Raw genomic sequence first — 57,671 nt, 5'->3', positions numbered from 1 at the left:
CGACCCGGCAGGCCGCGGTGATCACCGCGGACGGCACCGCGCCCGCCTGGCGGCCGGGGGTCTTCGACCGGGTCATGCTCGACGCCCCCTGCACCGGCCTGGGCGCGCTGCGCCGCCGTCCCGAGGCCCGCTGGCGTCGCGATCCCCGGAGCCTTCCCGAGCTGGGCAGGATCCAGCGTGCCCTGCTCGACTCGGCGATCGACGCGGCGCGTCCCGGTGGGGTCGTCGCGTACGTGACCTGCTCGCCGCACCTGGCGGAGACCGTCGCCGTGGTCGGCGACGTCCTGCGGCGCCGCGACGACGTCGAGGCGCTGGACGCCCGCGACCCGCTTCCCGAGGTCGAGGGGCTGGGCGAGGGGCCGTACGCGCGGTTCTGGCCGCACCGGCACGGCACCGACGCGATGTTCCTCGCCCTGCTGCGCCGCCGCTGAACGAGCGCCGCCCTCCTGGCGAAGGAGGGCGGCTGAGGTCATCGCCGCAGGTCAGAGGGCATTATCTGGGCATATATCGACACCTAGGGCTGTTCGACTGAATGTAACTGCTTCCGAGCAGGATGCGGGGTTGTCGAAATGTGCGGAATCTGCGGATGGGTGGACTTCGAGCGCGATCTTCGACAGTCACGGGCCGCCGCGCAGGCCATGACCGACACCATGGCCTGTCGTGGACCCGACGACGAGGGGCTGTGGCTCGCCCCGCACGCCGCGATAGGTCATCGGCGTCTGGCCGTCATCGACATCGAGGGCGGGCGCCAGCCGATGATCGCCGATGAGGACGGGCAGCCACTCGCCGTCCTCACCTACAGCGGCGAGATCTACAACTTCGTCGAGCTGCGCGCGGAACTGATCGCCCACGGCCACCGTTTTTCGACCCGGAGCGACACCGAGGTCCTCCTGCGGGCCTACCTCGAATGGGGTGAGGGCTTCCCCGAACGGCTGAACGGCATGTTCGCCTTCGCGATCTGGGACGCCCGCCGCGAGGAGCTGCTGCTCGTCCGGGACAGGATGGGCATCAAGCCGCTGTACTACCACCCGCTCCCGAGCGGCGTGCTGTTCGGCTCCGAGCCCAAGGCGATCCTGGCCAACCCCCTGACCGGGACGCCCACCGTCGACGCCGACGGCCTGCGCGAGCTGATCGCCTTCGTGAAGAACCCGGAACGCGCCGTCTACCGGGACATGTACGAGGTGCGCCCCGGCCACACCGTCCGGGTGACCCGCGACTTCCTGTGCCGGCGCCCCTACTGGCACCTGGAGGCCCACGAGCACCCCGACGACCTCACCACCACCGTCGGGACCGTGCGCGAACTGCTGAACGACATCGTCACCCGTCAGCTCGTCTCCGACGTGCCGCTGTGCACCCTGCTCTCCGGAGGTCTCGACTCCAGCACCATCACGGCGCTCGCCGCACTCGGGCCGGAGGGGCAGGGGGGAGGGAAGATCCGGTCGTTCTCCGTCGACTTCACCGGATACAGCGAGAACTTCACGCCCGACGAGATGCGCGACACCCCCGACACGCCGTACGTGCACGACGTCGTACGGCACATCGGCTCCGAGCACGCCGACATCGTCCTGGACTCCGCCGATCTCATGGACCCCGCGGTGCGCGCCGCGGTCCTGAGGGCGCGTGACCTGCCGATCGGCATCGGGGACATGGACACCTCCCTCTACCTGCTGTTCCGCGCCATCCGGGGCCACTCCACGGTGGCGCTGTCCGGCGAGTCCGCCGACGAGGTCTTCGGCGGCTACCGGTGGTTCTTCGACCCCGAGGCGGTCTCCGCCGACACCTTCCCGTGGCTGGTGTCCCCGGGGTTCGGACGGTTCGCGGGGGTGGGGGCGCTCCTCGACGAGGATCTGATGCGCAAGCTGGACATACCCGGCTACCGCGCCGACAGCTACCGGCGGGCGCTCGACGAGGTGCCCCGGCTGCCGGGCGAGGAGGGCCTGGAGCGGCGCATGCGAGAGATCTCCTACCTGCACCTCACCCGGTTCGTGCAGATCCTGCTGGACCGCAAGGACCGGATGAGCATGGCCGTCGGGCTGGAGGTCCGGGTGCCGTTCTGCGACCACCGGTTGGTGGAGTACGTCTTCAACGCCCCCTGGGCGATGAAGACGTTCGACGGGCAGGAGAAGAGCCTGCTGCGCGCCGCCGCCGCGGACGTCCTGCCGCCCTCGGTCGTCGGGCGCCGCAAGAGCCCCTACCCCTCGACGCAGGACCCCACCTACGAGAAGGCCGTCCGCGCGGAGGCGGCCCGGCTGCTCGGCGGCGACCACTTCGCCGCCGCGCCGCTCGTCGACAGGGAGAAGGTACGGGCCGTGATCGACCGGCCGGAGACGGGCGGCGGTCCGGGGGGAGGCCGGGCGTCGCTGGAGGGACTCCTCCAGTTCAACGCCTGGCTGGAGAGATACCGCGTCCGGGTCGACATCTGACCCGCGTCTCCGCGCCGCCCGTCCGCCGAGGTACGGGGCCGGCCTGGCCTCGGTCGGTCAGGGAGTGTCCTGTCCCAACGTTCGTGTGGCGTTGTGAGCCGTCCGGCGGAGGAGGCGTCCCGCCTCACGGGCACCTCGTCCGGTGGAGGGGGCCGTGTCCCGCCTCATGGGCACCGGCCCCGCCACAGGGGGAGAACGGGCGGCGAGGCCCCCGCCGCTAGAATCGGCCAATTATGGCCGTACAGATCTCGCCCAGCCTCCTGTCCGCCGACTTCGCCCGCCTCGCCGAGGCGGCCGCTGCGGTACCCAACGCCGACTGGCTGCACGTGGACGTCATGGACAACCACTTCGTGCCCAACCTCACCCTTGGGCTGCCGGTCGTCGAGTCTCTGCTCAAGGCGACCTCGACGCCACTCGACTGCCATCTCATGATCGAAGACCCGGATCGCTGGGCACCTGACTACGCCGAGGCCGGCGCCGGGAGCGTGACCATCCACGTGGAGGCGGCCAAGGCCCCGGTGCGCACGCTGCGCCAGATCCGCCAGGCGGGCGCCCGCGCGGGCCTGGCGCTGAACCCGGCCACCCCCGTCGAACCGTACGAGGACCTGCTCGGTGAGATCGACATGCTGCTGGTGATGACCGTCGATCCCGGCTTCGGCGGGCAGAAGTTCCTCGACATCGTGCTGCCCAAGATCCGCAGGGCCCGCGAGCTCATCGGCCGGCACGGCGGGCAGGTCTGGCTCCAGGTGGACGGCGGCGTCTCCGACACGACGATCGAGCGCTGCGCGGAGGCGGGCGCCGACGTCTTCGTGGCGGGCAACGCCGTCTACGGCGTGGAGGACCCGGCCCGCGCGGTCGACGGCCTGCGTGCTCTGGCCGCCTCCGCCGAGTCGTGAGCGGCCGGCCGCCGGATCACCGGCCGCTGAGCCACTGAGGCCGACCGCCGAACACCGGCCGCTGATCGACGGATCACCGGCCGGCGGTCGTTGAGCCGCCGAGCCGATGGCACCGGCCGCCGCCTCGGCGGCCGGTACCGGAAAACGGCGGGGATCGGCGGGGATCGCCGCCATCGGACCTTCGGGTCCGCGGTCACGGGCCAGGCGTCCCGCGGCGAGACGCCGGACCGTCAGGTCTGCAGCGCCGGGTCCAGCACCACGTCCTGGCCGTGCACGGTCGGCTCCTCGGGGAAGTGGCAGGCTGTCAGGTGACCTTCCCTGTTGCCCTCCAGCCTGAGCAGCGGGGGCTCCTCGGTCGCGCACTTGTCCTGGGCCTTCCAGCAGCGGGTGCGGAAGCGGCAGCCGGACGGCGGGTTGATCGGGGAGGGCACGTCCCCGGCCAGGCGGATGCGCTCGCGCGGCGCCTCGTCCTCCAGCACCTCGGGCACCGCCGACAGCAGCGCGTGAGTGTAGGGGTGACGGGGGCGCTCGTACAGGGAGACGCGGTCGGCGACCTCGACGATCTTGCCGAGATACATGACCGCGACCCGCTGGGAGAAGTGCCGCACGATCGCGAGGTCGTGCGCGATGAACAGGAACGCGATGCCCAGGTCCCGCTGAAGCTGCTGGAGCAGGTTGACGACCTGCGCCTGGATGGAGACGTCGAGGGCGGAGACCGGCTCGTCCGCGATGATCAGCTTGGGGTCGAGGGAGAGCGCGCGGGCCACCCCGATGCGCTGCCGCTGGCCGCCGGAGAACTCGTGCGGGAAGCGGTTGAAGTGCTCGGGGTTGAGCCCGACGATCTCCAGGAGCTCCCGGACCCGCTTCTCCCTGCCGCCGGGGGGGTTGATGCCGTTGATCTCCATCGGGCCGCCGATGATCGTGCCCACCGTGTGCCGGGGGTTCAGCGACGAGTACGGATCCTGGAAGATCATCTGGATCTCGGCCCGGATCGGCTTCAGCTCCCTGCGCGTGGCGTGGCCGATCTCCCGCCCGGCGTACCTGATGCTGCCCGCCGTGGGCTCCAGCAGCCGGGAGGCCAGCCGTCCGGCGGTGGACTTGCCACAGCCCGACTCGCCGACCAGGCCGAGCGTCTCACCGGCGTGCACCGTCAGGTCGATGCCGTCCACCGCGTGGACCTTGCCCACCTGGCGTTTGAAGATGAGGCCGCCCATCACCGGGAAGTGCTTCTTCAGGCCGGACAGCTCCAGCAGCGCCTCGCCGCGGGGTTCACCGGTTGTCTCGCTCACTTTTGGATCTCCCTCTTCTGGGCGAGGGTCAGGTAGCACGCGTCGCCGTGGCCGCGGTGCGGGGACAGTTCCGGCCGCTCGGAGCGGCACAGCTCGGGACCGGCCAGCTTCATGTAGTCGCACCTGGGGTGGAAGGGGCAGCCGGGCGGAACGTTGATCAGGCTCGGCGGGGTGCCGCGGACCGGCCGCAGCGGCACGTCCACGGGGGCGCTCAGGCGGGGCATGGAGGCGAGCAGACCCCAGGTGTAGGGGTGCCGGGGCTCGCGGAGGACCTCTCTCACGGTCCCGCGCTCCACCGCCCGCCCGGCGTACATCACCAGCACGTCGTGCGCGGTGTTGGCGACCACGCCGAGGTCGTGGGTGATCAGGATGATCGAGGCGCCCGTCTGGTCCTGGAGCTCCTTGAGCAGGTCCAGGATCTGGGCCTGCACGGTCACGTCCAGGGCGGTGGTGGGCTCGTCGGCGATCAGCAGGTCCGGGTCGCACACCAGGGCCATCGCGATCATCGCGCGCTGCCGCATGCCGCCGGAGAACTGGTGGGGATAGTCGTCCACCCTGGTCTTCGGCTGGGGGATGCCGACCCGGGTCAGCATCTCGATCGCGCGGTCCCTCGCCTCGGCGCGGCTCGCGCCGGTGTGCTTGCGGTAGACCTCGGAGATCTGCTTGCCGATGGTGTGGTACGGGGAGAGCGAGGTCAGCGGATCCTGGAAGATCATCGCGACCTTGTTGCCGCGCAGCTTCTCCATGGTGGAGTTGGAGGCGCCGATCAGCTCCTCGCCGTCCAGCCGGATCTCTCCACTGATCTTGGTGGTCTCCGGATTGTGCAGGCCTAGCACGGTCAGGTTGGTCACCGACTTGCCCGACCCGGACTCGCCGACGATGCCGAGCGTGGTGCCCTTCTCCACGTCGAAGGAGAGCCCGTCCACCGCGTGGACGACGCCGTCCTCGGTGTGGAAGTCGACGGTCAGGTCACGGACCGAGAGGAAGGGAGTTGACACTTTTTTCAGAACTCCTAGCTCAGCCGGACGCGAGGGTCGATGAAGGCGTACAGGATGTCGACGACGATGTTGAAGAAGACGATCGCGGCGGCCGCCACGAGCACCGTCCCCATCAGCATGGGCAGGTCGGAGCTGTCGACGGCCTTGATGGAGAGCCGCCCGAGTCCCTGTAACCCGAAGGTGGTCTCGGTGATGATCGCGCCGCCGATCAGCGTGCCGAGGTCCACGCCGAAGATCGTGATGATGGGAGTGAGGGTGCCGCGCAGGGCGAATCTCAGCACCACGCTCCGCCCGGACATGCCCTTGGCCCGCGCGGTGCGGACGTAGTCCTCGCTGAGCTGTTCCACCATCGTCGAGCGCGTCATACGGGTGTAGTTGGCGGTGAAGATGATCGCCAGCACCACCCAGGGCAGCGCGAGCCCGCTCGCCCAGGCGACGGGGTTCTCGGTGAACGGCAGATACTGGGGCCGCTGGAGGATCTGGTTCTTGTAGACGAGGAAGTAGAGCGCGAGCGTGCCGATGAAGTAGATCTGCACGGAGGCGCCGATGAGGGACGCCACGCTGGCGATCTTGTCCAGCGGCTTGCCCTGGCGCAGGGCCGCGACGATACCGGTCGCCATTCCGAAGATGAGGAAGACGATCGCCGCGCCGATGGTGAGGGAGACGGTGACCGGAAGCCGGTCCAGGATCGTCTCGAACACCGGCTCGCGGTTGACGAACGAGTAGCCGAGGCAGGGGGCCGGGCAGTGGCCCAGGCTTTCGTAGTCGCGGCCGACGAAGATGCCGGCCAGCCAGGCCACGAACTGGGCGAACAGGGGCTGGTCCAGTCCCAGGTTGTGCCGCGCCTGCTCCAGGAGCTCGGGCGGGCAGACCTTGCCGCAGGCGAGCCTCGCCGGGTCGGCGGGCACGGCGAAGAAGAGGAAGAACGTGACCGCGGAGATGATCAGAAGCGTGACCGCGGCGCCGAGCGTGCGGCGAGTGATGAATGGAAGCATTGCCTGTTTCCCGAGGTGGCTGGGACCGCTGCTGGGGCCTGACGGCCCCTTGGCCGTGGCCTCGCGGGAGGAGGTGTCGCCCTCCCGCGAGGCCACGGCCGCCGGTGTCTCCTAAGGCTTCGTGGGCGTTACTGCTTCACGAAGATTCTGTTCGGCTGGACGACCCACGACTGCGGGTCGATCTCCGCGCCGCCGATCTTGGAGCCGTGCAGGGTGTTGGCGATCCGGTTCTCGGCGACCACGAGCGGGGTGATCGTCTCCTGGATCTTCTTGTCCAGGTCCATCCACGCCTTGTTCTGGGCGTCGATGTCGGTCATCGCGGTGATCTCGTCCATCTCCTTGGTGAGCGCCTCGTCCTTCAGGTGCGCGTAGTTCGGCGCACCGTCGGCGATCGGGCCGAAGATGACGGGCATGACCGTCGAGCCGGACGGCCAGTCGGCGCCCCAGCCGCCCCAGTACATGTCGAACTCGTTCTTCACCAGGCCGATGGAGTCGTAGTAGGTCTTGCGGTCCAGCGGCTTGGCGACGACCTTGATACCGGTCTTCTCCAGGGCGCTCTTGATCACGACCATGATCTGCTCCTGGAGCGGCGTCTGGTTGTGGGCGAAGACGATGGTCGGCGTCGGGTTGCTCGACTCGGCCAGCAGCTCCTTGGCCTTCTCGATGTCACCCTCGGGCTTGGTCTCCTTGCCGAACAGGTCGTAGGGCTGGTAGCCGACCGTGGTGTTCTCGTTGAGGATGGTGGTCGGCAGCGCGGCCGCCTGCGGGCCACCGTAGACCTGCTGGATCTGCTTGGACGGCCACGCGTAGTTGATGGCCTGGCGGAGCTTTTGGTCCTTCACCCGGTCAAGGTTGAAGTAGTAGTAGTTCCCGTACGGGGAGGGGCTCTTCATCAGGCGGTTGGCCAGGCTGGCGTCGCCGAGCACCTGCTGCAGACGCTCCGGCGGGACCGTCGCGTAGAAGGTGAAGGCGGTCTGGTCCGGGCCCGTGTCCGCGATCAGGCGGTCGGTGATCTGCAGGTTCTCCTGGCCGAACTCCAGACGCCACTTGTCGGGGTAGGCGCCGCGGATCGGGTCGGTGGCCGGGTCCCAGTTGGGGTTGCGCTCAAGGTCGATGGACTTGTCGACCACGTGGTTCTTGATGATGTACGGGCCGCTGGAGACGGGGGCCTTGTCGTACTTCTCCTTGGTGTCCTTCTCCTTGGGGACGATGCCGTAGCCGCCCATGGCGAAGGCGTAGTTGGCGTCCGCGTGCGGCGTCTTGAACTTGTAGACGATCGTCTTGTCGTCCGGCGTCTCGATGCTGTCGAGGCGCTTGCCGTCGTAGGGGCCCTGGTAGGCCTTCTTGTGGTCGGTCTCGGTGAGCCACTGCTGGATGTAGGTCGGGCCCTGGGTGACGAAGGGGGCGAACGTCCGCTCCATGCTCCACTTCACGTCCTCGGACGTGATGGGCGTGCCGTCCTCCCACTTCACCCCGTCCTTGAGGGTGAAGGTCCAGGTCTTGCCGCCGTCGGAGGGGGTGCCGGTGTCGGTGGCGAGGTCGCCGACCAGCTTGTACTCGCTCTTGTCGGTGCGCTTGTAGCCGGTGAGGGTACGCGCGATCAGGAGGGAGAAGTTCGTCTCGGTGTTGACGTAGAGCTGGGCCGGGTCCATGTGGGAGAAGTCGTCCCGGTCGATCATCGTGACGGTGCCGCCCTTGACGACACCCTCCGGCTCGATGGCGGGGCCCTTGGAGTCCTCCGCGGTGCCGACCGTGATGGTCGGCGCCTTGAAGGGCTCCGCGGCGGGGGCGGACGCGCCCGCGGAGCCGCTGGGAGCGGCGGGGGCGCCCTGGTTGCCCTCGGCGCACGCGCTGGTGAGTGCGAGCGCGCCTATGGCGAGTACGGCCATCGCTGACCGCGTACGGACTTTCATCTCTCTCCTATCGGGTCTAACGCTTGAGCTTTGGATCGAAGGCGTCGCGGACCGAGTCACCGAGAAGGTTGAAGGCGATCACGAAGATGAGCAGAGCCGCGCCGGGGAAGATGAGGTAGGTGATGTCGTTCTGGTAGACCTCGGTGCCCCGCAGGAACATCCGGCCCCAGTCGGGAATGGGCTCGATCATGCCGACGCCCAGGAAGGACAGGGCCGCCTCGGCGGTCACCATCGCGGGCAGCAGCAGGGTCGACTGGATCAGGATCGGTGTCCACAGGTTGGGCAGCAGCTCCTTGAAGATGATCCGCGCGGGGGAGGCGCCGGTCACCTTGGCGGCCTCGACGAACTCCCGCTCGCGCATGGAGAGCACCTGGCCGCGCAGCAGCCGGGCGATGCCTGCCCAGCCGAAGGCCGTCAACAGGGTGATGAGCGTCACCGCGCGCAGCCAGACCGGCGTCTCCTCCGAGGGGTCGACGAAGAGGTTCTCCACCACCGGCATGAACGCGATGATGAACAGGGTCGAGGGGAACGAGAGGACGATGTCGATCAGGCGGCCGATGAAGTAGTCGGTTCTGCCCCCGATGTACCCGGCGACGATGCCCATCACGATGCCGATCATCGAGATGAGCAGCGTCGCGGCCATCGCGATCATCAGTGAGGTCCTGATGCCGTAGACGAGTTGCATGAACACGTCACGGCCGAGTCCGGGCTCGACGCCGAACCAGAAGTCCGAGCTCATGCCGCCGTTGGGCAGCACCGGGTAGCCGAAGTCGTTCAGCAGCCCGGGGGTGTCCTGCCCATAGAGGGTGTAGGGGTCCTTTCCGTACAGCCAGGAGATGACCGGCGCGAGGATCGCGACGAGGAAGAAGAAGATCACCACGAGGGCCGAGGCGATTCCGGTGGGGTCGCGACGGAAGCGCAGCCACATCAACTGGCCGGGGGAACGGCCCACCGTCTCCGTTGCCTTCACCGAGAGGGGGTCCTCGGTGGTGGACGCGGCTGGTGCAGGGATGGTCATCGTGCGGGCGCTCCCAACAGCATGGTTGAGCCTGATCCTTGGAACCATCGCAAAGCAGCGAAGGTCAAATCAATGGTCTGCTCCTTACTCATTTTATTGTTGTGTAATTTCCATCTGTTCGTAGCGTCAATTCTGTTGACGTGATGGGGGGGCAAGGTGAAAGAATCGATGCACATAAATGGTGGTTTTCACGGATCTGTGACACTTTGATGACCTGGTCGTGACACCCCTGCCTGGATCTCGTCTCGCTTGTGTCGCGGATTCGAGACATATGCCTCAGATCCCCTCCTGTAACGTCGTCGGTACTTGTTAGGGAGGCGACGCATGGATTACGGCCTGTTCGGACCGGAGTCGGTGACCTGGAAGGTGATGGGCGAGCGAATCCTGCTCGTCGCCGGTTTCCGTGCGTTACTCATGCAGGGGCTGCACCCTCGGGCGATGCGCGGGGTCGCGCAGAACTCCGCGCTCATGGACCCGGCTGAGGCGTGGTCCCGCTTCGTGCGCACCACCGAGTTCGTCCGGGTCCGCGTTTACGGCACGACCGCCGAGGTCGCCCGGGCGGGGGCCAGGGTCCGGAAGATCCACGCCGGCCTCACCGCCCTCGACCTCGACACCGGCGAGCGGTTCCGCCTCGACGACCCCGACGCGCTGCTCTGGGTCCACGTCGGCGAGGTCGACTCCTACCTCTCGGTCGCCCGGCGCGCGGGAGTGCGCCTGAGCGACGAGGAGGCCGACAGGTTCGTCGCCGAGTGGCGTCGGGTGGCCGAGGTGGTCGGCCTGCGCCCCGAGGACGTGCCAGGCTCGGTCGGCGAGATGGACGACTACATCCGGGCCAGCCGTCCCGGCCTCTACTTCGTCCCCGAGGTGGCCCACCCGCTCCTGCGGTCGCTCAACGCGCCGCTCCCGGCTCGCCTCACCGCGCTCAAGCCGATGTTCCCCCTCATCACCGGACTCGCCTTCGCGACCCTGCCGCGCTGGGCCCGCAGGCTGTACGGCCTGCCCGCCACCCCGCTGGGCGATCTGTGGGCGACGGCGTCCCTGAGGGCCCTGCACGCCGGGATCGGCCTGGTGCCCGAGCAAATGCGCTACTCCCCGGACGCGCTGAAGGCGCGGAAGGCGGTCGCCGAGCGCGCGGCGTGACTCGACCAAGTGCTCGCTTGTTCCACATGATGGAAGAGCGTGTCGTCCGGTTTTCCGGACATGGCACACTGGTGGGGGAGGGTGTGCCGTCCGCGGCGCGTCCTTCGATCGAACGAGAAAAGCAGAGCAGCGTGCTCCGGGGTCGGTGAAATTCCGAGCCGGCGGTTACAGTCCGCGACCCGGTCGAAGCCATCGACCGGTTGACCTGGTGAAACTCCAGGACCGACGGTTAAAGTCCGGATGGGAGGAAGCGCGCGAGTGAAGGAGTGTCTTCGGGCACCCTTCACTGATCGGGTGTACGCATCCGTTGATCCCCCGGGGCCCGCCGTGGCGAAAAGCTACTGGCGAGTAGGAGACCTCGGGTGACTGATCCGGCGCGGACGCGCCAGGCGGCCGGGCGTGCCCCTCACGGGCGCGGCGCCGTCGGCCCCCACCATTTCCCGCATTTCCCGCCCGGCCCTTCATGGTCCGGGCACACCGGCATTTCCCTTTTCCCGAGCTTCCCGAGCGTGCTCCGCCTTCCTGAGACACGCTCTGTCGGTCTTCGGGCTCCAGGGCCGCGTTCTTCCACGTCCTCGCCTCCCGGCCCACGTCCTTGGGCGTCCCGGACGACTCTCCCGAGCCCGGCCGTCCGGGCGGTCCCCCGCAAGGAGCTGTGAATGTTCACCGGAATCATCGAAGAACTGGGAGAGATCGCCGGGATCGAGCCGCTGACCGACGCGGCCAGGCTCTCGATCCGCGGTAAGACGGTCACCTCGGACGCCGGGCACGGTGACTCGATCGCCGTCAACGGCGTCTGCCTGACCGTGGTGGACGTCGAGGGCGAGGTGTTCACCGCCGACGTGATGAAGGAGACCCTCGACCGCAGCTCCCTCGGCGCGCTGAGACCCGGCTCCCCGGTCAACCTGGAGCGCGCCGTCCGCGCCGACCAGCGGCTGGGCGGACACATCGTCCAGGGCCACGTGGACGGGACGGGTGTCCTGCTGTCGCGGGAGCCCGCCGAGCACTGGGAGGTCGTCCACATCTCCCTGCCGCCCGAGCTCGACCGCTACGTGGTCGAGAAGGGCTCGATCGCCGTCGACGGCGTCAGCCTGACCGTGATGGGCGTCGGCTCCGGCGGCTTCGCCGTCAGCCTGATCCCCACCACCCTGAGCCTCACCACCCTCGGCGCGAAGCGGCCGGGAGACCCGGTGAACCTTGAGGTCGATGTGATCGCCAAACACGTGGAGAAGCTCGTCGGGGCGTACGTCCCGGCCGGTGAATCCGTCCGGAGCGCCGTGCCCGCCCCCGAGGAGGCCCTGTGATCAAGCTGGATCCGATCGAGCGTGCGATCGCCGACATCCGCGAGGGCAAGGCCGTCGTGGTCGTCGACGACGAGAACCGCGAGAACGAGGGCGACATCATCTTCGCCGCCTCCAGGGCCACCCCGGCGCTGCTCGCCTTCACCATCCGGCACAGCAGCGGCGTGGTCTGCGTGCCGATGCGCGGCGAGGACCTCGACAGGCTCGGCCTGCCGCTGATGGTCTACGACAACAAGGAGCGCCTGCGCACCGCGTACACGATCAGCGTGGACGCCAGGGACGGGGTGAGCACCGGCATCTCCGCCGCCGACAGGGCCCGCACGATCCGCGCGCTGGCCGACTCGGCGACCGAGCCGTCCGAACTGGTGCGGCCCGGACACGTCTTCCCGCTCCGCTACCGGGAGGGCGGCGTCCTGGCCAGGCGCGGCCACACCGAGGCGTCGGTGGACCTGGCCAGGCTCGCCGGGCTGAGCGAGGCGGGCGTGCTCGCCGAGGTCGTCAACGACGACGGCACCATGATGCGGCTGCCGCAGCTGCGCGACTTCTGCGACGAGCACGACCTGGCGCTCGTCTCGATCGAGCAACTGGTGGAGTTCAGGCGCCGCACCGAGCGGATGGTGACCAGGGTCGCCGAGACGCGGTTGCCGAACAGGTACGGCGAGTGGCGGGCCTACGGCTTCGCGAGCTCGCTGGACGGCGGCGAGCACCTCGCCCTCGTCCTCGGCGACATCGAGGACGGCGAGAACGTCATGGTCAGGGCGCACTCCGAGTGCCTGACCGGCGACGTGCTCGGGTCGCTGCGTTGCGACTGCGGGGTGCAGCTCGACCACGCCATGTCGCGGATCGCCGACGAGGGCAGGGGGGTGGTCGTCTACCTGCGCGGGCACGAGGGGCGCGGCATCGGACTGCTGGCCAAGCTCAGGGCGTACGGCCTCCAGGACGGCGGCAGCGACACCGTCGACGCCAACCTGGAGCTCGGGCTGCCCGTGGACGCGCGGGAGTTCTCCAACGCCGGGCAGATCCTCGCCGACCTGGGGGTGAAGTCGATCCGGCTGCTGACCAACAACCCGGCCAAGCTGCGCGGCATGGACGGCTACGGCATCAAGGTGCTCGGCCGCGAGCCCATGCCGGTGGCGATGAACCCGCACAACGAGAAATACCTGTCGGCCAAGCGCGACCGCCTCGGCCACGAGATTCCCAGGGAGGGCGCATGAGTGAGCGAGTGCACCGGGCGGAGCGGGGCAGCGGGCGCGGGGTGATCGCGTGAGCGGGGCCGGGCGGCCGGCGGCCGAGGCCGTGCGGGCGAAGGGGCTGACCGTCGGCGTCGTCGCCGCCCGGTGGCACGAGAAGATCACCGATCAGCTCGTGGCGCGGGCCGAGCAGGCGGGCAGGGACAGCGGCGCGGAGATGACCGTGGTGCGGGTGACCGGATCGCTGGAGATCCCGGTCGTGGCGCAGGTCCTGGCCAGGAAGTACGACGCGGTCGTCGCCCTCGGGGTCGTGATCCGCGGTGAGACCCCCCACTTCGACTACGTGTGCGACTCCGTCACCTCGGGCCTGACCCGGATCTCCCTGGACGAGGAGGTCCCGGTCGGCAACGGCGTGCTGACCTGCGAGTCCCTCGACCAGGCGCTCGACAGGTCGGGGTTGCCCGGCAGCCACGAGGACAAGGGCTACGAGGCCACCGTCGCCGCGCTGGAGACGGCGCTGCTGCTACGGGAACTCCGTTCCTGAGAGTCGCTCGCGGCCCCGCTCCACCGCGCCTCGTGACCGGTGCGGCGGGGCCGTGCGGTAGGTTGCCAACGGCGTCGTGACCAGCTGTCACAGCCGTTCCGGCCGGTGGTTTTCCGAAGGATCGTGATCTGAGAGTGAGCCAGGAGAGCGTCTCCCCGCCCCCGCTGCCCGTCGTGTGGCGGCCCAAGAGGGGACGGATCGCCGCCTACGGCTTCGCCGGTCTGATCATGCTCGGCGCGGTGCTGATGGCGATCTTCCTGTCCGAGCAGTTCACCCTGGCCGACAGGATCGCGATGATCGCGCTGGGCGGGGTGGTGGCCGGGGTCCTGCACCTGCTGGGACGGGTCAGGGTGGAGGCCGACGAGCAGGGGATCACCGTCGTCAACCCGCTGCGGGTGCATCGCTACGAGTGGCCCGAGGTGCTCGGGGTCACCCTGATCGACCACGAGCCCTGGGCGAAGATCGATTTCACCGACGGGGCCACGGTCGGCGCGATGGGCCTGCAGGGGTCGGAGAAGGACCGTACCGTCCGCCAGGTCCGCGAGCTCGCCGCCCTCATCAGGGAGCGCGGAGAGGCGTCGGAGACCCGCTGAGCCGCCGTACGGGGGCTCAGGGGGCCCCTCGGCCTGCCGGCCTGCCGGGCCGGGCCTTCTCGGGAGTCCCGGAGCCGGCCGGCTTGGTGATGTGCGCGAGCGTGACCTCCCGGCGGGGACGCGGGGAGGTGTGCGGGCCGTGGGAAAAGCGGTCACGCCGCGGTTCCGCGAATCGCTGGAACCTCATGAAAGTTACACGGTCATTCGCCGGAAAAATCGCTGTGAGCTGCATGAAGCGTTCTCTCCAATGGCGGTGACTGTCTTTTCCCGGTCTGAGGGTTCCAAGATGCGAAGCCCACACAACACAGGCCGAGAGGACTCCACGTGAACACGTCAGGCCGGATTCGGCTGTGGGCGGCGGCGCTGGCCGCGGCGCTGGCCGCGGCATCGATCACCGCGGCCGCCACCACAGGAACCGCCCATGCCGTCGTCCGACCGGCGCTCGGCCAGAACATCAAGGTCAACCAGGTCGCCTACGCGCCCGGCGCGGCCAAGCAGGCGACCGTGATCAGTAACTCGGGATCGCCGCTGACCTGGAGCCTGCTGGACGGTTCCGACCAGGTGGTGGCCAGTGGCACCACGACCGTCTTCGGCGCCGACTCCCCCTCCGGCGACTCCGTCCACAAGATCGACTTCTCGTCCTACACCGGGACCGGCACCAACTACGTGCTCACGGTGAACAACGAGTCCAGCCACCCCTTCGACATCGGCACCGCCGCCTGGAAGAAGCTGCCCTACGACGCGCTGGCGTTCTTCTACCACCAGCGCAGCGGCATCGCGATCACCTCCCAGTACGCCGGGGGAAGCCAGTACGCCCGCGCCGCCGGCCACCTGAACGTCTCTCCCAACCAGGGTGACAACAACGTGCCGTGCCGCAGCGACTGCGGCTACCGGCTGGACGTGCGCGGCGGCTGGTACGACGCCGGTGATCACGGCAAGTACGTGATCAACGGCGGCATGTCCGCCTGGCAGCTGGTCAACACCTACGAGCGGGCCAGGAACATCCCCGGCGCCGACACCGGCGCCTTCGCCGACGGCACCATGTCCATCCCCGAGCGCGGCAACGGCGTGCCCGACATCCTGGACGAGGCCCGCTGGGAGATCGACTTCCTGCTGAAGATGCAGGTCCCCGACGGCCGCCCGCTGGCCGGCATGGCCCACCACAAGATCCACGACGCCAACTGGACCGGGCTGCCGCTGCTGCCCGCCCAAGACCCCGAGGCCCGGGTGCTGTCGGCGCCCAGCACCGCCGCCACCCTGAACCTGGCCGCCGCGGCAGCCCAGTGCGCCCGGGTGTGGGCGTCCATCGACTCCGCGTTCTCCGCCCGCTGCCTGACCGCGGCGGAGAAGGCCTACGCCGCGGCCAAGGCCAACCCCTCGCGGTTCGCCCCGGCCTCCGACGGCACCGGCGGCGGCTCCTATGCCGACGGCAAGGTGACCGACGAGTTCTACTGGGCCGCCGCCGAGCTGTACGCCACCACCGGCAAGCAGGCCTACCGCACCGACCTGACCTCCTCCTCGCTGTACTACGGACGCAGTTTCACGAACGAGGGCGCCCTGTGGGCGGAGGTCGGCAGCCTGGGCGACATCACCCTGGCGCTGGTGCCCAACGGCCTGACATCCTCCATCGGCCAGCAGCTGCGGGCCTCCTTCGTCTCGGCCGCCGACGGCCTGCTGAACGTGATGCGCGGCCAGGGTTACCCGGTGCCCTTCCAGTCGTCCGGCGGCGGCTACATCTGGGGGTCCAACAACCTGATCCTCAACAACGCCGTCGTGCTGGCCCTGGCCCACGACTTCTCCGGCGCCGAGCGGTTCCGCACCGGGGTGTTCGAGACGATGGCGTACCAGCTCGGCCGCAACCCGATGGGCTACTCCTACGTCACCGGCTACGGCGACAAGCCCTCCCGTAACGTCCACCACCGGTTCTGGGCCAACCAGATCAACTCCTCCCTGCCCATCGCGCCGCCCGGCGCTCTGGCCGGCGGTCCCAACAGCGGCCTGGAGGACCCGGTCGCCCAGCAGCGCCTCAGCGGCTGCCGGCCGCAGAAGTGCTACCTGGACGACATCGACGCCTGGTCGGTGAACGAGGTCGCCATCAACTGGAACGCGGTCCTGGCCTGGGTCGGCGCCTGGACGGCCGAAAAGGCCGGCACCAGCGGCCCGACGCCGACGCCGACGCCGACCCCGACTCCGACGCCCACTCCGACCCCGACCCCGACGCCCACTCCGACCCCGACCCCGACTCCGACTGGAAAGGCCTGTGCGGCGACCTACACCGTCACCAACCAGTGGAACGGCGGCTTCGGAGCCAGCGTCGAGGTGAAGAACACCGGCACCGCCGCGCTCACCGGCTGGACCGTCGCGTGGACCTTCCCCAGCGGCCAGACCATCACCCAGCTGTGGAGCGGCTCGCACACCGCGAGCGGCTCGGCCGTCACCGTGGTCAACCTGTCCTGGAACGGCGCGCTGTCTTCGGGAGGCACCACCTCCTTCGGCTTCAACGGCGCCTGGTCCGGGGCCAACACCGCCCCCGCCCAGGTGACCTGCACCGCCCGGTAGGCGGCGCGGCGGGAACCCGCCGGTGCGTGACGGGGCCGAGTTCCGGTCCGCACCGGCGCGTTCCCGCGCTCAGGTCTCCTCGGCGAACCGCTCGGCCTTGTCGGTGTCGCCCGCCACGAGCAGGGTGTCGCCGTTGTGGATCACCGTGTCGGAGGTGGCGTAGGTGAACCTGCCGCCGGGTTTCTTGATCCCGACCACGGTGACCCCGTACTCGCTGCGGATGCCCAGGCTGCTCAGGCTCTTGCCGTCGGCCCACCGGGGCGCGAGGGTCTTGATCATGGCGTAGTCCTCGTCGACCTCCACGTAGTCGAGCATGCGCCCGGTGACGAGGTGCGCGACCCGCTCGCCCATGTCGTGCTCCGGCTGCACCACGTGGTGCGCGCCGACCCGCCGCAGGATCCGGCTGTGCTGCAGGCTGATCGATTTGGCCCAGATGTCGGCCACTCCCAGGTCGGTCAGGATCGAGGTGGTCAGGATGCTCGCCTCGATGTCGGTGCCGATGCCGACCACGGCCCGGCCGAACTCCCTGATGCCCAGCTGTTCGAGGGCGTCGGGATCGGTGGAGTCGGCGCACACCACATGGGTGAGCCGCCCGGAGAAGTGCTGCACGTTCTTGGGGTCGCTGTCGACGCCGAGCACCTCGACGTCGCGGCTCACGAGCTCTGCCGCCAGCGCGCCGCCGAACCGGCCGAGGCCGATCACCACGACCGCTTCGCTGCGGCCCTTCCTGTCAACCAACGAGGGGACGCTCCTCCGGGTATCGGAACCGACGGGTCTGTACGTGCAGTGCCAGCGCGGCGCCCAGGGTCACCGGACCGAGCCGCCCGACGAACATCAGGATGGTCAGGATGAGGTGTCCCACGGTGCCGACGTCGGCGGTGATCCCGGTCGAGAGCCCGACCGTGCCGAAGGCGGAGACCACCTCGAACAGTACGCGGTCGAGCTTGAACGGTGTCACCGTCATCAGGGCGAACGTGCCCATCGCGACCGACGCCACACTCAGCAGGGCGATCGTGAGCGCCTGCCGCTGCAACTGCTCGGGAACGCGGCGGCGGCCCGCCGACACGTCGGGCTCGCCGCGCAACTCGGCGAGGATCACGAACCCGAGGAGCGCGAACGTCGTCACCTTGATGCCGCCCCCGGTGCTCGCGCTGCCCGCCCCGATGAACATCAGCACGTCGCTGATGAGCCAGGAGTTCTCGCTCATCTGGGAGGTGTCCACGGAGTTCAGGCCGCCGCTGCGGGTCATCGTGCTGTGGAACAACCCGGCCATGATCCGCAGGCCAGGGGAGAGGGGACCCAGCGTTCCCGGGTTGTTCCACTCGGTGGCGGTGATGGCCACCGCCCCGCCGAACAGCAGGACGGCGGTCATCCCCAGCGTGATCTTGGCGTGCAGCGTCCAGCGCGCCGGACGGCGCCAGTTCTGCCGCAGCACGGCGTAGACGGGGAAGCCGAGACCTCCGGCGACCACCGCGGTGATGAGCGGGAGGCAGATCCACGGGTCGGTGACGAACCTCATCATGCTGTCCGGCCAGAGCGCGAATCCGGCGTTGGTAAATGCCGAGATCGCATGAAAAATCCCGTAATAGGCGGCGCGGCCGAACGGCTCCCCGTACCCGATCACGAAGCGGGCGGTGAGCACCGCGGCGGTGAGCGCCTCGGCGACCAGGGTGACCTTGGCGACCCCCGCGATCACCTTCCGTACGTCGCCGGGGCCGAGGGTCTTGGTCTCGGCCTGGGTGTTGAGACGGGCGCGCAGACCGAGCTTTCCCGAGACGATCACCGCGAGGATCGAGGAGAGCGTCATGATCCCGAAGCCGCCGATCTGCATCAGCACCATGAGCACGATCTCGCCGAAGAACGACCAGTGCATCGCGGTGTCGTGCACGGCGAGCCCGGTTACGCACACCGCGGAGGTGGCGGTGAACAGGGCCGACGTCCACGAGACGCTCTCACCCGCCGCGACCGCGACCGGTAGCGAAAGCAGCCCGGTACCGACGAGGACCACCGCCAGGAACGCCAGCACGACGGCCCTGGACGGGGTGTTGATCCGGTCGAGCAGGTTCTTCACTCAACACCTGCAGCGTGAAGGCCCGGTCCTTCTGGGCCGGGAGGAAACACGGAACGGTCCTGCACGATGCGATCCTTCCACGACCACTGAGCGATATCGCCAATGAGGCGTCGGTGACGGAGATGTCGAAGCTCGTCCCGAGCGCGGAGCAGGCCGGGAGCCCGCCGGCGACGACGCGGGCCTGCGACGGCCGACGTCGGGCGGGCGCGGGAGCCGGGGCGCGGTGTGATCACGCGAGGACTCCGCCTCCGGGCGTAGCCTGAGGTGGTGGTGAGGCGGACAATCGAGGCATCTGATGTGGAGTCGCCCGCGCAGCTGGCCCAGCTGCTCGACGAGCGGTCGTACCTGGCCGATGAGGGGCTCGTCACGGCGACCTTCCTCGCGCTGCGGATGGGCCGCCCGCTGTTGCTCGAAGGCGAGGCGGGAGTCGGCAAGACCGAGCTGGCCAGGACCCTCGCCGAGGTGTTCGGGGCGCCGCTGATCCGCCTGCAGTGCTACGAGGGGCTCGACGCCTCACAGGCGCTCTACGACTGGGACTTCGCCCGCCAGCTCCTGCACCTGAAGGCGGCCGAGGCGGCCAAGGCTGGGGGCGTCACCGACGCCGCCCGGCTGGAGGGCGAGGTCTACGACCGAAGGTTCCTGATCGCCAGGCCGCTGCTGAGGGCGATCGAGACCCAGCCCGCGGTGCTGCTCATCGACGAGGTCGACCGGGCCGACGTGGAGTTCGAGGCGATCCTGCTGGAGGTGCTCTCGGATTTCGCGATCTCCGTCCCCGAGCTCGGCACGATCCGCGCCGCGCGGCCGCCGGTGGTGGTGCTCACCTCCAATCGCACCCGCGAGGTGCACGACGCGCTGAAACGACGCTGCCTCTACCACTGGCTGGACCATCCCTCCTTCGACAGGGAGGTGGCGATCCTGCGCAGGAGGCTTCCCGAGTGCTCGGAGATCCTGGCCGAGCAGGTGGCCACGGCGACGGGGCGGCTCCGCGAGGCCGATCTGATCAAGCCGCCGGGGATTGCCGAGACCCTCGACTGGACCGAGGCGCTCCTCGCCCTCGGCGCCCGCGAGCTCGACCCCGACCTGGCGGCCGCCTCGCTGGGCGCCCTGCTCAAGCACAGGGAGGACCACGAGACGGTGCTGGGGAAGGGGTTCCTCGGTGCGTCCCGGAGCTGACGGCGTTCCCCCGACCGGCGTTCCCCCGACCGGCGTTCCCCCGACCGGCGTTCCCCCGACCGGCGTTCCCCCGACCGGCGTTCCCCCGACCGGCGTTCCCCCGACCGGGGCTCCCTCGGCGGGAATCCCGCCGGCCGGGGCTCCCCCGACCGGCGTTTCCTCCGTCACCCGGGCCGCTCCGGACGGCGGGGCCCCTCTCGCGGCGGTCCCCTCCACACTCGGCGCGGGGGAGGACCTGGTCGCGGTCATGACCGGTTTCGCCAGGACGCTGCGCGCCGCGGGGGTGTCCGCCGACCACGAGCGGACCCAGGGCCTGCTGCGCGCCCTGTCCCACCTGGACGCCTCCAGGCCCGGCGACGTCTACTGGGCGGGCAGGGTCACGCTGTGCGCCTCGGCCGAGGACCTGCCCCGCTACGACCGGGTCTTCCGCGCCTACTTCGCAGGGCTGCGGGCGGGCCGCGCGAGAGCGGAGGCGGTCACCGTCACCCGGCACACCGCGGCGGGGCCCGAGGTACGCCCCGAGCACCGCCAGGGTGGCGAGCCTCCCGCCCTGGCGTCGACCGCGAGCGCGACGGAGGTGTTGCGCACCCGGGACGTGGCCCGGATGACGGCGGCGGAGCTCGCCGAGGCGCACCGGCTGCTCGCCCTGCTGCGGGCGGGCAGGGAGCGGCGCGCGTCACGGCGTTTCCGGCCTTCGCGCCGAGGGCGGCTGGACGGCCCGGCGACCGTCCGCGAGACCCTGCGCAGGGGAGGGGAGATCTCCGGGCTCCGCTACCGCGCGCACCGGACCAGGCCGCGCAGGGTCGTGCTGCTGGTCGACGTGAGCGGCTCCATGGCCCCGTACGCGGACACGCTGCTCCGCCTCGCCCACGCGCTGGTCAGGTCGGAGCCGGGGGCCACGGAGGTGTTCAGCGCGGGCACCCGGCTGACCCGGCTCACCGCCGAGCTTCGCCACCGCGACCCGGAGACCGCGATGAACGCCGTCTCCCGCGCCATTCCCGACTGGAGCGGCGGAACCCGCCTGGGGGAGGAGCTGCGGCGCCTTCTGGCGCTGAACGACGCGGCGGGGGCGGTGGTGGTGATCGCCTCCGACGGGTGGGAGCGCGGCGACGTCTCGTTGCTGGGAGCGGAGATGGCCAGGCTGTCCCGTACGGCCCACCGGGTGATCTGGGTGAACCCGCACAAGGGCAGGGAGGGCTACCGGCCGCTCACCGCCGGGATGCGGGCCGCGCTTCCCCACATCGACGACTTCGTGGCCGGGCACAGCCTGGCCGCGTTCGAGGAACTGGCGACGCTGCTTGGAGGCACGCATGCGTGACGTTCTGTCACAGATCCTGCGATGGTGGGAGGCGGGAGAGACGTTCGGCCTGGCCACCGTGGTCAACACCTTCCGCAGCGCGCCCCGGCCACCGGGGGCGTCCATGGCGGTGCTCGGCGACGAGGCCGAGGGCAGCGTCTCCGGCGGCTGCGTCGAGGGAGCCGTCTACGAGCTGTCCAGGGAGGTGGTCTCCTCGGGCGCGCCCGTCCTGCAGCGGTACGGCGTGAGCGACGACGACGCCTTCTCCGTCGGCCTGACCTGCGGCGGCATCCTGGACATCTTCGTCGAGCCCGTTTCCAGGGAGACCTTCCCCGAGCTTGGGGAGGTCGCCGCCTCGGTACTGCGGCGCGAGCCGGTGGCGGTGGCGACCGTTCTGTCGGGGCCGGGCGCGATCGGCACCCGCCGGGTCATCTGGCCTGACCGCTCCTCCGGCTCCCTGGGGGTGACCCGGCTGGACGACGCGGTGGACGACGACGTCAGGGGGATGCTCGCGCAGGGACTGACGGGCATCCGCAGGTACGGGGCGAGGGGAGAGCGACGGCTCGACGAGCTGTCGGTCTTCGTCCAGTCCTTCGCGCCGCCGCCCAGGATGCTGGTCTTCGGCGCGATCGACTTCGCCGCCGCGGTCGCGAGGGTCGGCAAGTTCCTCGGCTACCACGTGGTCGTGTGCGACGCCCGCCCGGTGTTCGCCACGGCCAAGCGCTTCCCCGAGGCGGACGAGGTGGTCGTGAAGTGGCCGCACGACTATCTCACCTCGACCGTCGTGGACGAGCGGACCGCGATCTGCGTGCTCACCCACGATCCCAAGTTCGACGTTCCCCTGCTCGAGGTCGCGTTGCGCACCCCGGCGGGCTACGTCGGCGCGATGGGCTCGCGCCGCACGCACGAGGACCGGCTGGCCCGGCTGGCCCAGGCGGGAATGGGAGAGGCCGAGCTGAAGAGGCTCCGCTCGCCGATCGGGCTGGACCTGGGTGCGCGCACGCCGGAGGAGACGGCGATCTCGATCGCCGCCGAGCTGATCCAGCTACGCTGGGGCGGCTCGGGCCGGCCGCTGACCGACGGTTCCGGCAGGATCCACGGCGAGGGGCCCGGCGGGTGAGCGCGGAAGAGATCGGTGGGCGTGCGGCGAGCGCGGGGCTGCTGCTCGCCGCCGGATCCGGCTCGCGGCTCGGCACTCCCAAGGCGCTGGTGGAGTTCCACGGGGAGCGACTGGTGGACCGCGGGGTAAGGGCGCTCCGCGACGGCGGCTGCCGTCCCGTGGTCGTGGTGCTCGGCGCGGCCACCGTGCGGGTAGGGGGAGCGGTGACCGTCCACAATCCGGAGTGGAGCTCGGGGATGGGCTCCTCGCTCAGGGCCGGACTGAGCGCGATCCCGGCCGTCGCCGAGCACGTGGTGATCGCCCTGGTGGACCAGCCGTTCGTCGGCCCGCGGGCGGTGGAGCGGCTCATCGGGGCCGCGCGGCGGGGCGCCTCGGTCGCCGTCGCCACCTATGGCGGCGCGCGGAGGAACCCGGTGTTGATCGGCAGGGAGCACTTCGAGGAGGTCGCCAGGCTCGCGACCGGAGACGCGGGCGCCCGCCCGTTCCTGAGGGCCCATCCGGAACTGGTCGTCGCGGTCCCCTGCGACGACGTCGCCGACCCCGCTGACATCGACACCCCGGCCGACCTGTCCGCCCTCCGTGCCCGCCCGGGGGCTTCGGGTCTCTAGGGCGCCGGTCGGGTAAGGACCGGGCGATGTTCGGCCTTCGGTGAACCGCGGGTCGCAACGGATCGGCCCGGCCGCGTCCGGTGTCGATCAACGCTCCGTACGGTTACCCGACCGGTTTCCTAGGCGGCCAGGCGCAGTGAGGCGACGGCGGCGCGGTGGTCGCTGCCCGCGGCCCGCTCGACGCCGGAGCTGGTGGCGATCATGCCGCGGTACAGGATGTGGTCGGGGCGGGTGACGGGGAAGGACGCGGGCCAGGTGAAGCCGAATCCCGTACCGGCCTCCTGCTGGGCGTCCGACAGCGGCGGCACCAGGCCGGAACGCTTGCGGTCGGTGGTGGCGGTGTTCAGGTCGCCGAGCAGCAGGAGGCGCTCGCTGTCGTCCTTGTCGATCATCCTGCGGGCGTGGGCGAGGGTCTCGTCGCGCTGAGCGGTCTGTCCTGGGCGGGCGGAGGCGAGGTGCATGACGTACACGGTCACCCTGCCCTTGGGGGTGACGACCACCGCGCGCAGTGCCCGCGCCCAGTCGAGGCCGATGTCGGCCTTGCGTGCCTCGGCGATCGGGAACCGGCTCCACAGGCCGACGGTGGCGATCCGGTAGCGGTGGGGGAAGTGGTCGTTGAGGAACTTCGCCGCGGGGCCGCCGGCGGTCAGTTCCTGCACCGCGACCAGGTCGCGGCCCTTGGAGACGGACCGCATGGCCTCGGCGGAGGCGGCGTTGGTCGCGCCGACGTTGAGGGTGGCGACCGAGAGGTCGCTGGGTCCGCCGGGCGGGCTGCGCAGCAGCGCCGGGCCGAACATGAGGCCCCACACGGTCGCCGGGACCAGCGCCGCGAGGATCACCTGCCACGAACGGGTCGCCAGCGCGCAGATCAGCAGGATCGGCACGGCGATCCCGAGCCACGGGAGCAGGCTCTCCAGCACGGGCGTGAAACCGCCCAGCTCCGGCAGGAGCCGGTGTCCTCCGAGCGTGAGGGCGAGCGCTGCCGCCGCCACGACGATCGACTGCCTCAGCACACCGCTCCTCGTCCGCCCTGTGGTGGTGAATCGCCCTCCACCTCCGAGGTCCCCTACCCCGGAATGCGTAGGCTACCGGCCCGATGGCGGCGGCGCGGGGCTTGGTGCTTCGGCGGTGAGTCGATAGCCTTTGCCGACGAGGCGACGGAATAACATTCGGTTTTGTTCGGCACCGCGGAAGGACGATCTCACGATGCGCATCGGTATGGCCCTGAACTACTCGGGGGGCTTCAAGGAGACGGTGGCCGAGCTGGCCGACTACGAGAAGGCCGGGCTCGACATCGTCTTCGTCGCCGAGGCGTACAGCTTCGACGCGGTCAGTCAGCTGGGCTACATCGCGGCCAAGACCGAGAGGCTGCAGATCGCCTCCGGCATCCTGCCCGTCTACTCCCGCACCCCCGCCCTGCTGGCGATGACCGCCGCGGGCCTGGACTACGTCTCCGACGGCCGCTTCACCCTCGGTCTGGGAGCCTCGGGCCCCCAGGTCATCGAAGGCTTCCACGGCGTCCCCTACACCGCGCCGCTCGGCCGCACCCGCGAGGTCGTCGAGATCTGCCGTCAGGTCTGGAGGCGCGAGCGCCTGACCTACGAGGGCAGGCACTACACCGTCCCGCTCCCCGCGGACCAGGGAACGGGGCTGGGCAAGCCGCTGAAGCTCATCAACCACCCGGTCCGCGAGCGCATCCCCGTCGTGATCGCCGCCATCGGTCCCAAGAACGTCGAGCTCGCCGCCGAGCTCGCCGAGGGCTGGGAGCCGATCTTCTACGTGCCGGAGAAGGCCGCCGACGTGTGGGGCGCCTCCCTGACGGCGGGCAAGGCGAGGCGGGACCCGGCGCTGGGCGAGCTGGACGTGATCGCCCAGGCCCCGCTCGCCATCGGCGACGACGTCTCCGGATGGCTGGAGCTGGGCCGCCCGATGGCCGCCCTCTACATCGGCGGTATGGGCGCCAAGGGCAGAAACTTCTACAACGACCTCGCCCGCAGGTACGGCTACGAGAAGGAGGCCGAGCAGATCCAGAACCTCTACCTGGAGGGCAGGAAGGACGAGGCCGCCGCGCTCGTGCCGCACGAGCTGCTGGAGAGGACGTCCCTGATCGGCTCGGAGGGGCACGTCCGCGAGCGACTGCAGGCGATGCGCGAGTCGGGCGTCACGACCGTCAACGTCGCCCCGCTGGCGGGCACCCACGAGGAGCGCGTCCGGCTCGTCGAGAGGGTGAGGGAGCTCGCCTCCTGACGTCGGCCGGGTGCGCGCAGGATTGAGGTGACGACATTGTTCAAAACGGTTAACGCCGTGCCTACCATGCCTACCATGACCGCCACCCACGCCCGGCGCCGCGCGAGCCTCGCGGCCCTGCTGCCCGCTCACCGGGCGGACGCGATCCTGGTCACCAGCGTCGTGAACGTGCGCTACCTGACCGGCCTGGCCAGCTCCAACGCGGCCGTCCTGGTCAGGGCCGACGCCGGCGCCACACTGGCCACCGACTCCCGCTACATCGAGGCCGCCCGGCGCGTCTGCGCCGACGTGGAGGTGATCGAGGCGCCCGACGTCGCCGGGGCCCTGCTGCCGGAGAACGGCCGGACGGGCATCGAGGCCGACCACATGTCCGTCACCGACTACTTCCGGCTGGGCGGAGAACTGCCGCGCCTGTCCGGGCTCGTGGAGTCGGTGCGCACGGTCAAGGACGACGCCGAGATCGACCTCATCCGCACCGCGTGCGAGCTCACCGGCCGGGCCTTCGACGAGGTCGTGCCCGGCTTGCGTCCCGGACTGACCGAGAAGGAGGTCGCCAGGGCGCTGGAGCGCCGGATGGTGGAACTGGGCGCGGACGGGCTCGCCTTCGACTCGATCGTCGCGAGCGGGCCCAACGGCGCGATCCCGCACCACTCGCCCTCGGACCGGCCGCTGGAGCGCGGCGACCTGGTCACCATGGACTTCGGGGCGCTGTACCGGGGCTACCACGCGGACATGACCAGGACCGTGGCGATCGGCGAGCCCGCGGGGTGGCAGCGCGAGCTGTACGACCTGGTCCGCGCCTCCCAGCGGGCCGGGAGCCTGGCCGCGCGGGTCGGCGCGGCGCTCCACGAGGTGGACGCCGCGGCCCGCGACCTGATCGTGGAGGCGGGGTACGGGGAGTTCTTCAAGCACGGCCTCGGCCACGGCGTCGGGCTGCAGATCCACGAGGCGCCGTTCCTGTCACCGGAAAGACCCGAGGAACCGCAGGAGTCCCGGGGAGAGCGGGAAGGTTCTCCGAAGCCGAAACGATCTTCGAGAGAGCCGGAGCGCGACCTTGAGCACGCTAGACTAGAGGATCGAGTCCCGGTGACCGTCGAGCCAGGGGTTTACCTTCCCGGCAGGGGTGGTGTCCGTATCGAGGACACGCTCGTGGTGCGCGATGGCGGACCGGAACTTCTCACACGGACGACCAAAGAGCTGCTCGTCCTTTAAGAGCGGCCGTACGCAGGAGAGACTAGTGGCGACGACGAACGACCTCAAGAACGGCCTGGTGCTCAAGCTCGACGGCGGTGAGCTCTGGGCCGTCGTGGAGTTCCAGCACGTCAAGCCCGGCAAGGGCGGCGCGTTCGTCCGCACCAAGCTCAAGAACGTGCTATCGGGCAAGGTCGTCGACAAGACCTTCAACGCGGGCGTGAAGGTCGAGGTGGCCAACGTCGACAAGCGCGAGATGCAGTTCTCCTACATGGACGGCGACGACTACGTCTTCATGGACACCGAGACCTACGACATGCTCAACGTCTCCAGGACGGCGGTCGGCGACTCGGCCAACTACCTGCTGGAGAACATGCTGGCCACCGTGGCGATCAACGAGGGCAACGTCCTCTACGTCGACCTGCCCGCGGCCGTCGAGCTGCTCGTCGCCGAGACCGAGCCCGGCCTCCAGGGCGACCGCTCCACCGGCGGCACCAAGCCCGCCACGCTGGAGACCGGCGCCGAGATCAAGGTGCCGCTCTTCATCACCACCGGTGAGAAGGTCAAGGTCGACACCCGCACCGGCGATTATCTCGGCCGCGCCTGATGTCGGCACGAGGTAAGGCGCGCAGGCGCGCGCTGGACATCCTCTTCGAGGCCGAGGCACGCGGGCAGGACCCGCTGAGCGTCCTCGCCGAGCGCCTTGAGCGGGCCGAGCCGCCCGTGAACGAATACACCACGACGATCGTCGAGGGCGTGTGCAGGCACCGGTCGCGCATCGACGAGCTGATCACCACCTACTCCGAGGGCTGGACGCTCGACCGCATGCCCGCGGTCGACCGCAACCTCCTGCGCGGCGGCACCTACGAGCTGCTGTGGATGCCGGACGTTCCCGAGGGCGTCGTCATCAGCGAGTGGGTCAGCCTGGCCTCCGAGCTGTCGACCGACGAGTCGCCGCAGTTCGTCAACGGGCTGATGGCCCGTTTCAAGCAGCTCAAGCCGTCCCTGGCGCTCTAGCGGCCCCGCACCGAACGTCGACAGGGAAAGTCTCGGCGGGGAACGACCGTCTCGGCCGAGGGAAACCCGGTCAGGGTTGGGAGACGCCTCACCGGCCGCCTCACGGGAGGCCCGGATCTCCGGGTCTCCCCGCTCCGACGTACCCCTGCCCGAGGTGTCCCCTTTTCTCCCGGCTTGCCCATGGGATCCGTCCGGGCCGGGAAAAAGACTCGATCAAGCGCGAGTATGGATACTCCTTGGGCCGCACCGGGGGGCGCGCCGCGTAGGCTGGGCTCGTCACCGAACGAGGAGGCGATCTGAAGTTGCACGCCGTAGGCATCTCACGGCAGGCGGGCACCCCCGCGGTCCGCACAGCGGTCGTGTGGGACGTCCTGAGTGCCGTGCTGGCCGAGCGGGTGGCCGCGACAGGCCGTGAGCGGCTCGACATCGTCGACGCCGGGGGCGGAACGGGCGGTTTCGCCGTTCCCCTGGCCGACCTGGGGCACGCCGTGACGGTCGTCGATCCCAGCCCCGACTCGCTCGCCGCGCTGGAGCGCCGCGCGGCGGAGGCGGGGGTGGAGGTGCGCGCCCTGCAGGGTGACGCCGCGGACCTGGGGGAGTTGCTCCCGGGCGGCGGGGCCGACCTGGTGCTCTGCCACAGCGTGCTGGAGTACGTGGAGGACCCGAACGGCGCGGTGAGGGCGATGGCCGGCCTGCTGCGCGAGAGCGGCGTGATCAGCGTGCTCGCCGCCAACCCGCTCGCCGCCGCGCTCCACCGCTCCATCGCCGGCAGGTTCGACGAGGCACTCCAGGTCCTGGACGACCCCCAGGGCCGCTGGGGCGACCGCGACCCCACGCCCAGGCGTTTCACCCGAGAGGCTCTGGAGCGGCTTCTCGCCGCGGCGGGTTTCACGCCCGGCGAGGTGCACGGTGTGCGGGTCTTCGCCGACCTGGTGCCCAGCAGGCTGCTCGACGGCGAGCCCGGAGCCGCCCGCGCCCTGGTCGCCCTGGAGCAGGCGGCGGCGGTGCACCCGGTGCTCCGCGACATCGCGACCCAACTGCACATGCTTGGCCACCGGTGAACACCACATCGAACGCGTGTTCCCGTAGGATGGCGGCGTGTCGAGAAAGCAGCAGATGCCGCGTCCGGGTTCCGATCTGGGCACGGACGACAGCGGCTGCCCGATCCTCCACGTCGACATGGACGCCTTCTACGCGGGCGTCGAGCTGCGCGACCGTCCCGAGCTTCGGGGTTCTCCCGTCATCATCGGCGCGCCCGGGGCGCGCGGGGTGGTGCTCAGCGCCACCTACGAGGCCCGGAGATTCGGGGTGCACTCGGCCATGCCCATGACCCGGGCCCGACGGCTCTGCCCCCAAGCGGTGATCATCCCGCCGAGCCGGGGCAAATACGCGGAGGTCTCCCGGCGCGTCATGGAGATCTTCCACACCTACACCCCCGAGGTCGAGCCGATCGCCTCCGACGAGGCGTTCCTCGACGTCGGCGGGGCCCGCAAGCGTCTCGGCCCACCGGCGGCGATCGCCAGGATGATCCGTGAGCAGGTCGTGCGAGAGCAGGGCGTCACCTGTTCCGTCGGGGTCGCCGGCAGCAAGTTCGTGGCGAAGCTCGCCTCACGGCACTGCAAGCCCGACGGCCTGTTCGTGGTGCCCGCCGACAAGGTGGTCGACTTCCTGCACCCGCTGCCCGTGGCGGCGCTGTGGGGCGTCGGAGAGCGCACGGAGCGGTCACTGGCCCGCCTCGGCATCAAGACCGTCGGCGACCTCGCCAGGGCCCCTGTGGAGACGCTCCAGCGGGATCTGGGCCAGGCGGCCGGCGCGCACCTGGCGGCGCTCGCCTGGGGTCGCGACGAACGCCCGGTGACCCCGTACGTCCCCGACAAGAGCATCGGCGCGGAAGAGACCTTCGCCACAGACATCGCCGATCCCGTGGAGATCCGCAGGGAGCTGCTCCGGCTCTCCGAGCGGGTCGCCGCCAGGCTCAGGGAGGGGGGCAGTGTCGGCCGCACGGTCAGCGTCAAGCTCCGCCGCGCCGACTTCACCACCCTTTCCCGGTCCAGGAGCCTGCGCGAGCCCACCGACGTCGCCAAGATCCTGTACGAGGTCGCCTGTGCCCTCTACGCCGCCTCCGGCCTGGAGAACACCCGGCTGAGGCTGGTCGGCGTGCGGGTGGAGAACCTCGGTCCGGCCGCCGGGGCGACCCGGCAACTCGGGCTCGGAGAGCGCGAGACGGGCTGGCGGGAGGCCGAACGGGCGATGGACAGGGCGGCCCGCAGATTCGGTCGCGATGCCGTCCTCCCGGCCTCCCTTGTTCGCCCGCCGTTTGATGGAATAGACCCATGATGCGGCCTCCGGTTTGGACTACGTTGGACGTTTTCTTTCGTCTACGTCTACAGCCTCGTATTCTGGGGATAACCGACCGCGAGGTTCGGACACCCCGTGTCGTCCGTCACCGTCTTCCCCGTCCTGGGGCTGTCCTTGGGAGGCGCCGTGCCGCTCTCTGAGCACGAGCAGCGCTTGCTCGACCAGATCGAGCAGGCCCTCTACGCCGAGGACCCGAAGTGGGCCAATACCGTCAGGATCAGTGATCCCCGTAGCCATTACAGGCGCCGCCTGGTGAAAGCCTCCATCGGCTTCATCCTGGGTGTCGTCCTGCTGATGGTCGGCGTTGTGATCATCAACATCCCGCTCGGCGTCGGCGGTTTCGTGGTCATGCTCGCCGCGTGTCTGTGGGGTCTGTCCAGCTGGAAGCGGATGAACGGGTTCGGTGAGGCCAACGCGGCCACGTCGCCCGATCAGCCGCGAGGCAAGGGGGGGCGCCGTCCCGGCGGTTCCCGCCAGAGCTTCATGGAACGCATGGAGGAGCGCTGGCGCCGTCGTAACGACGAGCGCTAGCCCGGCGGGGAGCGTCACCGCCCGCGGTGGATCTCCCCGACGATCCCTTCACGACGACGAGGGCCACTCCCGACTTGGGAGCGGCCCGTGTCATCCGCCGAGTTCCCCCCTCGCGTGCCCCGGCGGCTCCGGTCTCGCCGTCAGGCTCTCCGGTGGCCGCAGACCTGGGTGAGCAGGCTCTGCCTGCCCTCCCCGCGTGACTTCGGCCTCGCCGTCCGGCTCTCCGGTGGCCGGGGTGCGACGTCGCACCCCGGCCACCGGAGAGCTCAGGCGCCCTTCCTGGCCGGTCGGCGCAGCCGGATGTTCTCCAGCCGGTCGAAACCGTCCAGCACCCGCCCGCCCATCGCCCGCGCCCGCAGGAGCGTGGAGGGCGGTAGCAGCACCGCCCTGATCCGCCTGCCACGGGTCACGGTGGCCGCCAGCGCTCGCCGCACGCTGCGCATGTCCTCGCGCAGGGTACCGATCTCGCCCGGCGTTCTGGCGTAGAGCATCCGCTCCACCGCCGCGGCGATCCTCGCCAGCGCGGCGGCGGCCTCCGGCTCGAACACGTACTGCTCGGCCAGCCGCCTGGCCAGCGCGCGCGGACTCTCGCTCGCCTGCCGCGACATCCCGTAGTCGCACAGGGCGTCGTCGAGTTCGGCCCACGCGGCCGTCACCGCCGGCTCCCAGCGGATCTCCCTGACCGCGGCGGGCGCGGCGGCGGTGGGATCGGGGACGGCCGAACCCTCGCCCGCGGGACCCCTCGTCGGCCGTGAGTAGGACCTGTCTCGGCGGGCCCGCAGCTGCCAGCGGATCAGCGCGGGGATCAGCGCGACCAGAAGCGCGATCGCGACCCCGATGCCGATCTTCGCGGCCGGCGGCATTCCCTCGTCCACCGGGATCAGCGCGCCACCGGAGTCCCGGTCGAGTTGCTCGCGGCGGCGGTCGTTCGCCGCGCCGGTGGGCGAGTCGGAGTCGTCGGGGGCCGACGACGGTGCCGCGCTCGGCTCGTCGGGGGTGGCCGGCGCCACCTCGGGGCGGGTGTAGGACGGCACCGTCGCGCTGCCCTGACCCGCTCCGCCCGCCGGGGTGGGCTCGAAGCGGAGCCACCCGACGCCCTCGAAGTACAGCTCGGGCCAGGCGTGCGAGTCGTGGGTGCGCACCTGCCACCCCTCGGAGGTGACGCTGCCCCCGGTGTAACCGATGGCGACCCTGGAGGGGATGCCCAGGACGCGTGCCAGCACCGCCATGGACGCGGCGAACTGCTCGCAGTAGCCGGTCCTGTTGCGGATGAGGAAGTCCGTCAACGCCGGGCCGTCGTGCCCCTGGGTGGCCAGACTGTAGGTGAACCCGCCGGTCTTGGTGAAGAACTCCTGCAGCTGGATCGCCTGCTCGTACGGGCCGGCATCCTGCTTGGTCTCCCTGAGGGCGAGCTGCCTGATCTCCTCGGGCAGGTTTTCCGGCAGCGTCAGGTATCGATCCCTGATCGCCGTGGCGGGCGGGGATGCCGCCTTGAGCCTGTCCGCCGTGGCCTCGGGCTCGGCGGTGAGGGCCTGGTAGGTGAGGCCCCCCGCGGTGTTCCGCGTGGAGAAGACCATGAGCGTGTCGCGGTCGGGACGCCAGTCGCCCGCCACCGTGACCTTGGACACCGGGTAGGGCAGGGGGAGGAAGCTCAGTCTCCTGACCTGCGGGCTCACCGTGACGGTGACGGTCGCGGGCGTGACGGGCACGTTCGCGTCCTGACCGGGAGGCGGTGGCATCGGCGCCTCCGAGGTCCGGTCCTCGGGGCGGCCCCTGGGCTCCGACATCGTCCACTGCTCGCCGTCGAAGACGTCGAGCGAGTACATCCTCAGGTAGCGCGGCGTGCTGTCGCTGGCCTGGTAGGTCAGGACGGTGGAGTTCTCCGGCAGCGACAGCTGGCCGCGCAGGTTGACCATGGGGTTCGGGATGCTGATCGAGTTGCCGCCGCCGCCTCTGCCGTTGCCCACACCGAACGCGAACAGCGGGTCGGGCTCAAGAGTGGGCAGCAGCGCGGGCAGCAGGACGGCGAGCGCGATCGCGGTGAAGCCGATGCGCTTGCCGGAGAGCCGCAGCGGCCCGGTGTCGGCGGGGCTCGGCCGGGTGGCGGTGAAGGCCGACGTGCGGCGCACCAGCACCGCGCGGCCCCATTGGCCGACCCGTTCCCGTCCGTCGGCGACGAGGATCCCCAGGTAGCCCAGAGCACCGATGATGAACGCCGGCCAGCTGATCGGCTCGACGATCACCGCGGCCGGGACCGTGAACAGCGCCAGCAGCGGCAGCCCGGTGAGCGCCGCCCTGCGCAGCCGCGCGGCGAGCAGGTCCACCAGGACGGCGATCAGGCCGACACCGCCGCAGGTGAGCAGGACGATGCCGGTGCTGTCGGGCACGGGAGCGGCGAACCGCTGAATGTCGGCGAAGCCCGTCGTCAGCAACTCGTCCAGCCTGGCGAGCGAGTCCCAGGTGGGAAACACCCTCGCCCACGCCTCGTCCCCGGCGAACACCGCCGTGAGATAGAGGAACACCGCGAACACCTGCACGGGCGGCGCCAGCCAGCCGGGCAGCGTGTGGTGGCCGGCCAGCATGCCGACCCCGGTCACGACCAGGATGGCGCCCAGGCTCGACCAGAACCAGGCACCGCCCTGGAAGAGCGGGTAGAGCCCGAGCGCGACCGCTCCCGTGGCCGTGCCCGACGCGATGGAAAGTCTCATGAGCCACTCCTGCCGGCCGCGAATCGTCCGCGTTGCGCGACGTCCTGCCAGACGCTCGCGACGGAGGTACCGGCGGGCAGCCCTACCACGCGCCAGCCCGTTCCTGTGAGCACCGAGCGCACCGCCCGGAACTCCTCGTCCTCGCCCAGTTCGGGATTCTCCCAGCCCTCGACGTCCAGCAGCACGGCCACGCCGGTCATGTTGCCGTGCCTGACCCTGGCCAGCTCCTGGGCCTGGTCGAGGTCCATCTTGCCGAGCACGGCGACGATCAGGCCGTCGCCGCCCCCCTGCCGCAGCGCGCCGACGCCGTACTCCAGTGACCGTGCCGTGCTGGTCCGCACGACGGCCAGGGTGTCCAGCAGCGACAGGCTCAGCCCGCTGTCGGTGAGCTGCTCGGCTCCCTGGTCGGTGACCAGGCGCAGGCCGAGACCCTCGTGGGCGAGGTGTACGCCGATGGAGGCCGCGGCCGAGACCGCCGCCTCGAACGACGAGCGCGGGCCCTCGCCCCGGTGGGCGTAGCGCCGGGTGTCCAGCAGCAGCGCGCCCCTGCTCTGCCACTGCTGCTCCTCGCGCCGCACCATCAGCTCGCCGTGCCTGGCGGTCGAGCGCCAGTGGACGCGACGCAGGTCGTCGCCCTGACGGTACTCGCGTGGCGCGACGTCGTCGTCTCCCGCGGCCGCGACGCTTCTCGTACGGCTGTCGCCCCCGCCCGTCCACTCACCGGACAGGCGTACATGGGGCAACGCCACCACCTGAGGCGTCACCATGAGCGTGTCGGTGATGGTGAACGACCTGGTCAGCTCGACCAGGCCGAAGGGGTCGCTGATCCGGATGGAGAGCGGCCCGATGGTGAAGCGCCCGCGAAGGTCGGAGCGGACCCGGTAGTCGATCTCCCGGATGCCCTGCGCCTCCACCCGGTCCAGCACGAACCTGGGCCGGGCGCCGAGGGCGTAGGGAACGGTGTCCTCGATCATCAGCAGACCGGTCGGCAGCCGGGTGATGTTCTCCAGCCGCAGCGTCACGGTGGCCTCGCTGCCCACCTCGGTCCTGGGCGGGTCCAGGCGCCGGGCGCAGCTCAGCCGGTAACGGGTGCGGGCGACCACCAGGGCCGCGAGCAGCGGCAGCGAGACGATCAGCACGCCGATCCTGAGCAGGTCGTGCTCGCCGAGGATGAAAGCGCACAACAGCGCCGCGACGCCGGACGCGAGGAAGGACCGGCCGCGGGCGGTGAGCGCCTTGAGGCCAGAGGTCACCGGGCCTGGGCCTCGGGCACGGGCACCCGGCGGACCAGGTCGGCGATCACCTGCTCGGGTGGGCGGCGCTGCCCCTGGGCCTCGATGCTGGGCAGCAGCCGGTGCGCGAGCACGGGGGCGCACAAATCCTGAAGGTCGTCGGGGATGACGTAGTCGCGGCCCGCGAGTGCGGCGTGCGCCCGCGCTGCCCTGACCAGCTGCAAGGTCGAGCGGGGGGAGGCGCCCAGCCTCAGGTCGGGGGACTGACGGGTGGCGGTCACCAGGTCGATCGCGTATTTCTTGATCGGCTGGGAGACGTAGACCCCGCGCACCGCCTCGATCAGGGCCTTCACCTCCTCGGTGGTGGCTACCGGCTCCAGCTTGTCCAGCGGGGAGGCCGCGCCGTGCACGTCGAGCATTTCCAGCTCCGCGGAGGGCGCGGGGTAGCCCATCGCGATCCGGGCGGTGAACCGGTCACGCTGTGCCTCGGGAAGGGGATAGGTGCCCTCCATCTCGATCGGGTTCTGTGTCGCGATCACCATGAAGGGGGAGTCCAGGCGGTAGGTCGCGCCGTCGACGGTGACCTGGTGCTCCTCCATGCACTCCAGCAGCGCCGACTGGGTCTTCGGCGAGGCCCGGTTGATCTCGTCACCGACCACGATGTTGGCGAAGACCGGGCCAGGCTTGAACTCGAACTCCCTGGTCTGCTGGTTGTAGGCGCTCACCCCGGTGATGTCGCTCGGTAGCAGGTCGGGGGTGAACTGCACACGGCGCACCGGGCAGTCGATGGACCGCGCCAGCGCCTTGGCGAGCATGGTCTTGCCGACTCCGGGCACGTCCTCGATAAGGAGGTGTCCCTCGGCGAGTAGTACGGTCAAGGTCAGGCGGACGACGTCGCTCTTGCCCTCGATCACCGATTCGATCGACTCGCGAATCCGGTGAGCGGTGACCACAAGATCATCGAGCTGTGGTGAGACGTCATGTGTTACTGCCACCAGGCCTCCATGAGGGTGCGGCGGTTGTGCGCCGAGGGGTTACCGTTGCGGAATCTTTGCGATCCCGTAACTCATTCTGCCTGCCGACACTACGGCGCCATACGTTCCCACGGCGACTTTATGTGGTCATCAGGGCTGATTCCGGGTAAACGGTCATAGCAGGCGATGTGGTCGTCGCGATCACGTGTCCGGGTGCGCCGATTCCGGAACGGTGCGAGGACCCCCGCCTTCCATCATTCTTTGCCGCGATCCGACTTATTTCATGATCCTTAGTCTATTTGGCGGCCTTACTCGACACGCCCGTGGCGTACGAGGGGCCGCTTACCCCCTCCACTCCGCACCACCCCATTTGAACTGGGGAAATGTCGGCGAAACCCGTCGTGAAGAGGCGTGGAATCAGTTGACGGTGGAGAGAAGTGGAGTATGGTGGTGCGCAGTGGAGGGCAGGGCTGCGACGCCTGGCGCTCCGCTGGGCACGGGAGGTGAGGCCGGTGTTCCTCGGCACCCACCACCCACGTCTTGATGACAAGGGACGGCTGTTCCTGCCGGCGAAGTACCGCGAGGAGCTGGCGGAGGGTCTGGTGATCACCAAAGGCCAGGAGCGCTGCCTCTACGTCTTTCCCGTAGAGGAGTTTCAGCGCATAACCGAGGCTCTGCGCACCGCGCCGGTGACCGCCAAGGCGGTCCGCGACTACAGCCGCGTCCTCTTCGCCAGTGCATCCGACGAGGTCGCCGACAAGCAGGGCCGGATCACCGTTCCGCAACCTCTGCGCGAATACGCCAGCCTGCGCCGCGACTGCGTGGTCATCGGAGCCAACACCCGGTTGGAGATCTGGGACGCGGACGCCTGGAGCGCCTATCTGGCCGACCAAGAGCAGGCTTTCGCCGATCTGTCGGAGGAGGTGCTGCCAGGGATTCTGTGATTCCACGGTCGACTCATCGGTAAAACGTCGTTCGGCGAGGTCTCCACCCGCAACCACCTGTCCGTCAGCTGATGCACCTTCCCCGGTGTCAGGTGACGGGTGGACACGCGGGTGCGGATGGGGACCTGGCCGGACGGCCCCGGGGGTGGGGGCCTGTTTTCAAGACACCGGTGAGCGTCCGCCGCGCGTCCACGGGACGAGGCGGGAAAGAGGGGGGTTGCGCTTCATGCGCGCCGAGAACCACAACCATGATCTCCAGACGGCCGGGGGTCACGTCCCCGTCATGCTCGACCGGGTGCTGGAGTTGCTCGCTCCGGCGCTCGCCCGCCCCGCCCCCGTGCTCGTCGACGCCAACCTCGGGCTCGGCGGTCACGCCGAGGCCCTGCTGGCCGCGCATCCCTCGCTCCACCTGATCGGGATCGACCGCGACCCCACCGCCATCGAGCGCTCCACCGCCAGGCTCGCCCCGTACGCCGAGCGGATCACGCTGGTCCGCGCGGTCTCCGACGAGCTTCCCGAGGTGCTGGCCGAGGTGGGCCGTCCCCGCGTCGACGCCGCGCTGTTCGACCTGGGCGTCTCCTCCCCGCAGCTGGACGAGGCCGAGCGCGGTTTCGCCTACTCCTACGACGCGCCGCTGGACATGCGAATGGACCGCGACGAGGAGCTGACGGCAGAGGTCGTGGTCAACACCTACCCGGCCGCCGAGCTGATCCGGATCCTGCGGGATTACGGAGAAGAACGATTCGCCCCGCGTGTCGCGCACTTAATCATCAAGGAAAGGGCCAGAGAGGCCATAACGTCTACCAAGCGGCTTGCGGAGATCGTCAGGACGGCGATCCCGGCCGCTACCCGCAGGACCGGGGGCAACCCCGCCAAAAGGACTTTCCAGGCGTTGCGGATCGAGGTGAACGCGGAGTTGACAGCACTGGAACGCGCGCTCCCGGCCGCGCTCGACGCATTGACGCTGGGCGGGCGCGTCGTCGTGCTCGCGTACCACTCCCTTGAGGACCGGCTGACGAAGCAGGTCATCACCGCGCGGACCAGGGACACCGGCCCTGTCGGCCTCCCCGTCCCGCTGCCGGCTCACCAGCCGCGGTTCGCGCTCCTGACAAGGGGAGCCGAGCTTCCGAGCGAAGAGGAGGTGGCCCGCAACCCGCGGGCGGCCTCCGCCCGGTGTCGGGCGGCAGAGAGGATCCGTGAGGCAGTTGACGAGGAGTGAGACAGACGTCCGACGCGCCGCGCCCAGCCGCGGCGCACGCCCCGTGCGTGTCCCCCGCGCGGTGCCGCAGGGATACGGGACCAAGCCGGCCAGGCCTGCGCCCGCCACCGCTCCGGCCGCGCAGGTCAAGGCCGTGGCTCCAGGGGCTCCAGGGTCCCCCGCGGCCCGCCGCGCCAGGCCGCCGAGGACTCCTTTCCTGCTGCTCGTGGTCGGCCTGCTCTGCGGCGGGCTGATCAGCCTGCTGCTGCTGAACGCCGTGCTCGCCCAGGACTCCTTCAGGGCCAACGGGCTGCGCAAGGAGATCAGTGACCTGCGCATCGCGAAGGAGAGCAAGCAGAGCGCGATCATGCGGCAGGAGATGCCGGAAGCGGTGGCGAGGAACAACGAACTCCAAGGGCTGGGTCCCGACTGGGACACCGCGCGCGTCATCGACCCCGACAAGCCCGCCGTCGGGGGCGCCGACGACGCCGCCAAACCCGCGGGGCAGGAGCGAGTGCCGGGCACGGGCCGGTGAGGGAGACCGGGGGGCCCGGTCCCGGACAGGGCCGCGGGGGCTTCGGGGGAGGACCGGCAGGAGGGGCGGGCCGCCGTTCTCCCGGCGGTCCCGGCCGCGCGGCCAGACCGGGCGGTTCCCCGGACGCTTCCGGTAAGCCGCGCAGGCCCGGTTCCGGTGACGCCGGGCCTTCCGGCGCTCCCGGCGTTCCCGACGGCCCTCGCGAGCCGGCCCCCCCGCGCAGACCTCCGGCCTCGGGTAAGCAGGGGGCAGGCGGTTCGGGTCGCGGGAGTTCCTCCGGGGGTTCCGGCCGTGCGGGCTCCCCTGCCGGTTCCGGCCGTACGGGTTCCTCCGGTGGTTCGGGTCGCGGGGGTTCCTCCGGAGGTTCCGGTCGTGGGGGTTCCTCCGGTGGTTCCGGCAGGGCAGGATCGTCCGGCGGGTCACCGGCACCGGAAGGCTCCGGCAAGTCCGGTAGATCGGCCAAGGGTGGTAGACCGGGCTCCCCGTCGAGGCCGTCGGCCGCCGGCGCCTCCGGCAGGCCGGGAGCCCCGGGCAGGCCCACTCCCACCGGCAGGACCGGTTCCGGCGCACGGCCGCCCGCTCCCGACGGCTCTGGTCGGCAAGGACGGCCGGACGGCAAGGGCGCCCCCGGCATCCGCAGTGTCCCCGGCGTCCCCGGCGTCCCCGGCGTCCCCGGCGCCTCGGGAGCCCCGAGGGCTTCCGGCAGATCCGGCCGCCCCGAGGCGCCGGGCAGGACCTCCACCCCCCGCCCCGGCAGGCCGCCGGGGGCCGAGGTCCCGCGTAGGTCCTCGGGGCCCGAGGCGCCGCGCAGGTCTCCGGGAGCCGAGGCTCCGCGTGGACCGGTGCGGTCCTCACGGGCGGAAGGACCGCCGGACCCGCTGGGCTGGGTGCGGTCCGCGCCGAGGCGCGGGGGCGAGCGGCCAGGGGATCACGAGCACACCCGCACGACCACACGCGGCGGCGGTGGCAGGCCGCCGCGGCCTCCGGCGCGCCCGTCGGCGGTGCTGCGCCTGGGCAACCCCCGCAGGCGCATCGGTATCGGCCTGATGGCGATGACCTTCGTGCTGTCCATCTTCGCGGGGCGGCTCATCCAGCTCCAGGGCCTCGACTCGAAGGTCTACACCGCGGAGGCGGCCAAGCAGCGCGTCCAGGGCGAGAAGCTGCCCGCGAGGCGAGGGTCGATCACCGACGTGAACGGTCACGAGCTCGCGCTCACCCTGGAGGCCCGCGAGATCTTCGTGGACCCCTCCCAGGTCTCCGAGAGCCAGCGCGACCGGGTGGCCACGATCCTGGCCAAGGAGCTGGGCACGCCCAAGGAGTCGATCGCCGCCAAGCTGGCCCAGAGCACCAGTCACTACCAGCAGCTCGCCGCGGCCGTCGACCCGCCGCTCGCCCAGCGGATCATGGCGTACGACCTCAAGGGCGTCGGTAGCAAGCACCGCTACCGGCGCGACTACCCCGGCGGCGACCTGGCGGGCACCCTGCTGGGCTTCGTCGGCACGGACGGCACCGGCCTGGCCGGGCTGGAGAGCACCTACGACAAGCTGCTCGCGGGCCGCGACGGAGAGCAGATCATCGAGACGGGTGCCAGGGGGCAGCGCATCCCGATGACCCGCAGCACCGTCCGGGCGCCCGTCGAGGGCAGGGACGTGCGTCTGACCATCGACCGCGACGTCCAGTGGGCCGCACAGAAGGCGATCGCCGAGCAGGTCAAGGCGACCGGGGCGCGCACCGGCAGCGCCATCGTGATGGACACGCGGACCGGCAGGGTGATCGCCATGGCCAACGCGCCCGAGCTCGACCTGAAGAACTGGATGAACTCTCCCGGCGCCGACCGGGTCAACCGGTCGGTCACGGACGTGTTCGAGCCGGGCAGCACCAACAAGGTCATCACCGCGGCGGCGGCCCTGGAGTCGGGAGCCGTGCGGCCGGAGACCCTGTTCACGGTCGCCGACCAGATCAGGTGCGCCGACCAGGTGCTGAAGGACTCCCACCCGCACCCCACCGAGCGCCTGACCTTCTCGGGCATCGTGGCGACCTCCAGCAACGTGGGCACGATCCTCGCCACCCAGAAGATCGGCGACGAGAAGCTCCACTCGATGCTCCAGCGCTTCGGGTTCGGCGCGAAGCCGGGCTCGGAGTTGCCGGGGGAGGAGGCCGGGCTCCTGCCCGACTGGAAGAGCTGGTCGGGTAGCCAGCGCTGCACGATCGCGTACGGCCAGGGGGTCTCGGTGACGGCGCTCCAGACGGCGAGCGTGTACCAGACCATCGCCAACGGCGGGGTGCGTGTCACCCCGCGGATCGTGGCCGGCACCACCGGGGAGAACGGCGCGTTCACGCCGTCGCCGCCGGGCAAGCAGACCCGGGTGGTCGGCGAGCGTACGGCGCGGGAGATCGCGACCATGCTGGAGGCCGCCGTGAGCGAGGAGGGCACCGGCAACCTCGCCGCGATCGACGGCTACCGGGTGGCGGGCAAGACAGGAACCGCGATGCGCTACGACACCAGATGTCAGGGTTATTGCGGTTATACCGCGACTTTCGTTGGTTTCGCTCCCGCGGACAAGCCCCGCCTCGTCGTCCTGGCGGTCCTTCAGGACCCCAAGGAGGGCCACTACGGTGGGGAGATCGCCGCGCCGGTCTTCAAGAAGGTGATGACGTTCGCGTTGAAGAGCGGGAAGATCCCGCCGACCGGAACCAAGCCGTCTCCGGTGCGGATACGCGCCGGAGAGTGACGAGTGAAGGTACGCTCTCGCCGTGCGTCCCCCGTCGTCAATGCGACCCTCAACCAGTTCACCCCGTCCGCTCTCGGGGCTGGCGAGCCTCATCGGCGCGCCCTCGGGCACGTCGCGAGCCCCGCTTGCCGCGGTGTCCGGGATCACCATCGACTCGCGCCGGGTGTGCCGGGGAGATCTCTACGTCGCGCTGCCGGGGGCCTCGGTCCACGGGGCCGACTTCTCCGCCCAGGCCCTCGCCGCGGGTGCCAGCGCGATCCTGACCGACGAGGCGGGGAGGGAGGCCGCGGTCGCGACCGGCCTCCCGGTCCTCGTCGTGCCCGACCCGCGCGCCCTGCTCGGGCAGGTCTCCGCCTGGGTGTACGGCAATCCCGTGGCGGACGTCATGGTCGTCGGAGTCACCGGCACCAGCGGCAAGTCCACGGTCACCTTCATGCTGGAGGCCGGGCTGCGGGCCGCCGGGCACAGTCCCGGGCTCATCGGGGGGGTGGAGATCCACGCCGGTGAGCTGCGCTTCGCGCCGAAGCTCACCACGCCCGAGGCGAGCGACCTGCAGGGCCTGTTCGCCCTGATGCGCGAGCGGGGCGTCACCGCCGCGGCGATGGAGGTCTCCAGCCACGCGCTGGCGCTCGGCCGGGTCGACGGGGTGTTCTACGACGTGGCGCTGTTCACCAACCTGTCCCAGGACCACCTCGACTTCCACCGTGACCTCGACGACTACTTCGCGACGAAGGCCAGACTGTTCACCCCCGAGATGAGCCGCGTGGGGGTCGTCAACCTCGACGATCCGCACGGACGTGAGCTCGTGGGCATCGCGAAGATCCCGATGACCACCTTCTCCGCCGAGGGCGCCCTGGAGGCCGACTGGCGGGCCACCGGCGTGCGGCTGGGCCCCGAGGGCAGCACCTTCACGGTCGTGGGGCCGGGAGGCGTCGAGGAGGCCGCCTCGGTCGCCCTGCCGGGGCCCTTCAACGTGTCCAACGCCCTGGGCGCGATCGTCGCGCTGGTGGAGGCGGGTGTGCCGCTGCGGGCCGCGGTGGCGGGCGTCGGTACGCTGACGGGAGTTCCCGGCAGGATGGAGCGGGTTCCCGGCGGCGAGGACTTCCAGGCCATCGTCGACTACTCGCACAAGCCCGGCGCGGTCGAGTCGGTCCTGCGCTCGCTGCGCGAGGTCACCGAGGGCGAACTCATCATCGTGCTCGGCTGCGGAGGTGACCGTGACCGTAGTAAACGCCCAATGATGGGAGAAGCCGCCGCAAGGCTGGCAGATGTGGCTATTCTCACCAGCGACAACCCCCGCTCTGAGGATCCCCTGCGGATCCTCGCGGAGATGATGGACGGAGTTCTCGGCGTGCCCCAGGACGGGCGCGCGCATGTGATCATTGAGCCGGACCGCGCCGCGGCCATCGACCTGGCCATCGGCCGGGCGGGTCTCGGTGACGTCGTCGTCGTGGCCGGCAAGGGCCACGAGCAGGGCCAGTACGTCGGCGACCAGGTGCTTCCTTTCGACGACAGGCAGGTCGTGGCCGACGCGATCGTCAGGCGCAGGAACCGCACCGGGCGCCGAAGCACGTATGGAGAGTAGGGAAGACGCATCATGATCCCGTTGCCGCTGGCCAGGATCGCCGAGATCACCTCGGGGGCCCTCGCGGGCATGGCCGACCCACGCGCGGTGGTGCGCGGCCCGGTCGTCACCGACTCCCGCGCCGTCGAACCGGGGTCGCTGTTCGTCGCGATCAAGGGCGAACGGGTCGACGGGCACGACTTCGCAGCCCAGGCCGTCGCGGCCGGGGCGGTCGCCGTGCTGGCCTCCCGGCCGGTCGACGCCCCCGCCGTCATCGTCGGTGACACCGTGGCCGCCATGACGGGCCTGGCCACCGCCGTCTGCGCGGCACTGCCGGCGACCACGGTCATCGGCATCACCGGCTCGGCGGGCAAGACCACCACCAAGGACCTGCTCGCCAGGCTCACCGCGAGGATCGGCCCGACGGTCGCCACGGCCGGCTCGTTCAACAACGAGATCGGCCACCCGCTGACCGTGCTGAAGTCCTGCGAGGACACCCGCTACCTGGTGCTGGAACTCGGCGCGAGGAACGCTGGGCACATCGCCCACCTGGCCCGCGTCGCCCCGCCGAGGATCGGCGTGGTCCTCAACGTCGGCACCGCCCACCTGGGCGTCTTCGGCGGCAAGGAGGAGATCGCGAGGGCGAAGGGCGAGCTGGTCGAGGCGCTGCCCGCCGACGGCGTGGCCGTGCTCAACGCCGACGACCCGCTGGTGGCCTCGATGGCCGGGCGCACCGGTGCCCGCGTCACCTGGTACGGCCGGGGCGAGGACGCGACCGTGCGGGCCGAGAACGTGACCGTCGACGAGCGCGGCCGCGCCTCCTTCACGCTGCGCACCCCCTCGGGTGCCGCCCCGGTCGGCCTGCGCCTGTACGGCGAGCACGCGGTGGAGAACGCGCTCGCCGCCGCGGCGGCCGCCTACGAGCTGGGCCTGCCGGTCGCCACCATCGCCGAGGAGCTGTCCGAGGCCGAGCCTCGCAGCCGCTGGCGGATGGAGGTCACCGACCGCGCGGACGGCGTGACCGTGATCAACGACGCCTACAACGCCAACCCCGACTCCATGCGGGCCGCCTTCGGCACCCTGGACGTGCTCGCGGGCGGCCGCCGTCGCTTCGCGGTCATCGCCGCCCTGCGCGAACTCGGTGACGAGAGCGCCACGCTCAACGAAGGGCTGGGACGCCTGGCAGGGGGCGCGGGCCTGGCGGGCCTGTTCGTCGTCGGCCCCGACGCGGATCCGGTCCTGGCAGGGGCGGAGGCCGCCGTACGGGCCGCGCGGGAGAGCGGCGTCCGCGTCGTCGCGCACGCGGGAGCGACGCCGCACGGGGCGGGGGGACCACCGGGCGACAACTCGCTCTCCCCGCTCTCCGCGTTCGGCGAGACCGCCGAGCCTGATGCCGCCGCTGTCGCCACCCGGATCTCGCACGCCGCCGACGCGGCCCAGGCGGGCGCGGAGCTGGCGGCACTGCTCGCCCCCGGCGACGTCGTACTGATCAAGGGACCGCGCGCCGCGGGCCTCGAACGCGTGGCCGCGGCGCTGCTCGGGGGTGACCGCCGATGAGGGAGATCCTCGTCGCGGCGGCGGTCAGCCTGCTGCTGTCCATGCTGGGCACGCCGCTGGCGATCCGCCTGTTCTCCCGGCGCGGCTACGGGCAGAGCATCCGGGAGGAGGGACCCTCCGGCCACCACGACAAGCGCGGAACCCCCACCATGGGCGGCACCGTGATCGTGATCGCCGCGCTGGTCGGCTTCGCCTGCGCCCACCTGTACAGCTTCACGCCCCCCACGGTCTCCGCCGTCCTCGTGCTGTTCCTGATGACGGGACTGGGCGCGGTCGGCTTCCTCGACGACTTCATCAAGATCTACAAGCAGCGCAGCCTCGGTCTGCGGAGCGGCGCCAAGGCGCTGGGCCAGCTCATCGTGGGCGCGGTCTTCGCGGTCCTGGTGACCCGTTTCCCCAACTCCTACCAGATCACCCCGGCCGAGACGCGCCTGTCGTTCCTGAGGGACTTCGGCCCCTCCATCGGCCTCATCGGCTTCACCATCTGGGTGCTGATCATGATCGTCGGCTTCTCCAACGCGGTGAACCTCACCGACGGTCTCGACGGCCTCGCCAGCGGCGCCACCGGCGTGGTGCTCGCCTCGTACGTGCTGATCGGCAACTGGCAGCTGCGCAACAGCTGCACCAGCCAGCTCGGACCCAACTGCTACTGGGTCCGCGACCCGCTGGATCTGGCGGTGGTCGCCGCCGCGGTGCTCGGCGCGCTGGTCGGGTTCCTGTGGTGGAACGCCCCGCCCGCGAAGATCTTCATGGGTGACACCGGCTCGCTCGCCCTGGGCGGTGTGATCGCCGGTCTGGCCATCACCACCAGGACCCAGCTGCTGCTGATCATCCTCGCCGGGATGTGCGTGCTCATCACCATGTCGGTGATCATCCAGGTCGGCTTCTTCAAGATGACCGGAAAACGGGTCTTCAGGATGGCGCCGCTCCAGCACCACTTCGAGTTGAAGGGCTGGGCCGAGACGACCATCGTGGTCCGCTTCTGGCTGATCGCCGCCCTGTGCTCCGCCGCCGGGCTGGGGATCTTCTACGTGGAATGGATGCCCAGGCTGTGAGCGTACGGACGAGCGTGGCAGGGGAGGGCGCGTGATCTGCGTCGCGGGGCTGGGGGTCTCGGGCACCGCCGTGGCCCGCGCGATGGCCGGGCGCGGCGAGAAGGTGGTCGTCCTGGAGGGCAGGGACGGCGAGCGGGCCAGGGCGGTCGCGGGGGAGCTGACCGCGCTCGGCGTCGAGGTGCGCTTCGGCGAGCCCGTCGAGCCGCCCGAGGGCACCTCCCTCATCGTCACCACCGGCTGGCCGCCGCACCACCCGCTGCTCGCCGCCGCCGCGGCGGCCGGGATCGAGGTGATCGGCGAGGTCGAGCTGGCCTGGCGGCTCCGAGGCGAGGGCGCCGCCCCCTGGCTGGCGCTGACCGGCACCAACGGCAAGACCACCGCGGTGCGCATGCTCACCTCGATGCTTCTCGCCGCGGGCCACCGGGCGCTCGCCGTCGGCAACGTCGGCACCCCGGTGGTGGAGGCCGTCGCCGGTCCCGGCGACGTGCTGGCGGTGGAGCTGTCCAGCTTCCAGCTGCACCGCTCGCCCAGCATCGCCCCGTACGCGGCCGCGGTGCTCAACGTGGCGCCCGACCACCTCGACTGGCACGGTTCCATGGAGGAGTACGCCCGCGTCAAGGGGGAGATCTTCGCCAGGGCCGGGACGGTCGTGTACAACGCCGACGACGAGTGGGCGGCCCGTCTCGCCGCGCCGTACGAGAGCGCGGCCGGGCACGGCGCCACGGCGCGGAGCGTGGGCTTCACCCTCACCACGCCCCGGCCCGGCCAGCTCGGCGTGGTCGAGGACCTGCTGGTGGACCGGGCGTTCGTGGCCGACCCGGCGAGCAGCGCCGAGGAGCTCGCCTCGTTCGCCGACATCCGCCCGTTCGCGCCGCACAACGTGGCGAACGCGCTCGCCGCCGCGGCCCTCGCCAGGGCCTACGGGGTGCCCACCGCCGCCGTCCGCGAGGGGCTGCTCGCCTTCGTTCCCGACCCCCACAGGATCGCGCACGTGGCCAGGGTCGCCGAGGTCGACTACGTGGACGACTCCAAGGCCACCAACCCGCACGCCGCCGCCGCCTCGCTGGCCGCCTACCCGTCGATCGTCTGGGTCGCCGGAGGACAGCTGAAGGGCGCCGACGTCGGCGAGCTGGTACGCCGTGCCGCGCCCAGGCTGCGCGGCGCGGTGCTCCTGGGCGCCGACCGCGAGCGAATTCGCGAGGCTCTGGCGCGACACGCCGGGAATGTTCCGGTGGTGGAGGTGGCGGGGCAAGACACTGGGGTCATGGACCGTGTCGTCACCGAAGCCGCGAGGCTCGCCGCCCCCGGAGACACCGTGCTGCTGGCCCCGGCCGGCGCGTCTCTGGACATGTTCGCCGGTTACCCCGCTCGAGGGGAGGCGTTCGCCCGGGCCGTGCACCGTCTCGCCGAGGGGCACGACGGGGGAGCGGCGTGAGCGCGACCACCCAGGAGGGCGCGCCCGCCCGCCAGGGCGCCCCCGCGCGCCCCGAGGGGTTCCGCGAGCACCTGACCGCCTTCCGTGAGCTGCTCAACCGGCCGCTGACCTCGTACTACCTGATCCTGGGGTGCAGTGGCCTGCTGCTCGTCCTCGGCCTGATGATGGTGCTCTCGGCCTCCAGCATCGAGGCGCTGCAGGAGACGGGCGATCCCTTCTACTGGTTCTTCAAGCAGTCGATCTCGGCCGCGCTCGGCCTCCCGCTGATGTGGATCTGCGCGCAGCTGCCGCCGAGGTTCTTCAGGCTCGCCGGATACCCGCTGATGGCGCTCTCTGTCCTCGGGCTGGTGCTGGTGCTGTTCGTCGGTACCTCCCAGCTCGGCGCCCAGCGCTGGATCGACCTCGGCCCCGTCTACCTGCAGCCGTCCGAGCCCGCCAAGCTCGGGCTGATGCTCTGGGGGGCCGACCTGCTGGCCCGCAAGGCACGCAACGGCATGATCGAGTGGCGCAGCCTGTTCATCCCGCTGATGCCGGGCACCGCCATCCTGGCCGTCCTGGTCATGCTGGGCAGCGACCTCGGCACCACGCTGGTGCTGATGCTCATCTTCCTGTCGCTGCTGTGGGTGGTGGGGGCGCCGCTGAAGCTGTTCGGCGGGATCCTCGGGGTGACGGCGCTCGCGACCATCGTCATGATCAGCACCGAGGGATACCGCTCGGCGCGGATCGCGGGGTGGCTCGACCCGTGGGGCAACGCCCAGGGGGCGGGCTTCCAGGCCGTACAGGGACAGATCGCCATCGGCAGCGGCGGCTGGTTCGGGCTGGGGCTGGGGTCCAGCAGGCAGAAGTGGAGCTGGATCCCGCACGCCGAGAGCGACTTCATCTTCTCCATCCTCGGCGAGGAGCTCGGCCTGATGGGCACGCTCGTCGCGGTGGCCCTGTTCGGGCTGCTGGGCTACGCGGGGCTGCGGGTCGCCACCCGGGTCAAGGACCCGTTCGTCAGGCTCGCCTCCGCCGCCGCGGTCGCCTGGATCGTGGGTCAGGCGCTCGTCAACATCGGCGCGGTCATCGGAGTGCTCCCCATCACCGGCATCCCGTTGCCGCTGGTCTCCTACGGCGGATCGGCCCTGCTGCCCACCCTCGCCGCGCTCGGCATGCTCCTGTCGTTCGCCAAGCAGGAACCGGGCGCCCGCGAGGCGCTGGCGGCCCATGGCCCCGGACCGGTGGCGCGGGGCCTAAGCTGGCTTGGCCTGGGTGGTCCGGCCAGGAAACGACGGCCGGGCCGCGGAAGACGATAAGCGAAAGGACCGACATGAGGGTGGTCCTCGCCGGCGGCGGGACGGCCGGTCATATCGAACCGGCGCTCGCTCTGGCCGACGCGTTGCGCCAACTCGACCCGAACATCGGGATCACCTGCCTCGGCACCGAGCGCGGCCTGGAGACCAGGCTGGTGCCCGCCCGGGGATACGAGCTGCAACTGGTGCCCGCGGTGCCGCTGCCCCGGTCCCTGACGCCCCAGCTCCTGAGCGTGCCGGGCCGCCTGGCGGGCGCCGTCAACGCGGCCGCCGGCATCATGGACCGCGTCCAGGCCGACGTCCTGGTCGGCTTCGGCGGTTACGTGGCCACCCCCGCCTACCTGGCGGCGCGGCGGCGCAGCGTGCCGATCGTGGTCCACGAGGCCAACCCGCGCCCCGGCCTGGCCAACCGGCTGGGCGCGCGCCTCACCGAGCACGTGTTCACCGGTCATCCGGACACCCCCCTGGGCCGCGCCGAACACATCGGGATCCCGCTCCGCCGCGAGATCGTCAACCTGGACCGGCTGTCCATGGGCGACAAGGCCCGGTCCTGGTTCGGCCTGGAGGCCGACCTGCCCACGCTGCTGGTCACCGGAGGTTCCCAGGGGGCACGCTCGCTCAACCGGGCGGCCCTGGCGGCCGGCCCCGCGCTGCGCAGGGCCGGGGTGCAGGTGCTGCACGTCATCGGCCCGAAGAACACGCTGGAGGAGGAGCCACCGCCGGGCGACCCCCAGTACGTCGTGCTGCAGTACGTCGACCGGATGGACCTCGCCTACGCGGCGGCCGACTTCGCCCTGTGCCGCAGCGGCGCGATGACCTGCGCCGAACTGACGGCCGTGGGTCTGCCGGCCGCGTACATCCCGCTGCCGCACGGCAACGGCGAGCAGCGGCTCAACGCCACTCCGATCGTGCGGGGCGGCGGCGGTGTGATGATCGACGACGCCGAGCTGTCGGCGGAGTGGATCATCCAGAGCGTGCTGCCCATCCTGTCCGACCCCGAGCGCGTGGTCACCATGTCCGAGGCGGCCGCCAGGATGGGCAGGAAGGACGCCGACGTGACGCTGGCACGCAAGGTGCTGCGGATCGCGGCGCAGGGGAGGGGCTGAATGGGCGCGCAGGGGAGCCGGGGCGGCGGGCGCGAGACCGCGGGAGACGGACGACGGCCGGAGGCGGCGCGGACGCGCCCGCGCGGCGAACGAGGAGGGGTGAGCGGCCGATGAGCCTGGTCAAGCTGGTGGATCCGGTCGCGGCCGGCGATCTGGGACGGGTCCACTTCATCGGGATCGGCGGTTCCGGGATGTCCGGGATCGCGCGCATCCTGCTCAAGCGGGGAGTGCCGGTCTCCGGCAGTGACGCGCGGGGCTCGGACATGGTGACGGAGCTGCGCGATCTGGGAGCGAGGGTCCACATCGGCCACGCCGCCTCCCACATCAAGAACGTCGACACCGTCGTGGTCTCCACCGCGATCCGCGACTCCAACCCCGAGCTGGGCGAGGCGCTCCGCCAGGGCCTGCGGGTCATCCCCAGGGCCGCGGCGCTCGCCTCCGTGATGGCGGGCAAGACCGGTGTCGCGCTGGCAGGCACCCACGGCAAGACCACCACGACCTCGATGCTCACCGTGGCGCTGCAGAAGTGCGGCGCCGACCCCTCGTACTGCGTGGGCGGGCAGCTGGTGACGACGGGCCTGGGCGCCGACGAGGGCTCGGGCGGTACGTTCGTCGCCGAGGCAGACGAGAGCGACGGCTCCTTCCTGATGCTCGCCCCCGACATCGCCGTGGTGACCAACGTCGAGCCCGACCACCTGGACAACTACGGAGACCCGCGCGCGGTCTACGACAGCTTCGCCCGGTTCGTCGAGCGCGTCACCGCCACCATGGTCGTGTGCGCCGACGACCCCGGCTCCGCCGCGCTCATCCCGATCGCCCGCGCCCGCGGCCTGAAGGTGATCACCTACGGCGAGAGCGAGGACGCCGACCTGCGGGTGGACGGGATCGTCCCCGAAGGGCTGGGCATCACCTTCACGATCGTGGGGCACGGGGAGGTCAGGCTCGCGGTGCCGGGCCGCCACAACGCGCTCAACGCCGCCTCCGCGATCGCGGTGGCCGGGGAGCTGGGCGTCTCCTTCGACGAGATCCGCGACGGCCTGGCGGCCTTCACCGGCGCCAAGCGCCGCTTCGAGGCCAAGGGCGAGGCGGGCGGGGTGGCGGTCTTCGACAGCTACGCCCACCACCCGACCGAGCTCGCCGCCGACCTGCGCGCGGCGCGGGACGTGGTGGCGTCCTTCTCCGGCGACGGCAGGGTCATCGCGGTCTTCCAGCCGCACCTGTACTCGCGGACGAGGTTCTTCGCCGACGATTTCGGTACCGCGCTCGGGCTGGCCGACGAGGCCATCGTCCTGGACGTCTACGGGGCCCGCGAGGACCCCGAGCCGGGCGTGTCGGGGGCGCTGGTGGCGGGGAAGGTGCCGCTGCCCGCCGAGCGGGTGGCCTACGCCCCCCGCCGCGACAGCGTGCCCGCCCTGGTGGCGGAGCGGGCCAGGCCCGGTGACATCGTCCTGACCATGGGAGCGGGCGACGTCACTGAGCTGGGTCCCAGGATCGTGGCGGAGCTGGCCGCGCGGTGACCCACGCCAGCGGGCGCGGGTCGCCGGAGGGGGAGTGGCGATGAACGGGGTGTGGAGGTCGGCCTTCCTGGCCCTGCTCACCGTGGGGGTGGTGGGCATCGCCGCCTGGCTGGTGTTCTTCTCCCCGGTGCTCGGGGTGAGGGAGATCCAGGTGGTGGGCAACGCGGGCCTGTCCGCCGAGCAGATCCGCCAGGCGGCGGAGGTGGCCGAGGACAGGCCACTAGCCACCGTCGACGTGGCCGAGGTCGAGGGCAGGATCGGCAGGATCCCGCAGGTGGAGTCGGTGACGGTGAGCCGTGGCTGGCCGGGCACCCTGCGCGTCGAGGTCGTGGAGCGCGAGCCGGTGGCGGTGGTGCCGGTCGGTGACAGGTCCGCGCTGATGGACCGCCACGGGATCGTCACCGAGCTCAGGAACGTCGCGCCCCCGGCACTGCCCGTGCTGAGGGTGTCTCGGCCGGGCCCGGCCGATCCTGCGACCGCGGCGGCGCTCAAGGTCATCACCGCGCTGCCGCAGAATCTCGCCCGCCGGGTCGCGGAGGTGCTCGCGCCGTCGGCGGAGACGGTCTCGCTGCGTCTCAAGGACGGCCGCGCGGTCGTGTGGGGTGGCGGCGACCGCCCCGCAGACAAGGCGCGGATCCTTGTTACGCTGCTCAAGCGTCATGCTGACACCTATGACGTCAGTTCGCCTGACGTCGTGACGGTTAAGTGATCTCATCGGATGGCGGGCGTTCCCGGAAAAGGACGGCCCGCGACACGCTGGACACGCTTGCGGCGCGGTTAGTTGACCCGCCAGGAGCGCAACTCCTACTGTCCGTATCACTCCTCAGGTTGACATAAAGCTAAATCTCAACTTGAGGGTGAGGGTTTTGGAAACGACGGCACGGGCCCCGTGCCGCATGAAATTGCAAGTCAACGAGCGGAAAGGCCCCTCGTCGTGGCAGCACCGCAGAACTACCTCGCGGTCATCAAGGTTGTAGGAATCGGCGGAGGCGGAGTCAACGCCGTCAACCGGATGATCGAGGAGGGACTCAAGGGCGTCGAGTTCATCGCCATCAATACCGACGCCCAGGCGCTGCTGATGAGTGACGCCGACGTCAAACTCGACGTCGGGCGCGAGCTCACCCGCGGCCTCGGCGCGGGAGCCAACCCCGAAGTCGGGCGCAAGGCGGCCGAGGACCACCGTGAGGAGATCGAGGAGGTCCTCAAGGGGGCCGACATGGTTTTCGTCACGGCGGGCGAGGGCGGTGGCACGGGCACCGGTGGCGCACCGGTGGTGGCCAACATCGCCCGTACGCTGGGCGCGCTCACCATCGGTGTCGTGACCCGGCCGTTCAGCTTCGAGGGGCGGCGCAGGGCGATGCAGGCCGACGCCGGCATCGAGACCCTCCGCGAGGAGGTCGACACCCTCATCGTGATCCCGAACGACCGGCTGCTGTCGATCTCCGACCGGCAGGTGAGCGTGCTTGACGCCTTCAAGGCGGCCGACCAGGTGCTGCTCTCCGGTGTCCAGGGCATCACCGACCTGATCACCACGCCCGGCCTGATCAACCTCGACTTCGCCGACGTGAAGTCGGTCATGTCCGGAGCCGGTTCGGCCCTGATGGGCATCGGCCACGCCCGCGGCGACGACCGCTCGGTCGCGGCGGCCGAGATGGCCGTCTCCAGCCCGCTGCTGGAGGCCAGCATCGACGGCGCGCACGGCGTGCTGCTCTCGATCGCCGGAGGCTCCGACCTCGGCCTGTTCGAGATCAACGAGGCGGCCCAGCTCGTCTCCACCGCCGCCGCGCCGGATGCCAACATCATCTTCGGTACGGTCATCGACGACGCCCTCGGCGACGAGGTGCGTGTCACCGTGATCGCGGCCGGGTTCGACGAGCCCGCTCCCGAGCCCAAGCAGGCACCGCAGCCGGCCGCGCGCCCGCAGTCCGTCTCGCGCCCCGCCCCGCCCTCCGCGACGGCGCCGGTCCGCCCGCTGGCGCCCACGGTCAAGGCCGAGCCCCGCCCCGAGCCGAGGGTGGAGCACGCGCCGCCCCCTCCGGTGCGACCGGTCGCCACCCCGCAGCCGGCGCCGGCGGAGCCGACGCCCCAGCAGCAGATCTACCCGGTCCAGCAGGCGCAGTCCTCGGCGGAGCAGGCCGAGCCGCACCGCGCGGAGGAGCCGCACTCCCCGCCGTTGTCGATCCCCCGCCCGGCTCCCGAGCCCTCGCAGCCGACGCCGATCTCCGCCAGGGCCACCGACCCGGCCCGGCGCCGACCGGTGATCTTCGAGGAGCAGGAAGAGGAGCTGGACGTCCCCGACTTCCTGAAGTGACATCTCTCACGGTGGGGGCGGCGACGACCCGCCCGGCCGTGCCGGGAAGAATGGGCTCCGCCGGTTTGCCGACGTCCGAGCGGCGGAGATGTGACGGAAACAACACGACGTGATGAGATCGCGGCCGGGCTGGCCCGGGTGGAGGCGGAGATCGCCCAAGCCTGCCGGGCCGCCGGCCGTCACCGCGAGGAGCTGACGCTCATCGCGGTGAGCAAGACCTATCCCGCCTCCGACGTGCGGCTCCTGGCCGAACTCGGGATCACCGACGTCGGGGAGAACCGCGACCAGGAGGCCTCCGCCAAGGCGCGCGAATGCGCCGACATCGATCTCCGCTGGCACTTCGTCGGCCAGTTGCAGACCAACAAGGTCCGCTCGGTGGTCGGGTACGCGGACGTCGTCCACTCGGTCGACCGCCCGCGCCTGGTGGCCGCGCTCAGCCGGGAGGCGCTCGCGGCGGGACGCCCGGTCACCTGCCTGGTGCAGGTCGCGCTCGACGGCGACCCCGCGCGGGGCGGTGCGCGGCCCGAGGAGGTGGAGGCCCTGGCCGACGCCGTCGCCGGAGCTGAGGGGCTTGAGCTGGGCGGGGTGATGGCGGTCGCGCCATTGGGAGAGGAGCCGGGCAGGGCGTTCGCGAGGCTGAGGGAGATCGCGAGGTCCGTCCGGAGGGCTCACCCCGGCGCCGGTGTCATCTCGGCGGGGATGAGTGGGGATATATCCCAGGCTATTGCCAACGGTGCGACACACCTGCGTGTTGGTACGGCGTTGCTCGGTCGCAGGAAGCCCTTCGTCAGGTAATGTCCCTTCAAGTGGACCTTGGCGTCCACGTGTCCGGACAGCGGTCGAACGGTGGTGAGCTCAGGGCGGTCGGGCTGGCCCCCTGGGGCACATCTGAAGTAAGACGGAGGAAGAAGTAGCGATGGCCGGCGCGATGCGCAAGATGGCGGTCTACCTCGGTCTTGTTGAGGACGACCGCTACGAGAGATACGACAGCTACCCCGACGACGAGTACGAGGAGTTCGACGACGCGCGCCGCGAGGGCGACGAACGGCCTGGCACGGTCCACGACCTCCAGGACGACACCGACTCCGGCGTCCCCGCCCCGAGGCCCGCGACGGCCCTTCTGGAGCGCCGTACGACCGATCTGGCGCGCATCACCACCCTGCATCCCCGCACGTACAACGAGGCGCGGACCATCGGCGAGCACTTCCGTGACGGCACCCCGGTCATCATGAATCTGACCGAGATGGTTGACAGTGACGCCAAGCGGCTCGTTGATTTCGCGGCAGGTCTCGTCTTTGGCCTACACGGCAGCATCGAACGTGTTACGAACAAGGTGTTCCTGTTGTCCCCAGCCAATGTCGAGGTGACCGCCGAGGACAAGGCTCGAATCGCGGAACGCGGATTCTTCAACCAGAGCTAGAGTTCCATCATGAACAGTGACCGGCCTAACAGGTCCCGACGGGCCAGAGGACGGCAGAGCGAAGTGGAGGCGGGCACGGACCGTGGGGATCGTTAGCGGGATCTTGGTCTTCGTCCTGTCCATCTACCTCGTCCTGCTGATCGGCAGAATGATCTTCGAGACGGTGCAGGCGTTCGCGCGCCAGTGGCGCCCCACCGGCATCGTCCTGGTGCTGGCGGAAGCCGTATACACGGTGACCGACCCACCTCTCAAGTTCCTCCGCCGTTTCATTCCACCACTCCGGTTGGGTACGGTGGCCTTTGACCTAAGCTTCACAGTGCTGTTCATTGTGGTCTTGGTCTTGATCCAACTCGTGTCCGCGCTTCGTTGATCGGGTACCGTCCCCCCGGACAGACTCCAAGCGCGCCAAGGAGACCGAAATGCCGCTGACACCCGCCGATGTGCGGAACAAGCAATTCAGTACGACCCGCCTTCGGCCGGGTTACGACGAGGAAGAGGTAGACGCCTTCCTCGATGAGGTCGAGTCCGAGTTGGACCGTCTCATTCAGGAGAACGAGGAGCTCCGCGCCAAGCTGGCGGAGTGCCTGCGGGGCAAGGTCCCCGGCGGTATGGGCATGGCCATGGCGCCCGCCCCCATCGCCGAGCCCAAGCCCGAGATGATGATGCAGCAGCAGCCGGAGCCCATGCGCGCTCCCGAGCCGGTGCAGCATCAGCAGCCCGTTCCCGTCGCGATGGGAATGCCTCCGGCCGAGGACAACATGGACACCGCGGCCCGCGTTCTCGCCCTCGCCCAGCAGACCGCCGACCAGGCTATCGCCGACGCCCGCCGGGAGGCGGACGAGACGGTGACCCGGGCGCGCCGCGAGGCCGACGACATCCTCGGCAAGGCACGTCGCCAGGCCGAGCAGGTCATCGGTGACGCGCGTGCCCGAGCCGAGACGCTGGAGCGTGACGCGCAGGAGCGGCACCGCCAGGCCATGGGTTCCCTGGTGCAGACCCGCGACGAGCTTGAGCGCAAGGTCGAGGAGCTTCGCAGCTTCGAGCGCGAGTATCGCAGTCGCCTGAAGCTGTACCTGGAGAACCAGCTCGCGGAGCTGAACGTGGCTGCCGAGGGCAGCGGCGGATTCCCGATCGTGAGCGGGCCTCCGGCGATGTCCCACGCGGTGGCTCAGGGCGGTCAGCCGACCCTCCAGAGCGCGCCCAACCCGTTCGGCGGTGACCCCTCGCAGCACTCCGGTGCCTTCCAGGGTGTTGACGGTCCTCACAACGACCGCCGCTAAGGTGTCGGGTCATCCCCTTGACCCGCACCCGGGAGTCTCTCTGTGATCCTTATCAGCGCCGGTTTGGTACTCACGGCCATCGTCCTGCTCATCGCGGGGTTCGTGCTGGCCAAGCCATTTCTGGTCATGTGGTCGATCGCGGTCAGCGTGCTGTCCGCAGTCTTCCTGGTGATCGGGGCGTTGCTGCGCCGCCACGAGTTGTTCCCCGGCGGGGACGCCGGGGCATCTCAGCCCCTTCCCCAGAAGGGACCGATGCCGGCCGGGCCACTGCCCGCGCCGCACGGGGTGCCGAACCATCCTTCGGCGCCACAGCAGATGATGGTGCGGCACGGGATGCAGCAGGCGCCCGTGGCCCCGACCCAGCCGCGACGCGGCCCGGTGGCCGGGCCCGCCACCGCTGCGGCGAGGCGGGGCGCCCTGGCCCCCGAGGCGATCGTGCTGGTCATCCCCGGCCGTAAGCGCTATCACGTCGCGGGATGCCGCCAGCTGGTCGGCAGGGATCATGAGGAGCTCACCCACGAGGAGGCGCTGGAGGAGGGCTTCACGCCCTGCACCACGTGCCTGCCCGCCGACTCCACCTCCGGGCCCCAGCCGCGGGAGACCTCGCCCGAGGCGGGGAAGCCCGACGAGCCTCTGACCACCTCTCGGGAGTCCGGCCCCGTCGCCGGTGCTCGCGAGCCAGGTGCTCACGAGGCCACCGCCCGCTTCACCTCCCCGTACCGGCCCGTGCAGCCCACCGCTCCGTCCGGTGGGGTCTCGTCCGGCGGGCAGACCCCCGGCGCGCGGCCCGAACCTCAGCGGCCCGAGGCCCAGCGCTCCGAATCTCAGCGGTCCGGCGAACAGCAGAGGTCCGAGGCTCAGCGGCCCGAATCTCAGCGGCCCGAGACAGCGGCACCGCAGGGCCGTTTCGAGGCTTCGCAGACCAGGGCTGAATCTCCGGCGTTTCCGGTCGCGAGGCGCGACGCCGCGCCCGCCAGGCCGGAAAGCTCCGAAGGCGGTCGCGAGAGCACCGCGTCCCGCCAGGAGACCGGGCGTCCAGAAGCCGAGCCCTCCCAGCAGGACCCCGTCGTCCCGGTCGCCAGGCCCTACGTGCGGTCCTCCGAGCCCCGGCCCCAGTCCCAGCCCCAGAAGCCCGCGAGCCCTCCGGTCCGCCCGGCGGAGCAGCCCACCCGACCGGCGATCCAGTTGCCGAAGATCCCCGAGATCCCGCACGCCGCCTCCGAGGCCACCAGCTGGTTCAGCCGTGATGTGGCCGCGCAGGCGTCAGGGGAGAGCCAGGAGGCCTCCGCCGGGGCCGTGGGCACCTCGGCCAAGCCCGGTTCGGCGAAGCCGGAGCCTGACTCCGCGAAGGCCGGACCCGAGCCCGCCGCCCCCGGCTCCTCCGGTACGTCGGCCACGGACGCCTCCGCGAGCCGGGCCGGGGCATCCGATCCCGATGAGCCGGACACCACCGTGGTCGCGCCCGCGAAGTCCGGGTCCACCGGGCCCGAGCATGCCGAGGTCGAGCCCACCAGGCCCGCTTGGACCAAGCCCGCGAAGGACGAACCGACCAGGAGCGGACCGGCCGAGGCCACGTCCGCCGACTCCGCGAAGGGCGGGTCCGACGGCGGGGAGGCCCACGCAGAGGCCGTCCCCGGCGAGAACGCCTCCTCCGCGGAAGCGGAAGCCACGACCGCCGGGCGGGAGACCTCTCCGGAGCCCTCGGGTTCCTCCGGGCGAGAGGACTCCGCCGCGGTCGGCACCCCCGAGCCGGTGGAGCCGGCCGAGACCGCACCCGGGCGCGCCGGGCGGCAGGTAGCGGCCGACTCCACCTCAACCGAACCCGATCCGGCACCCGAGAATGCCTCGACCGACGTGAGGTCCGAAGCCGGCGCGGGGACCTCCTCCCGCGACGGCCGCGATGACAGCGGCGCCTCCGATGATCGCGACGACGACACCTCTCCCGGTGGTATCCCCGCCATCAAGGACCGGCCGCGCCCCGCGACCGAGGAACGGGAGACGGACGGCGAGACGGTCACGGTCATCGCGGGCACCCGCCGTTTCCACGACTCCGACTGCCCTCTCGTCAAGGGTGCCAGCGTGGGCGGCAGTGGCATCGAGACCACGACCCGAGCCGAGGCCGAGCGGGCCGGTCTGAGCAACTGCCCGATCTGCCGGATCGACCGCCGGACGTGAGCTGACCGGGCAGGCCGGACACCCGACCCTTACCGGCTCCGCCGCCGCACATCCGTACCGCTGTGAACCATGACGGCCGGGGTTTTCCTGGATGACATCCAGGAAAACCCCGGCCGCGTCCGGTCTCGCCGGCCTTCCCAGGCCGGTCCGACCGGTTGAGCCGA

General features: G+C 70.8%; 49 protein-coding genes and 1 riboswitch (1 of these 50 only partly in view). Of the genes, 38 read left to right on the top strand and 11 right to left on the bottom strand.

Features of this window, described 5'->3' with window-relative positions; translation table 11 throughout:
* From ABZ664_RS12200 to rpe, 3 genes are all read left to right on the top strand, one after another.
* A protein-coding gene (locus ABZ664_RS12200) for a transcription antitermination factor NusB (RefSeq protein ID WP_362507080.1) crosses the window boundary here: on the top strand, positions 1-431 show its 3' portion. It extends 1,012 nt beyond the left edge of the window; the window shows 431 of its 1,443 coding nt (coding positions 1,013-1,443); the start codon falls outside the window, past its left edge; its stop codon occupies positions 429-431.
* 138 nt (positions 432-569) lie between these two features.
* Positions 570-2,423, top strand: a complete 1,854-nt coding sequence (gene asnB, locus ABZ664_RS12195) for an asparagine synthase (glutamine-hydrolyzing) (protein ID WP_362507077.1) — start codon at positions 570-572, stop codon at positions 2,421-2,423.
* Positions 2,424-2,656: 233 nt separating this feature from the next.
* The gene (gene rpe / locus ABZ664_RS12190; protein ID WP_362507074.1) at positions 2,657-3,319 is read left to right on the top strand and encodes a ribulose-phosphate 3-epimerase; all 663 of its coding nucleotides are present in this window, start codon (positions 2,657-2,659) and stop codon (positions 3,317-3,319) included.
* Between the two features lie 230 nt (positions 3,320-3,549).
* Here the strand turns inward: rpe and ABZ664_RS12185 are convergent, their stop codons facing one another.
* The 5 genes from ABZ664_RS12185 to ABZ664_RS12165 form a co-directional block, all read right to left on the bottom strand.
* The gene (locus ABZ664_RS12185) at positions 3,550-4,533 is read right to left on the bottom strand and encodes an oligopeptide/dipeptide ABC transporter ATP-binding protein (RefSeq protein ID WP_362507303.1); all 984 of its coding nucleotides are present in this window, start codon (positions 4,531-4,533) and stop codon (positions 3,550-3,552) included.
* A gap of 71 nt (positions 4,534-4,604) precedes the next feature.
* Positions 4,605-5,606: an ABC transporter ATP-binding protein gene (locus ABZ664_RS12180; RefSeq protein WP_362507071.1), complete on the bottom strand. Its 1,002-nt coding sequence runs from the start codon at positions 5,604-5,606 to the stop codon at positions 4,605-4,607.
* A gap of 14 nt (positions 5,607-5,620) precedes the next feature.
* Positions 5,621-6,601, bottom strand: a complete 981-nt coding sequence (locus ABZ664_RS12175) for an ABC transporter permease (RefSeq protein WP_362507068.1) — start codon at positions 6,599-6,601, stop codon at positions 5,621-5,623.
* A 128-nt stretch (positions 6,602-6,729) separates the two neighbouring features.
* Positions 6,730-8,514, bottom strand: coding sequence for an ABC transporter substrate-binding protein (locus tag ABZ664_RS12170; protein ID WP_362507064.1), 1,785 nt, complete (start codon positions 8,512-8,514; stop codon positions 6,730-6,732).
* A 16-nt stretch (positions 8,515-8,530) separates the two neighbouring features.
* Positions 8,531-9,532 (bottom strand): ABC transporter permease, encoded by a 1,002-nt coding sequence (locus ABZ664_RS12165; protein WP_350948071.1) that lies wholly within the window; start codon positions 9,530-9,532, stop codon positions 8,531-8,533.
* 324 nt (positions 9,533-9,856) lie between these two features.
* Here ABZ664_RS12165 and ABZ664_RS12160 point away from each other — a divergent pair, with 324 nt between their 5' ends.
* From ABZ664_RS12160 to ABZ664_RS12135, 6 genes are all read left to right on the top strand, one after another.
* Positions 9,857-10,672, top strand: coding sequence for an oxygenase MpaB family protein (locus tag ABZ664_RS12160; RefSeq protein WP_362507060.1), 816 nt, complete (start codon positions 9,857-9,859; stop codon positions 10,670-10,672).
* Positions 10,673-10,799: 127 nt separating this feature from the next.
* Positions 10,800-10,930, top strand: a riboswitch (FMN riboswitch).
* 401 nt (positions 10,931-11,331) lie between these two features.
* On the top strand, positions 11,332-11,976 hold the full coding sequence (locus ABZ664_RS12155; protein ID WP_362507057.1) for a riboflavin synthase: 645 nt from the start codon (positions 11,332-11,334) through the stop codon (positions 11,974-11,976).
* Positions 11,973-13,187, top strand: a complete 1,215-nt coding sequence (locus ABZ664_RS12150; RefSeq protein ID WP_362507054.1) for a bifunctional 3,4-dihydroxy-2-butanone-4-phosphate synthase/GTP cyclohydrolase II — start codon at positions 11,973-11,975, stop codon at positions 13,185-13,187. Before ABZ664_RS12155 ends, ABZ664_RS12150 begins: the two co-directional genes overlap by 4 nt.
* Positions 13,188-13,236: 49 nt before the next feature.
* Positions 13,237-13,707 (top strand): 6,7-dimethyl-8-ribityllumazine synthase, encoded by a 471-nt coding sequence (ribH, locus tag ABZ664_RS12145; protein WP_362507051.1) that lies wholly within the window; start codon positions 13,237-13,239, stop codon positions 13,705-13,707.
* A gap of 134 nt (positions 13,708-13,841) precedes the next feature.
* Positions 13,842-14,300, top strand: a complete 459-nt coding sequence (locus tag ABZ664_RS12140) for a PH domain-containing protein (protein ID WP_362507048.1) — start codon at positions 13,842-13,844, stop codon at positions 14,298-14,300.
* A 324-nt stretch (positions 14,301-14,624) separates the two neighbouring features.
* On the top strand, positions 14,625-16,859 hold the full coding sequence (locus tag ABZ664_RS12135; protein WP_362507045.1) for a glycoside hydrolase family 9 protein: 2,235 nt from the start codon (positions 14,625-14,627) through the stop codon (positions 16,857-16,859).
* Positions 16,860-16,928: 69 nt separating this feature from the next.
* On the opposite strand, the gene ABZ664_RS12130 is transcribed toward ABZ664_RS12135, so the two are convergent.
* Positions 16,929-17,597 carry a TrkA family potassium uptake protein gene (locus ABZ664_RS12130; protein ID WP_362507042.1) on the bottom strand — a complete coding sequence of 223 codons (669 nt, stop codon included), beginning with the start codon at positions 17,595-17,597 and terminating at the stop codon, positions 16,929-16,931.
* Positions 17,590-18,930 (bottom strand): potassium transporter TrkG, encoded by a 1,341-nt coding sequence (locus ABZ664_RS12125; protein WP_362507039.1) that lies wholly within the window; start codon positions 18,928-18,930, stop codon positions 17,590-17,592. The genes ABZ664_RS12130 and ABZ664_RS12125 overlap by 8 nt, the downstream gene beginning before the upstream one ends.
* 267 nt (positions 18,931-19,197) lie before the next feature.
* Here ABZ664_RS12125 and ABZ664_RS12120 point away from each other — a divergent pair, with 267 nt between their 5' ends.
* Genes ABZ664_RS12120 through ABZ664_RS12105 form a run of 4 tightly spaced genes read left to right on the top strand, consistent with a single transcriptional unit; the run spans position 19,198 to position 23,128 of the window.
* Positions 19,198-20,103 (top strand): MoxR family ATPase, encoded by a 906-nt coding sequence (locus ABZ664_RS12120; protein WP_362507036.1) that lies wholly within the window; start codon positions 19,198-19,200, stop codon positions 20,101-20,103.
* Complete coding sequence (locus tag ABZ664_RS12115) at positions 20,087-21,421, top strand: VWA domain-containing protein (protein WP_362507033.1); 1,335 nt, start codon at positions 20,087-20,089, stop codon at positions 21,419-21,421. The genes ABZ664_RS12120 and ABZ664_RS12115 overlap by 17 nt, the downstream gene beginning before the upstream one ends.
* A complete protein-coding gene (locus ABZ664_RS12110; RefSeq protein WP_362507030.1) occupies positions 21,414-22,520 on the top strand; it encodes an XdhC/CoxI family protein in 1,107 nt (368 codons plus the stop codon). Before ABZ664_RS12115 ends, ABZ664_RS12110 begins: the two co-directional genes overlap by 8 nt.
* Positions 22,517-23,128: a nucleotidyltransferase family protein gene (locus ABZ664_RS12105; protein WP_362507027.1), complete on the top strand. Its 612-nt coding sequence runs from the start codon at positions 22,517-22,519 to the stop codon at positions 23,126-23,128. Before ABZ664_RS12110 ends, ABZ664_RS12105 begins: the two co-directional genes overlap by 4 nt.
* A 119-nt stretch (positions 23,129-23,247) precedes the next feature.
* Here ABZ664_RS12105 and ABZ664_RS12100 read toward each other — a convergent pair whose 3' ends face one another.
* Complete coding sequence (locus tag ABZ664_RS12100) at positions 23,248-24,141, bottom strand: endonuclease/exonuclease/phosphatase family protein (RefSeq protein ID WP_362507024.1); 894 nt, start codon at positions 24,139-24,141, stop codon at positions 23,248-23,250.
* Between the two features lie 193 nt (positions 24,142-24,334).
* On the opposite strand from ABZ664_RS12100, the gene ABZ664_RS12095 reads away from it, so the two are divergent.
* From ABZ664_RS12095 to ABZ664_RS12065, 7 genes are all read left to right on the top strand, one after another.
* Positions 24,335-25,375 carry an LLM class F420-dependent oxidoreductase gene (locus ABZ664_RS12095; protein ID WP_362507021.1) on the top strand — a complete coding sequence of 347 codons (1,041 nt, stop codon included), beginning with the start codon at positions 24,335-24,337 and terminating at the stop codon, positions 25,373-25,375.
* 75 nt (positions 25,376-25,450) lie between these two features.
* Positions 25,451-26,587, top strand: a complete 1,137-nt coding sequence (locus tag ABZ664_RS12090; RefSeq protein ID WP_362507018.1) for an aminopeptidase P family protein — start codon at positions 25,451-25,453, stop codon at positions 26,585-26,587.
* A 25-nt stretch (positions 26,588-26,612) separates the two neighbouring features.
* Positions 26,613-27,173 carry an elongation factor P gene (gene efp / locus ABZ664_RS12085; protein WP_362507015.1) on the top strand — a complete coding sequence of 187 codons (561 nt, stop codon included), beginning with the start codon at positions 26,613-26,615 and terminating at the stop codon, positions 27,171-27,173.
* Complete coding sequence (nusB, locus tag ABZ664_RS12080) at positions 27,173-27,583, top strand: transcription antitermination factor NusB (protein WP_350948088.1); 411 nt, start codon at positions 27,173-27,175, stop codon at positions 27,581-27,583. Before efp ends, nusB begins: the two co-directional genes overlap by 1 nt.
* A 302-nt stretch (positions 27,584-27,885) precedes the next feature.
* Positions 27,886-28,644: a methyltransferase domain-containing protein gene (locus ABZ664_RS12075; RefSeq protein WP_362507012.1), complete on the top strand. Its 759-nt coding sequence runs from the start codon at positions 27,886-27,888 to the stop codon at positions 28,642-28,644.
* A gap of 55 nt (positions 28,645-28,699) precedes the next feature.
* Complete coding sequence (gene dinB, locus ABZ664_RS12070) at positions 28,700-29,920, top strand: DNA polymerase IV (RefSeq protein ID WP_362507300.1); 1,221 nt, start codon at positions 28,700-28,702, stop codon at positions 29,918-29,920.
* Between the two features lie 147 nt (positions 29,921-30,067).
* Positions 30,068-30,472: a DUF3040 domain-containing protein gene (locus ABZ664_RS12065; protein ID WP_350948148.1), complete on the top strand. Its 405-nt coding sequence runs from the start codon at positions 30,068-30,070 to the stop codon at positions 30,470-30,472.
* A 266-nt stretch (positions 30,473-30,738) separates the two neighbouring features.
* Here ABZ664_RS12065 and ABZ664_RS12060 read toward each other — a convergent pair whose 3' ends face one another.
* From ABZ664_RS12060 to ABZ664_RS12050, 3 genes are read right to left on the bottom strand one after another with little or no spacing between them, the layout of a single operon-like run.
* Entirely contained in the window at positions 30,739-33,180 is a 2,442-nt protein-coding gene (locus ABZ664_RS12060; protein WP_362507009.1) for a DUF3488 and transglutaminase-like domain-containing protein, read from the bottom strand.
* The gene (locus ABZ664_RS12055) at positions 33,177-34,433 is read right to left on the bottom strand and encodes a DUF58 domain-containing protein (protein ID WP_362507006.1); all 1,257 of its coding nucleotides are present in this window, start codon (positions 34,431-34,433) and stop codon (positions 33,177-33,179) included. Before ABZ664_RS12055 ends, ABZ664_RS12060 begins: the two co-directional genes overlap by 4 nt.
* Complete coding sequence (locus ABZ664_RS12050) at positions 34,430-35,407, bottom strand: MoxR family ATPase (protein ID WP_362507003.1); 978 nt, start codon at positions 35,405-35,407, stop codon at positions 34,430-34,432. Before ABZ664_RS12050 ends, ABZ664_RS12055 begins: the two co-directional genes overlap by 4 nt.
* A gap of 491 nt (positions 35,408-35,898) precedes the next feature.
* On the opposite strand from ABZ664_RS12050, the gene mraZ reads away from it, so the two are divergent.
* The 18 genes from mraZ to ABZ664_RS11960 all read left to right on the top strand — a co-directional run bounded on the left by mraZ (position 35,899) and on the right by ABZ664_RS11960 (position 57,507).
* Positions 35,899-36,330 carry a division/cell wall cluster transcriptional repressor MraZ gene (mraZ, locus tag ABZ664_RS12045; RefSeq protein ID WP_362507296.1) on the top strand — a complete coding sequence of 144 codons (432 nt, stop codon included), beginning with the start codon at positions 35,899-35,901 and terminating at the stop codon, positions 36,328-36,330.
* Between the two features lie 226 nt (positions 36,331-36,556).
* Positions 36,557-37,549, top strand: a complete 993-nt coding sequence (gene rsmH / locus ABZ664_RS12040) for a 16S rRNA (cytosine(1402)-N(4))-methyltransferase RsmH (RefSeq protein ID WP_362507000.1) — start codon at positions 36,557-36,559, stop codon at positions 37,547-37,549.
* Between the two features lie 43 nt (positions 37,550-37,592).
* On the top strand, positions 37,593-38,063 hold the full coding sequence (locus ABZ664_RS12035; RefSeq protein ID WP_362506998.1) for a hypothetical protein: 471 nt from the start codon (positions 37,593-37,595) through the stop codon (positions 38,061-38,063).
* An 842-nt stretch (positions 38,064-38,905) separates the two neighbouring features.
* Positions 38,906-40,795 carry a penicillin-binding protein 2 gene (locus tag ABZ664_RS12030; RefSeq protein WP_362506995.1) on the top strand — a complete coding sequence of 630 codons (1,890 nt, stop codon included), beginning with the start codon at positions 38,906-38,908 and terminating at the stop codon, positions 40,793-40,795.
* A 40-nt stretch (positions 40,796-40,835) separates the two neighbouring features.
* Entirely contained in the window at positions 40,836-42,380 is a 1,545-nt protein-coding gene (locus ABZ664_RS12025) for a UDP-N-acetylmuramoyl-L-alanyl-D-glutamate--2,6-diaminopimelate ligase (protein ID WP_362506992.1), read from the top strand.
* A 12-nt stretch (positions 42,381-42,392) separates the two neighbouring features.
* Positions 42,393-43,916: a UDP-N-acetylmuramoyl-tripeptide--D-alanyl-D-alanine ligase gene (gene murF, locus ABZ664_RS12020; protein ID WP_362506989.1), complete on the top strand. Its 1,524-nt coding sequence runs from the start codon at positions 42,393-42,395 to the stop codon at positions 43,914-43,916.
* On the top strand, positions 43,913-44,971 hold the full coding sequence (mraY, locus tag ABZ664_RS12015) for a phospho-N-acetylmuramoyl-pentapeptide-transferase (protein WP_350948098.1): 1,059 nt from the start codon (positions 43,913-43,915) through the stop codon (positions 44,969-44,971). The genes murF and mraY overlap by 4 nt, the downstream gene beginning before the upstream one ends.
* A gap of 31 nt (positions 44,972-45,002) precedes the next feature.
* The gene (gene murD, locus ABZ664_RS12010; RefSeq protein ID WP_362506984.1) at positions 45,003-46,406 is read left to right on the top strand and encodes a UDP-N-acetylmuramoyl-L-alanine--D-glutamate ligase; all 1,404 of its coding nucleotides are present in this window, start codon (positions 45,003-45,005) and stop codon (positions 46,404-46,406) included.
* Positions 46,403-47,701 (top strand): putative lipid II flippase FtsW, encoded by a 1,299-nt coding sequence (ftsW, locus tag ABZ664_RS12005; RefSeq protein ID WP_362506981.1) that lies wholly within the window; start codon positions 46,403-46,405, stop codon positions 47,699-47,701. Before murD ends, ftsW begins: the two co-directional genes overlap by 4 nt.
* A gap of 14 nt (positions 47,702-47,715) precedes the next feature.
* Positions 47,716-48,804, top strand: a complete 1,089-nt coding sequence (gene murG, locus ABZ664_RS12000; protein WP_362506978.1) for an undecaprenyldiphospho-muramoylpentapeptide beta-N-acetylglucosaminyltransferase — start codon at positions 47,716-47,718, stop codon at positions 48,802-48,804.
* Positions 48,805-48,914: 110 nt separating this feature from the next.
* A complete protein-coding gene (gene murC / locus ABZ664_RS11995; RefSeq protein WP_362506975.1) occupies positions 48,915-50,321 on the top strand; it encodes a UDP-N-acetylmuramate--L-alanine ligase in 1,407 nt (468 codons plus the stop codon).
* A 40-nt stretch (positions 50,322-50,361) separates the two neighbouring features.
* Entirely contained in the window at positions 50,362-51,030 is a 669-nt protein-coding gene (locus ABZ664_RS11990) for an FtsQ-type POTRA domain-containing protein (RefSeq protein ID WP_362506972.1), read from the top strand.
* Between the two features lie 225 nt (positions 51,031-51,255).
* Positions 51,256-52,632, top strand: coding sequence for a cell division protein FtsZ (ftsZ, locus tag ABZ664_RS11985; protein ID WP_362506969.1), 1,377 nt, complete (start codon positions 51,256-51,258; stop codon positions 52,630-52,632).
* A gap of 90 nt (positions 52,633-52,722) precedes the next feature.
* Complete coding sequence (locus ABZ664_RS11980; protein ID WP_362506966.1) at positions 52,723-53,427, top strand: YggS family pyridoxal phosphate-dependent enzyme; 705 nt, start codon at positions 52,723-52,725, stop codon at positions 53,425-53,427.
* Between the two features lie 121 nt (positions 53,428-53,548).
* On the top strand, positions 53,549-54,052 hold the full coding sequence (sepF, locus tag ABZ664_RS11975) for a cell division protein SepF (protein WP_362506963.1): 504 nt from the start codon (positions 53,549-53,551) through the stop codon (positions 54,050-54,052).
* An 82-nt stretch (positions 54,053-54,134) separates the two neighbouring features.
* A complete protein-coding gene (locus ABZ664_RS11970; RefSeq protein WP_030909817.1) occupies positions 54,135-54,422 on the top strand; it encodes a YggT family protein in 288 nt (95 codons plus the stop codon).
* Positions 54,423-54,471: 49 nt separating this feature from the next.
* Entirely contained in the window at positions 54,472-55,332 is an 861-nt protein-coding gene (locus ABZ664_RS11965; protein WP_350948108.1) for a DivIVA domain-containing protein, read from the top strand.
* A gap of 42 nt (positions 55,333-55,374) precedes the next feature.
* A complete protein-coding gene (locus ABZ664_RS11960) occupies positions 55,375-57,507 on the top strand; it encodes a hypothetical protein (RefSeq protein ID WP_362506958.1) in 2,133 nt (710 codons plus the stop codon).
* Positions 57,508-57,671: the final 164 nt, after the last annotated feature.

Source organism: Streptosporangium sp. NPDC006930 (assembly GCF_040635605.1).
GTDB lineage: Bacteria > Actinomycetota > Actinomycetes > Streptosporangiales > Streptosporangiaceae > Streptosporangium.
The sequence above is the reverse complement of the archived record's forward strand: the minus strand, read 5'-3'. Positions and strand labels throughout refer to the sequence as shown.

Bases quoted from the DNA above. Each gene is read 5' to 3' on its own strand.
- ABZ664_RS12155 (WP_362507057.1), top strand. From the start codon at position 11,332: ATGTTCACCGGAATCATCGAAGAACTGGGAGAGATCGCCGGGATCGAG.
- ABZ664_RS12175 (WP_362507068.1), bottom strand. From the start codon at position 6,601: ATGCTTCCATTCATCACTCGCCGCACGCTCGGCGCCGCGGTCACGCTT.
- ABZ664_RS12025 (WP_362506992.1), top strand. From the start codon at position 40,836: ATGCGACCCTCAACCAGTTCACCCCGTCCGCTCTCGGGGCTGGCGAGC.
- ABZ664_RS12170 (WP_362507064.1), bottom strand. From the start codon at position 8,514: ATGAAAGTCCGTACGCGGTCAGCGATGGCCGTACTCGCCATAGGCGCG.
- ABZ664_RS12165 (WP_350948071.1), bottom strand. From the start codon at position 9,532: ATGACCATCCCTGCACCAGCCGCGTCCACCACCGAGGACCCCCTCTCG.
- rsmH (WP_362507000.1), top strand. From the start codon at position 36,557: ATGCGCGCCGAGAACCACAACCATGATCTCCAGACGGCCGGGGGTCAC.
- ABZ664_RS11990 (WP_362506972.1), top strand. From the start codon at position 50,362: ATGAACGGGGTGTGGAGGTCGGCCTTCCTGGCCCTGCTCACCGTGGGG.
- murF (WP_362506989.1), top strand. From the start codon at position 42,393: ATGATCCCGTTGCCGCTGGCCAGGATCGCCGAGATCACCTCGGGGGCC.
- murC (WP_362506975.1), top strand. From the start codon at position 48,915: ATGAGCCTGGTCAAGCTGGTGGATCCGGTCGCGGCCGGCGATCTGGGA.
- ABZ664_RS12090 (WP_362507018.1), top strand. From the start codon at position 25,451: ATGACCGCCACCCACGCCCGGCGCCGCGCGAGCCTCGCGGCCCTGCTG.
- rpe (WP_362507074.1), top strand. From the start codon at position 2,657: ATGGCCGTACAGATCTCGCCCAGCCTCCTGTCCGCCGACTTCGCCCGC.
- dinB (WP_362507300.1), top strand. From the start codon at position 28,700: ATGCCGCGTCCGGGTTCCGATCTGGGCACGGACGACAGCGGCTGCCCG.
- ABZ664_RS12095 (WP_362507021.1), top strand. From the start codon at position 24,335: ATGCGCATCGGTATGGCCCTGAACTACTCGGGGGGCTTCAAGGAGACG.
- ABZ664_RS12160 (WP_362507060.1), top strand. From the start codon at position 9,857: ATGGATTACGGCCTGTTCGGACCGGAGTCGGTGACCTGGAAGGTGATG.
- ABZ664_RS12060 (WP_362507009.1), bottom strand. From the start codon at position 33,180: ATGAGACTTTCCATCGCGTCGGGCACGGCCACGGGAGCGGTCGCGCTC.
- asnB (WP_362507077.1), top strand. From the start codon at position 570: ATGTGCGGAATCTGCGGATGGGTGGACTTCGAGCGCGATCTTCGACAG.
- ABZ664_RS12185 (WP_362507303.1), bottom strand. From the start codon at position 4,533: ATGGGCGGCCTCATCTTCAAACGCCAGGTGGGCAAGGTCCACGCGGTG.
- mraY (WP_350948098.1), top strand. From the start codon at position 43,913: ATGAGGGAGATCCTCGTCGCGGCGGCGGTCAGCCTGCTGCTGTCCATG.
- ABZ664_RS12110 (WP_362507030.1), top strand. From the start codon at position 21,414: ATGCGTGACGTTCTGTCACAGATCCTGCGATGGTGGGAGGCGGGAGAG.
- nusB (WP_350948088.1), top strand. From the start codon at position 27,173: ATGTCGGCACGAGGTAAGGCGCGCAGGCGCGCGCTGGACATCCTCTTC.
- sepF (WP_362506963.1), top strand. From the start codon at position 53,549: ATGGCCGGCGCGATGCGCAAGATGGCGGTCTACCTCGGTCTTGTTGAG.
- murG (WP_362506978.1), top strand. From the start codon at position 47,716: ATGAGGGTGGTCCTCGCCGGCGGCGGGACGGCCGGTCATATCGAACCG.
- ABZ664_RS11965 (WP_350948108.1), top strand. From the start codon at position 54,472: ATGCCGCTGACACCCGCCGATGTGCGGAACAAGCAATTCAGTACGACC.